Source organism: Pseudomonas sp. TE3895 (assembly GCF_056278855.1).
The window spans coordinates 5,532,295-5,589,965 of sequence record NZ_JBWBQE010000001.1; the positions used below are offsets into that span (position 1 = coordinate 5,532,295).

A 57,671-nucleotide genomic window follows, 5' to 3' on the forward strand; every position below is an offset into this window, starting at 1 on the left:
AAAAGCGCATGCCCAATGCGTTCAAGAACACCAAGCTGCACGAAACATTGCAGGAGCTGGGCCACCTGGACCTGATCGTCTGTGGTTTCATGAGCCATTCCAGCGTCAGCACCACCGTTCGCCGCGCCAAGGACTATGGTTATCGGTGCACCCTGGTAGAAGACGCGTCGGCCACCCGCGACCTGGCATTCAAGGACGGCGTCATTCCGGCCGCGCAGATTCACCAGTGCGAAATGGCCGTGATGGCTGACAACTTCGCTTGCGTCGCACCCACCGCCAGCCTGATCTGAGCGGCTTGCAGGACCGCCCGGCAGCCGGGCGGAACCCGATGGGCAGCAGCAGGTCGAATTCCGGATATCCACCGAGGAGAGCGGAATGAAGCTTAAAGGCAGTTTCGACGCCAAGCGCCTGCGCCCGCGCGAGCCGCGTAACTGGGGCGCCCGCCTGGCGGCCGGTCTGTCGGCCCTGCTGGCGACGCTGGGCGTATTGCTGGCCATGGCCGGCGTCGCCGGCCTGCTGGGCAACTACCCTGCCCTGCAGGAACTCAACGCCAACAAACCGTTGTCCAGCATCCTCACCGTGGCTGGCTTGTTGCTGCTGTGGCTGGGCGTGCGTTTCTGGCGGCGCAGCCGTATCCGCTTGCGCCGCGGGCGGGAGCTTAACCTGTCGCCGCACCTGATGAAGAAGCACGATTGAGACGCTGCTAACGCGGTCCTTGTGGGAGCGGCCTTGTGTCGCGAAAGGGCCGCAAAGCGGCCCCGGCAATTCATGCAGTGAACTGAAACCCTCGGGGGCGCTGCGCACCCCTTTCTCGACGCAAGGCAGTTGCCCCCCGATCGCACCGGCCACAAGCCATGCGCAATCCCTGCAGGAGCGGGTTTACCCGCGAAGAGGCCCGCACAGGCTGCCCCGGCAATTCATGCAGTGAACTGAAACCCTCGGGGGCGCTGCGCACCCCTTTAGCGACGCAAGGCAGTTGCCCCCCGATCGCACCGGCCACAAGCCATGTGCAATCCCTGTAGGAGCGGGTTCACCCGCGAAGAGGCCCGCACAGGCTGCACACGGCCCCACAGTCGCGTAAACTACGTCGCCTACGTGGAGGCATCATGCAAGACGACGATTTTTCCCTGTTCAAGGCCGAAGTGCGCGGCGTAAAGCCGATCAGCCACGACCGTGCCGACGTCGGCAAGCCCAAGGCCGACCGCCAGAAGCTGGCCGGCCTGCGCCAGGCGGCGACCGTGCGCAGTGACAAGGCTTTGGTCATCGATGGCATGTCCGACCAGTTCGTCATCGACGTAGGCGCCGAAGACGAACTGATGTGGCGCCGCGATGGCGTACAGGAAGGCCAACTGCGCAAGCTGAAGCTGGGGCAGATTCCATTCGAGGGCAGCCTCGACCTGCACGGCATGACGGTGGAAAAGGCCCGCGAAACCTTGTGGGACTTCATCGCCGAAGCCACCAAACTGGAGGTGCGCTGCGTGCGGGTGACCCACGGCAAGGCCGCGCGCCTGGACGGCAAGCGCCCGATGATCAAGAGCCACGTCAACACCTGGCTGCGCCAGCACCCGCAAGTGCTCGGTTTTGCCTCGTGCAGTGCCCGCCACGGCGGCACTGGCGCGGTGTATGTGATGCTGAAGCGAACCATGCTCGAAGGCCGCGACGAGTAACGCCGCGCTTGCAGCGCCGCCCTCACCGCCGTACCCTTCGTTTTTGCGATTTTTTCCCACAGGTAGATCCATGTCCCTGGAACAGAACTACACCGAGATCCTCAGCCAGATTGGCGAGGACGTCTCCCGTGAGGGCCTGCTCGACACGCCCAAGCGGGCTGCAAAGGCGATGAAGTACCTTTGCCGCGGTTATGAGCAAACACTGGAAGAAGTCACCAACAACGCTTTGTTCAGCTCTGACAACAGCGAAATGGTGCTGGTCCGGGACATCGAGCTGTATTCGATGTGCGAACACCACATGCTGCCGTTCATTGGCAAGGCACACGTTGCCTACCTGCCGAAGGGCAAGGTACTGGGCCTGTCCAAGGTGGCACGTATCGTCGACATGTACGCCCGCCGCCTGCAGATCCAGGAAAACCTCAGCCGCCAGATCGCCGAAGCCGTGCAGCAGGTAACCGGTGCCGCGGGTGTGGCCGTGGTGGTCGAAGCCAAGCACATGTGCATGATGATGCGCGGTGTCGAAAAGCAGAATTCGACCATGATCACCTCGGTGATGCTGGGTGAGTTCCGCGATAACGCCGCCACCCGTAGCGAGTTCCTCAGCCTGATCAAGTGATTGGTTGCTGACCCCAAGCCGACCCTTCAGGGTCGGCTTTTGCATTTCAGGAGTTGCCCATGATCGTCAAAGCCCTGCGGGTTGGCCTCGGCCAGCTCATTGTGTTCGGTGACTGGATCAGCCGCCCGGCCAAGCGCAAACGCGACGCCGCCGCCCAGGCCCGCATCGAGCAAGCGGCCAAGGGGCTGGCGCTGTACCAGTTCCACGCCTGCCCGTTCTGCGTCAAAACCCGCCGCACCCTGCACCGTTTGAACGTGCCGGTGGCGCTGCGCGACGCCAAGAACGACCCGGTGCACCGCCAGGCCCTGCAAGAAGGTGGCGGCCGGGTGAAAGTGCCATGCCTGCGCATTGAAGAAGCCGGCAAGGTGACCTGGATGTATGAGTCCAAGGCGATCATCGCTTACCTGGATGAGCGGTTTGCTTCGGCCTAAAAGCGCTGCAAGTCGGAGCGGCCTTGTGTCGCGAAAGGGGCGCGAAGCGCCCCAGGATTACAGCATCGCGGCACAAATTGCTGGGGCCGCGTTGCGGCCCTTTCGCGACACAAGGCCTGTGCCAGGCTTTAGATATTGACGGCGACCTTCAGTGCTTCCAGCGCCGGCTCGACCTGGATGCCCAGCGCTGCCCCCAGCTCCATTACCCGGGGTTGATGGGCGGGTTTGCGGTGATGATGTTTCTCGATGCCGCGCTAGGCTGAGGCTGAACACCGGCCTGTGGGAGCGGCCTTGTGTCGCGAAAGGGCCGCGAAGCGGCCCCGGCAGTATTTGCATCGACGCTGAAACCCCGGGGCTGCTGTGCAGCCCTTTCGCGACACAAGGCCGCTCCCACAATCGGGCCAGCTTTCAGAAATTGAGCAAGACAGTTGCTGCCACAATGAACCGTATCGGCTTTTAGCCCACCATCGGCACATGCCGCGGGTGGCTGCTGACCCGCTCCAGCCAGGCCCTTACCGCCGGGTACTCCGCCAGGTCGAACCCGCCCTGCTGCGCCACATGGGTGTAGGCATACAACGCCACATCGGCAATCGAGTAGTGCTCACCCACCAGGTAAGGCGTCATCTGCAACTGACGCTCCATCACCTTCAGCGCCTTGTAGCCGCCCTTGTGCAATTTGCGGTACTCGTCCAGGCGCTCGTCCGGTAACCCCAGGTAGAACTGGATGAACCGCGCCACGGCAATGTACGGCTCATGGCTGTACTGCTCGAAAAACTGCCACTGCAGCACCTGGGTACGCAGGCGCGGCTCGCTGGGCAGGAACTCGCTGCCATCGGCCAGGAAGTTGAGAATGGCGTTGGACTCCCACAGGTAGCTACCGTCTTCCAGTTCCAGCACCGGTACCTTGCCGTTAGGGTTCATCGCCAGAAACTCGGGCGTTTCGGTCTCGCCCTTGAGGATGTCCACCGGGTGCCATTCATAGGGCCGGCCCAGCAGGCTCAACATGAGCTTGACCTTGTAACAGTTACCCGACTGGTAGTCGCCATAGACCTTGTACATCGACCCTCCCTGCAAAGCAGTTTCGCAATTGCGCCCAATATTTGGCGACTGTACGGCTAAAAGCAATGGCCGCTGTATGGCAAGGATCAACCTTGCTCGCTGTAGTCTGAAAAAACTGCTTACACCTTTACAAGGATTTTATTCATGACCGATGCCACTTCCGCACGCCTGCGGCCCCTGGCAGACACCTCCCCCTCGGCGGTGGTCGCCGGCTTCATTGCCATGCTCACCGGCTATACCAGTTCGCTGGTGTTGATGTTCCAGGCCGGCCAGGCGGCCGGGCTGACCACCGCGCAGATCTCGTCATGGATCTGGGCGCTGTCGATCGGCATGGCGGTATGCAGCATCGGCCTGTCGCTACGCTACCGCACACCGATCACCGTCGCCTGGTCCACCCCCGGCGCGGCGCTGCTGATCACCAGCCTGGGTGGGGTCAGCTATGGCGAGGCCATTGGCGCCTACATTACCTGCGCCTTGCTGGTGCTGGTGTGCGGCCTGACCGGCAGCTTCGAGCGCCTGGTCAAACGCATCCCGGCCTCGCTGGCCTCGGCGCTGCTGGCGGGCATCCTGTTCAAGATCGGCAGCGAAATCTTCGTGGCCGCGCAGCACCGCACGTTGCTGGTGCTGGGCATGTTCTTCAGCTATCTGCTGGTCAAGCGCCTGTCGCCGCGTTATTGCGTGCTGGCCGCGCTGTTGGTGGGCACGGCATTGTCCGGCGCGTTGGGCCTGCTGGACTTCAGCGGCTTCCACCTGGAAGTGGCCAAGCCGGTGTGGACCACACCAAGCTTCTCGCTGGCGGCAACCATCAGCATCGGCATTCCGCTGTTCGTGGTGGCCATGACCTCGCAGAACATGCCCGGCGTGGCCGTCCTGCGTGCCGACGGCTACCAGGTACCGGCCTCGCCGCTGATTTCGGCCACCGGCTTTGCCTCGCTGCTGCTGGCGCCGTTCGGCTCGCATGGGGTCAACCTGGCGGCGATCAGCGCGGCGATCTGCACCGGGCCGCATGCCCATGAAGACCCGGGCAAACGCTATACCGCGGCGGTGTGGTGCGGGATTTTCTACGGCATTGCCGGGGTGTTCGGCGCCACCTTGGCGGCACTGTTCGCGGCATTGCCGAAAGAACTGGTGCTGTCGATTGCGGCACTGGCCCTGTTTGGTTCGATCATGAACGGTTTGACCGTGGCCATGAGCGAGGCGCGTGAGCGGGAGGCCGCGGTGATCACCTTTATGGTGACCGCTTCGGGGCTGACCTTGTTCTCGATTGGTTCGGCGTTCTGGGGGATTGTGGCGGGGGTGTTGGCTTTGGTGATTCTTAACCCGCGTAGGGGGTGAGGGTTGTTGTTGCCTGGGGTGGCCTCTTCGCGGGTAAACCCGCTCCTACGACGGGAAATCACACAACCTGCGAATGGGCCGGCACAGGCAACGAGATTACAACCTGAAATGCCCCACCATGCCCTTCAAATCGGTGCCCAGCTGCGCCAGCTCGACACTGGACCGGGCATTGTCCTGCATCGCCAACGCCGCCTGGTCCGCACTGCCACGAATCTGCGTGACACTGCGGCTGATCTCTTCCGCCACCGAACTCTGCTGCTCGGCGGCTGCGGCAATCTGCTGGTTCATCTGCTGAATCAATGACACCGCTGCGGCAATGCTGCCCAGCGCACTTTCGGTCTGCAGGGCATCGGCCACGGCCAGCCGCACCAGCTCGGTACTGCCGCGGATCTGCGCCACTGACTGTTGGGCATTGCCGCGCAGGCTGGCCACCAAGGTCTCGATCTGCTCGGTGGATTGCCGGGTGCGCCGCGCCAAGGCGCGCACTTCATCGGCCACCACGGCAAAGCCACGCCCCTGCTCGCCGGCGCGGGCAGCCTCGATGGCGGCATTCAACGCCAGCAGGTTGGTTTGCTCGGCCACGCTCTTGATCACTTCCAGCACATCACCAATGGTGTGGATTTCGGCACTGAGGCTGTCGATGCCGGCGCTGGCAGCTTCTGCCGCCGACGCCAGCTGCTCGATGCGCTGCATGCTCTGGCGCACCACCTGCTGGCCAGTGTCGACCTTCTCGTCCGCCGCCTGGGCCGCCTGCGCGGCCTCCTCGGCATTGCGCGCCACATCGTGCACGGTGGCAGTCATCTGCTGCATGGCGGTCGCCACCTGTTCGGTTTCTTCCTTCTGGCTGCCCACCTCGCGGTTGGTCTGCTCGGTCACCGTCGACAACGCCTGGGCGCTGCCGGCCAATTGTTCGATGCCCTGCTGCAAGCCACTGACAATGCCCGAGAGCCCCGCCGCCATCTGCTGCATGGCCTGCATCAGTTGCCCCACCTCATCCCGGCGCGGCGCCTGGGCGTCGAAGCCCAGTTCACCCGCCGCAATGCGCTGGGCACGGGCAATCACATGCTTCAACGGGCCGACCACAGCCCGGGTAATCAGCCAGGCCGCCAACACGCCGACAAGCAACGCCAGCGCCGTGGCCAGGCCGATGGCGATGGCATTGCGCTGCAGCTCGCCTTGCAGGGCCTGCTCCTGCCCAAGATAGGCTTGGTCGACACGACCGGTAACCCGCTCGGCGCTGGCTTGCAACTGCGCCTTTAGCCCCTGCTCGCGGGCCAGCTGGTCGGTGTATTCGTTGAGTTTTTCCGAAAAACTGCCAATGTGCCCCGCCACTTCGCCCAACACACTCTGGTAACCGGCATCGCCAACCGCGCCTTGCAACTGGCTGACCAGGCCAGCGGCCTCCACCGTCTGGGCAATACGCTCCTGGCTCACACCCTCCTCGCCCTTGCGGCTTTTTTCCAGGCGTACCCGTGCTTCGTCCATGGCCTGCAGCATCAGCCGCGACACCTGGGCCACCTGCGCGGCTTGCTCAAGAAACTCGCCACCCTGCTGGCCCTGGGACTGCTTGAGGGTGTACACGCCGTCATCGGCCAGGCCGGCCTGCAGCACATCAAGGTTGTTGGACACGTTGGATACCGACCAGCTGGCCATGTCCAGCGCCAGCTCCTTGGCTTGCACGGCCTCGACAAAGGCTTCGAATGCCTGGCCATAGGCGGCAAGATCGGTTTGCGCCGCCGCCAGCGCCGGCAGGCCTCGGGCGCGTTCGACCAAACCCTGCAGGCCGCCACGCAAGGCGTCGGCCTGCTGCATGTCGGAGCGCAGGGCAAACGCCTGCTCATGCTCGCGCAAGCGCAGCAAGTCGGTATTGAACTGGGCCAGCTGACGCAAGCTGTCGAAGCGCTGGCCAACGCTTTGCAACGCCACGACGCCGATAGCCGCCACCGCCAGCGTCAGCAGCAGCACCAAGGCAAAGCCAAGGCCAAGTTTGCGGGCCATGCCCAGGTTGGCCAGCACACCGTGCTTGCTCGTGCCCATCGCCGATCCCCTTTCAGCCAGTGAGGTTATCCCGAAGGCTAAGGGTGGCAACGTTATCTGCCAATGAACAAGGGGCTGGCGTCAGAATAGTGTCAAATAGCTATGTCTTGTCGTTTTTGGCTGCAAAAGGGTCGCTTTCAGTGCCAGCTGTAAAAGATATCACTAGGCCATCAATGATAGCCCGTCCCTCAACCTGCGACGGCACCTGCCCATATTAAATCGACGCAAGTAAAACATTCATTTATTCCAATCCACACTTTATCGAACACTATTGACGCCATTAAATTTGCGCCAAAAGTGGGGTATTGAAATTTTTTTAAACACCCCTGCACACAATAAAAACGTCGCTATCGTGATCGGTAACTGGCCCGTTCTCCGGACCTGCAGTGCACCCTGGAGTTTGCAATGAAAACAGCCATGTTTACTGCTGTGGTCACCCCGTTGCTGCTGTTTACTGTGCCAACCGTTGGCTATGCCGAAACTTCCACCGCACCATTGTTCACCCTCGGCTTACAAGGGAGCTACACCCAACTGGAACTCAACGGCCGTAATAATGAAACCGAAGATATGCCCGAAGGTGGCTTATTCATCAACTACGGCAACAAGATGACGGCCACGCAAGGCCTTGTCTACCAGGCCGAGGCCAGTGGCATGTACTCGAAACAGCATGACCAGAAGCTCAAGGACGGCCAGGCCGACCTGGACCTGGGCTGGCGCTTGGCACTGGCCGAACGGCATTCAGTCGACCTGCTGCTGGGCGCCGGCTACAAGTGGAACCGGTTGGAACCCAATACCAGTCGCCATGATGTCGACCTTACCAACCGCACGCCGTTCGCCAAACTGGCGGCGGGGTACAATTACCGCTTCAATAATGCCACCTTGCGTTTCGAAGCGGGCATACGCCAAGTTATCAATGGCGATTCGCAATTGAAAATACATGGCATCAGCAACGAAGAGCTTGATTTGAAAGATACCACCAACCCCTTTGCCGAACTTAGTGTGCTGTTCAACCAACACGGTACTGTGCCGGTATACGCTTCGCTTTACTTCAGCCGCTACAACTATGAATTGGACGGGCAGTTCCGGATGACTGACTCGGACGAACAAACCCGTGACGAGTACGGCCTGAAAATAGGCGTCAGCTTTTAGCCGGGTGGCCGGCTGGCTGCCCGGGTTGCTCAGAACGGCCTGGGCACGCCCATCCTGTCCATGCGCGACATGGTAGGCTTTGGCCTGGTGATCGCATTTGTCAGGGGCAGGCTTGCCCACGAAGCAACCCGCAAGGTATCCACTCAGATCGCCGTAGCCCCACCATCCACCGTCAGGCAATGCCCGGTGGTAAACGCCGCGCCGTCACTGCACAGGTACAGTACAGCGCTGGCGATTTCCTCGACCTTGCCAATGCGCCCCACCGGGTGCATGGCTGCGGCGAACTCGGCCTTGCGCGGGTCGGCCTGGTAGGCGCGGCGGAACATGTCGGTGTCGATCACGGCCGGGCACACGGCGTTCACGCGGATGCCCTTCTTGGCGTACTCGATGGCCGCCGACTTGGTCAGGCCGATGACCGCATGCTTGCTGGCGCTGTAGATGCTCATCTTTGGCGCCGCCCCAAGCCCCGCCACCGACGCGGTATTGACGATGGCCCCACCGCCCTGGACCAGCAACAAGGGCAACTGATACTTCATGCACAACCACACGCCCTTCACGTTCACGCCCATGATGGCATCGAACTCCGCTTCACTGCCTTCGGCCAGGCGGTGTTGCTCAATCTCGATCCCCGCGTTGTTGAAGGCGTAGTCCAGCCGGCCGTAGGCGGCCATCAGGCGCTCATGCAACTGGCGCACCTCGGCGTCGCGGGTCACGTCGCAGGCAATGAACAGCGCTTCGCCGCCTGCCGCGTGGATCTGCGCCACGGTGGCCTCGCCGCCGACCGGGTCGAGGTCGGCCACCACCACTTTCATGCCCTCGTGGGCGAACGCCAGGGCGGTTGCCCGGCCGATACCGGCACCCGCGCCGGTCACCAGGGCTACCTGGCCAGAAAAGGTCATGCTCATCGCGTGCTCCTGTGAGGGGTTGGGTGGGGTTCAGAGCATAGTCAGCCACCGCTCGGCCGGGCAGCATCATCACAGCAACGGTTGGGCTACCATGCTTGTCAGTGATTTTAAGGAACCGCCTTCATCAACAAGGTAGATTGAACGCCTTACGCCCTCCACTGCCCACAAGGACCCGCCATGACCCAGACCAACCGCCGCTTCCTGCTTGCCAAACGCCCGGTCGGCGCCGTGCGCCGTGACGACTTCAGCTTCGAGACCGTACCCGCCGAGCAACCCGGCGAAGGCCAGGTACTGGTGCGCAACCTGTACCTGTCGCTGGACCCGGCCATGCGTGGCTGGATGAACGAAGGCAAGTCCTACATCCCGCCCGTGGCCCTGGGCCAGGTAATGCGTGCGCTGGGTGTAGGTGAAGTGGTTGCCTCCAATCACCCCGGCTACCAGCCCGGCGACCACGTGAGCGGCGCCCTCGGTGTGCAGGACTACTTCACCGGCGAGCCCCAGGGCCTGCACAAGATCGACCCCAAGCTGGCCCCCCTGCCCCGTTACCTGTCAGCCTTGGGCATGACCGGCATGACCGCCTACTTCGCCCTGCTGGAGGTTGGCCAACCCAAAGCTGGCGATACCGTGGTCATTTCCGGCGCGGCCGGTGCGGTGGGCAGCATTGTCGGGCAGATTGCCAAGATCAAAGGCTGCCGCGTGGTCGGCATTGCCGGCGGTGCCGAAAAGTGCCAGTACCTGAAGGACGAGCTGGGCTTTGACGGCGTGATCGACTACAAGGCCGAAGACGTGCTGGCCGGCCTGAAGCGCGAATGCCCCAAAGGCGTGGACGTGTACTTCGACAACGTGGGCGGCGACATCCTCGATGCCGTGCTGACGCGCATCAACTTCAAGGCACGCATCGTGATTTGCGGCGCGATCAGCCAGTACAACAACAAAGAAGCGGTAAAAGGCCCGGCCAACTACCTGTCGCTGCTGGTCAACCGCGCGCGCATGGAAGGCTTTGTGGTGATGGATTACAGCAAAGACTACGGCAAGGCCGCGCTGGAGATTGCCGGCTGGCTGGCCAGTGGTCAGGTGAAGAGCAAAGAGGATGTGGTGGAAGGGCTGGAAACCTTCCCGGAGACCTTGTTGAAGCTGTTCAGCGGGGAGAATTTTGGCAAGTTGGTGTTGAAGGTTTAAACGCCACCGATGGCCCGACATAGCCCGCCGTAGGAGCGGGTTCACCCGCGAAAGGGCCGGGCCTGCGGGCCAATTTCCACCGGCCGTTCACCGTTGCCGCCGCCTCCGTATTCGCGGGTAAACCCGCTCCTACACGGATCGGGGGTGCAGCCACATCAATGGTTCGACAAAGGCATCGGTGGCCCGAAAGGGCCAGGCCTGCCGGCCAATTTCCACCCGCCGTCCACCGTTGCCGCCGACACCGTATTCGCGGGGACACACATTGGTGGCCCGGCACAGGCCGTCGTAGGAGCGGGTTCACCCGCGAAAGGGCCAGGCCTGCCGACCAATTTCCACCCGCCGTCCACCGTTGCCGCCGCCAACGTATTCGCGGGTAAACCCGCTCCTACACGGATCGGGGGCGCAGCCACATCAATGGTTCGACACAGGCATCGGGGGCCCGAAAGGGCCAGGCCTGCCGGCCAATTTCCACCCGCCGTCCACCGTTGCCGCCGCCACCGTATTCGCGGGGGACACACAGCGGTGGCTCGGCATAGGCCGTTGTTGGACAGCCGTAGGTTAATTACCCACGAATCTCCGCCACCACCGCTGCCAACGCTTGCGCAGGGTCTGCAGCCTGGCTGATCGGCCGGCCGATCACCAGGTAGTCCGAACCGGCATCCAGTGCCTGACGCGGGGTGAGGATGCGGCGCTGGTCATCCTGCGCGCTGCCCGCCGGGCGAATGCCCGGTGTCACCAGTTGCAACGATGGGTGCGCCGCCTTCAATGCCGGGGCCTCAAGCGCCGAGCACACCAAACCGTCCATACCCGCTTTTTCCGCCAACGCCGCCAAACGCAGCACTTGCTCTTGGGGGTCGATATCCAGGCCAATGCCGGCCAGGTCTTCACGCTCCATGCTGGTCAGCACGGTCACGCCAATCAGCAACGGCTGCGGGCCGCTGCGCTTGGCCAGCTCTTCACGGCAGGCCACCATCATGCGCAGGCCACCGGAGCAATGTACGTTGACCATCCACACGCCCATCTCGGCGGCGGCCTTTACCGCCATGGCGGTGGTGTTGGGAATGTCGTGGAACTTGAGGTCCAGGAACACTTCGAAGCCCTTGTCACACAGGGTTTCGACAATGCCCGAAGCGCTGCTGGTGAACAGCTCCTTGCCAACCTTCACCCGGCACAGCGCAGGGTCAAGCTGGTCAGCCAGCTTCAGGGCGGCCTCACGGGTAGGGAAATCCAGGGCGACGATCAGGGGCGTCTGGCAGGCGGACATGGGCAGGGTCTCTTGGCAAGTCGAAAACGGCGCGCATTGTAAACGAAGTGACGCAGGCTTTGGGGCCCGCAGGTCACGGAATTGGCCCTGCACGGCCTGGCACCTATAATTGAACCAACGGAACGGGCAATTGCTCAAAACTTATGTAACCGTTGCCCATGGCCCGATCTAAGGAGAACGACAATGCCCTGGTATGCCTGGCTGATACTCATCATAGCCCTCGGCTCGATTGTCGGCGGGTTGATGATGCTACGCGACACGGCCAAAAAACTGCCGCTGACCGAAGAGCAACTGCGCAAGGTACATGAGCGCAATGCCGAGGCGGATGCCAAGGACGCTCAAGACCGCTAAAACGCCCAGCCCTTCAGGCGCTGCGCCTGCGGGAGCGCGCCATTCCCGGCACACAAAGGCCGGGCCAGGGCATCACCCCGGCCCCTGCCCGCTTACTCCACCATCACCTTGTCCCGGTTGCGCTCCAGCAACGCATTGCCTATGCCCTTTATTTCCAGCAACTCATCCACTGAAGCAAACGGCCCATTGGCCTCGCGGTAGGCCACGATAGCCTCCGCCTTGGCCTTGCCAATGCCGTTCAGCTCCTTTTGCAGGGTGAGTGCATCTGCCGTGTTCAAGTCCAGCCTCGGCGCCTGCTGTGCCTGGGCCTGGGCCACCACCGGCACCGGTTCGGCCACTGCCATGGTGCTGGCCGGGGCGGCGCTAAGGGAGAACGACAAACTGGTGAACAGCGGCAGCAGCAGGTACGACAGAACGTTATTGCGCATGGTCAACACTCCTTGGGTTGGTCATTTTCCAGCAACCGTTTTCCTTCGGCTGCGCAACCAACCCTAGCGGGTAACCCGGTCGCAACACACCCAACCACCCCGGCGAATGGTTACCGAATCGGTCAGCAAAACGCTCAACTTCGCCCACCCACCAACAGTGGCCGTTTCCTCCTCGCTCGGCCCCGGCCCTTGATGCACAAGACTCCGGCCCTGTGCCTGTAGCCAAATCCCGGTTGGTTCGACACCCACTGCCCACCAATGCCCGGCCATTCTCCTACAATGCCCGCCGAACAAGGCTCACCCCGTAAAGCAGCCGGTCGTGGCAGCTTCAAGCGCATCTGGAACATGGCGACACCAACGCCCCGCTCAACACCCCCGATCGATGTACAGGGCTTCCCCCGCGAATGCGGTGGCGGTTCGCGGGTAAACCCCCGCCGACAACGGTCGGCAATAACGGCGAAGCTACTTGCCTTGGGGTGCACACCCAGCACGTCAGACTTTCCTGAAACCCTGCCCCACCTCTTCAGCTCGACAACCAAGCGAACTATCCTACGCGCCAGTCAGAAGCAGCTGAATTGTCGGGGAAATGCCCCAGGGATAACTTCACCGGGTCGCCATGTTGGTGACCGGGTGTGAGAACCTGATGCGAGTTACCTGGCTTGCCTGTCATGGCAGTCGTACGCGGGCAGACTTCGGTCTGGCCGAGCCTTGTAGCTCCCTCGGTTTCTCACCCCGTGTACGACTGCCGCCCTGGTCCGTGAGAAAGATCTGCGTGGCAGTTCCACTTACCAGGAGCAACTACCATGAAAAACAACAACCAATCCCCCCTCCTCACCGCAGGCATCGAAACCTTCCTCGAAGCCGGCAACCCCACCCTGGACCTGCTCCGCGTCCAACCCGGCATCCCCGTCGATGACGCCTATGAACACGTCTCCGTCCTGCTGGGCTACTGCAAGCACCTGGTACGCGAAGGTGACATGGAAGACGACCACAAGATGCTGGGCGCAGCGGACTACCTGCTGGCCACCGCAAAAGCCCTGATGAACGACATCGAGATTGCGAAAAACAGGCAGCACTGAAGGGAATGACGCGAGACCAGGCGAGGCTATGCCTCGCTTGCAGTCAGAAGAAATGGGCTTCATCAGCCCAGACATGGCGAGGGCAAACCACTGCAGTGGCCAAGCCCCCGCCCTGTGGGAGCGGGCGCGCCCGCGAACACCGGCACCGCCGGTGCCATCCCCCCCAATGCCTACAAGATCACAGCCCCACACCCGCCGCTCAAATCTCACTGCGCGGATAAACACTGATAAACGCCGAAATGGCAATCGCGTCCCCATCATCCACCTTCACCCGCGGGCTCTGCCCCGAGCGCTTGATGTCAGACGCAAACTCAGCGGTCTTGAATGCCTGCTCAAGCTCGTCACCGCCCACCCCGGCATAAACGACCACCTGGGTACCGGTATTGTGCTTCTGCAGGGGCAACTGCTTGATCTGAACCTGCACACCCGCCTTGGTCAGCGCAACGGCAATTTCCTTGGCAAAGCGCACAGCTTCCTTGTCATCTTTGTGGATATTCAGCAACACCACCGGCGCCAGCGTCTTAGCCTTCAGCTCGCCCGCCAATGCCTTGAACGCATCATGCGCCTGCGGCGTCAACGCTCGGGGCTTCAGGCTGGCTTCCAGCTTCAACCGCTCGGCCCTCTCGCGCTCAAGTTCCGCCCTGAGCGCATCGTTCTGCTCCATGAGCTGCTCGATCTCCAGCCTGGCCTGCACGTCCGACTCGTGGACGACAGTAACCACCTGCGCCCCCCGAGAAACGGGCACTTCGGCTTGCTGGTTTTTTACATCCGAGGTCATATGGGCAATGATCATCGCACTGGCGGCGATCAGCGCAGCGATTACCGCAGTGGCAGAGGCTATGGCATGGATAAGGCTGGCTGCGTCTGCTGAAATATCAGGCATAAACAACTTCTTGAAGTTAGGGATGTTCATCGTTTCACGGTCAGGCAGGCGTGCCGGGCAGATGCCACGGTACGGGTACAAGTCGAGCCAAGAAGGCTAGCGAGGCCTGGCAGATTGCCATAATTTTGCGGATTTTGCTGGAAAACACAAAGACACCGCGACCAGAGTTGCATCCCATACTGCGCCCGCTACGCGCCATCCAGTGAATAGCCCAGCGGCCGCGCAAGGAGAATGTCGGATGTAGCCCTCTCGCATTCGCGCAGCGCCCCTTCGGCAGCGAACCTGCCTGGCGGCCCTATCAGCCATCACGCAGTTTAATCAGAAAATCAGCCTTAATAGCCTCAGAAAACTTAAGGCTGGTGTGGGGTGAAAACTATTGCGTGGGGTTACAGACTTGGCCTGAGAAAGCGATACAACCTCTTAGACTGCCGCCTTCCGGCGCGCGCGCCAAAAGAGCACCGTAGAACGCCTCGCTCTGGGTGAACAAATACTCATCCAACAGTTAAATTTTGCACTCAGCAGCGCTCCTTTCGATCTCATCGGTTACCTGTATGAGTGGCCTCACTTAAATATTCACGCCCTGCTTAATCTCATAACAAGGAATCATGAACTAGACAAATAGCCCCTCGGCCTTCCCTATACTGCTTCAGCATGCCCTCAACCGGCCGCAGCCCCCTGCGCGTAGCAGCACAACGCCAGCTATCCCGTAAGGCTGGCAACCTGATGCGATCTGCTGTATCTATGACGCCCTTTCGACCCAGGGAGAAGGCCGTGGAGTGGTACGAGTCGCTTTTTTTGCAAATGTGTAGTCATGTTCTAACCCAGTCCAAGATGGCAAATCGCCGCGGACTCACTGGGGCTTTGACTATGGACACCACATCGACTCGCGATCTGGTAGAGAGTTACGAGCGTAACGTAGCAGTAGCGTTCAGCGCAGCCGAAATGAAAGACCATCTTTCACAAGGTGCAAACTGCGTGGTCCTGATCATTGTGAAAGAGCACCAATTCCAGAATTACTTGACCGATATCAACCGTCAGCAAGAGGTCGTATTGAGTGCCACGCTGCGTACGGATGCCCGATCCACCGAGTATGCCAATTACCATGTCGACATCGCGATTATACGACCCACCTCGTCAGGCCCCATGGACATCGCTCACTAAAACGTGACGTTCGCTATAGCCCCTAACGCCGGGCTGACCGCCGCCTACACTCGCCTTCCGAAAGTGCAGGCGGCGGAAATTGCAGCGCTTACCTGGCGGCGCCCCGAGCATCCTCTGGAAAGTCCAGCTATGATGCCCTCGGCCCTGATCGATGTGCAGAGCGACGGCTCATTCAGCGTGAGTAGTCCCGTCGCCTGCATCATGGGCCTGACCGTTCGTGGCAACACCCAAGCCTTGGCTATTTCAACCTGGCTACACCTGCCTCAACGAGGTAGCGCAGCAAAATTCATGCGGCTAATCATTTTGCCCACCATCCCCTTCTAGACGGTGCCTGCAGTCGGCACCGCATATGAGAGATGTATGTACGCACCTATTCAAACTCGTTGCTTCAAAGCCTATGACATCCGCGGTCAAGTGCCGACCGATCTCAACGACGACATCGCCTACCGCATTGGTCGCGCCCTGGTGGCCCAATTGGGCGGACGCAGTTACGTGGTCGGCCGTGACATGCGCCTTGAAAGCCCGGGCCTGTCGCGTGCCTTGATGCAGGGCCTGACCGAAGGCGGTGCCGATGTAATCGACATCGGCCTGTGCGGCACCGAGGAAGTTTACTTCGCCACCAGCCATTACAAGGCAGATGGTGGCATCATGGTCACCGCCAGCCACAACCCAAAGGGTTACAACGGCATGAAGCTGGTGCGTGAGCAGTCGCGCCCGATCAGCGGCGACACGGGCCTGAACGATATCCGCCAGCGCGTCGAAACAGGCGAACTGGGCACTCAAGCGGCCACGCCGGGTAGCGTACGCGAAGCGTTCGACAAATCTGCCTACATCGAGCACCTGCTGACCTACATCGACCTGGGCGCACTCAAGCCCCTGAAAGTACTGGCCGATCCTGGTAATGGCGCGGTTGGCCCGGTATTGGAGCTGCTCAAGGCCCGCCTGCCGCTGGATATCACCATCATCAACGGCGAGCCAGATGGCAACTTCCCCAACGGCATCCCCAACCCGCTGCTGCCAGAAAACCGTGACCTTACCCGCCAAGCAGTGCTGGAAACCGGTGCAGACATGGGTATCGCCTTCGACGGCGACTTTGACCGCTGCTTCTTCTTCGACAATCAGGGGCGCTTCATCGAAGGCTACTACGTGGTCGGCCTGCTGGCCGAAATGCTTCTGGCCAAGCACCCGGGCAGCAAGATCATCCATGACCCACGCCTGACCTGGAACACCATCGAGCAAGTCAGTGCCGCCGGTGGCCAGGCCATTCAGAGCAAGACCGGCCACGCCTTCATCAAAGAGCGCATGCGCGCCGAAGACGCGGTGTACGGCGGTGAAATGAGCGCCCACCACTACTTCCGCGATTTTGCCTACTGCGACAGCGGCAACATTCCGTGGCTGCTGGTCGCCGCGCTGATGAGCCACACCGGCAAGAGCCTGGCCCAACTGGTAGACGAGCGTATTGCGGCATTCCCGTGCAGTGGCGAGATCAACTACGAAGTGGCCGATGTGAAGGGCACCATCGAGAAGATTCTGGCGTTCTACGTGCCACACAACCCCAGCGTCGACCGCACCGATGGGATCAGCGTCGAGTTTGCCGACTGGCGCTTCAGTCTGCGTGGTTCGAATACCGAACCCCTGCTGCGCCTGAACGTCGAGAGCCGGGGCGACGAAGCGCTGGTCGCTCAGCGCGTCGCCGAAATCGCCCGCCTGATCCGGGAATAACCTGGCCAACGGAATTGCTGGTGCATCTGGGCGTGCGCAAGCACGTGCCATAAACGACTCGGCAATTTGGGGCTGCCTCGCAGCCCCTTGTCTCGCCCCCTTCCCACGCCCAACGGTCTAACCACTGCTTTAGGGGCAGACCGTCTAGTCAGCGGCTGACCATCAAGTACCTGCATTTTCTGTTACACAATGTGAACCCGATCACCTACACAATTACGCCTCCAGCGTAAGCTGCAAAGCACCCAAACTGTGAAAACCTGCTGGCCCACCACTTCTCAAGATGAAATCATTGTGCCATCATCCAGTGAGCTGCCATTCGTCTCGAATATGTCCAATGGATTAGAACTTTTGACGGGATTCGCAGCATCTCGCTTGACGCTTATGCCCCCCGGCGCTTACCCTTCCGCCCCTTAGAACAGGGAAGTTTCCGGAATAACCGTCTGAATTCGCCTCCGGGCGAGCCTTTCCTGAAGATGAATTTCGGCGTGCCCAGGCGCGCTGCATTGCTTTGCGGTAGCCATCTTGAAAGCTCGTTCGTCTTTACAGATCCAGAAATCGGTCATCTTCGCCTTAGTCCTGCGCGAAGCGCGTGCACGCGTAGGTGGCACACGCATGGGTGCCTTGTGGATGCTGCTGGAGCCGCTGGTTCACCTCCTTCTCTTCACACTACTGTTTGCGATGCTGCGCGGCCGCACTGTAGCCGGGGTTGAATATCCGGTATTCATTCTGGTTGGTATGGCGCCTTTCCTGCTTTACCGCAATACCGCATTACGAATGATGGACAGCTTGCGGGAAAACCGCTCGCTCTTTGGCTACAAGCAAATTAAGCCACTAGACACCTATGTCGCTCGCGTCATTGTAGAAACCTGCATCGCAGCCACCGTTTACGCCATTCTGGTGTTTGGCTTTGCATGGTTCGGTTTTGACATGTCTATCCATAGCCCACTGCAGTGGGTCGCTACCCTTCTAATCGGACTACTGTTCGCTTTCGGCTTAGGAATGTTCCTAGCCATGATCACTCACGCTTTACCCAGCCTGAAGATCATAATCCGCATGGCCTTCTTCCCGCTGTATTTCATATCTGGTGTCCTAATTCCAGCATCCTATTTGCCCCAGGCCATGATGCCAGTGCTACTGCTCAACCCGTTCCTGCATATCCTCGAACTGATTCGCGCCGAGGTTCTGCCGCATTACACCCCGGTCGATGGCGTGTCCGAGACCTACGTAATCAGCTTCACCTTGGTATTGCTGTTCCTATCTCTGGGTGCCTATCGCGCCCGCAGGATGCACCTGATTTCCACCAAGAACGGTTAAGTACAGGCCAAACGTGTTCGAGCTCAGAAACGTAACCAAGTCGTACCTCACGCCCAATGGTCGGCGGTATGTCTTCCGCAACCTGTCGCTTGCCATCCCGCCGGGCAAGAACATTGGGCTTATCGGCCGCAACGGCGCCGGCAAGTCCACGCTTATGCGCCTGCTTGGCGGTGCTGACGTGCCCGACTCCGGCACCATCGTTACCGACCGCAGTATTTCCTGGCCGGTTGGTTTGACGGGCGGCTTCCAGGGCAGCATGACAGGGCGCGACAACATAAAGTTTGTCTGCCGCGTTTATGGTGCAACTGGCGACGCCATGCGCGAAAAGATTCGCTACGTCCAGGAATTTGCCGAGATCGGCGACTGGATCGACGAGCCAATCAAGACCTACTCCTCCGGCATGCGTTCACGCGTGGCTTTCGGCCTAAGCATGGCATTCGACTTCGATTACTACCTGATCGACGAAGTGATGTCGGTTGGCGATGCGCAGTTCAAGCGCAAGTGCAACGAGGTTTTCCAGGAAAAACTGCAGAAGTCCAACGTTGTGCTGGTGACCCATACCATGTCCGAAGTCGAAAAACTCTGCGACGTGGTCCTGCTGGTGCGCAATGGCGAAATCCAGGTGTACGACGACGTATCCGAAGGCATCAAGGCCTACAGCAGCTAAATAAACCACATTCCTAATTTTAAGCAGCACCGTTCGACTTCAAGGATGCATCCAATTATGAGCAGTACGGGTAAAAAGAAGGGCTGGCGCCTGGCGATCGCCATGGTGGTTTTGCCAATGATCCTGGCAGGGGTTTACTACGGCCTATTTGCCGCTGACCGCTTTGTCAGCTCCGCCCAAGTGGTGGTACGCCAGGATGGCAACAATCAAGGTGCACAGATGCCAGGCCTTGCTACCTTGCTGACAGGCACCAACCCGGCCTCGCGGGAAGAGACCCTTTACCTGCGCGAATACATCACGTCGATGGACATGATGCTGCTGCTCGAAGACAAAGTGCACTGGATCGAGCAATTCGCAGCTCAGCGCAGCGACGTATTCTTCTGGCTGGACAAGGACGCACCGCGCGAAGACCTGCTGAAGTACTACCAGCGCATGGTTTCGGCCCACTACGACGAAACCACCGGCCTGCTACGTGTTGAGGTTCAGGCATTTACCCCTGAACTGTCCGAGAAAATGCTGCGTGTCATCCTTCAGGCCAGCGAACACTTCGTCAACGAAGTCAGCCACAACATTGCCCGTGAGCAGATGAAGTTTGCTCAAGGCGAGCTGGAAACTGCGCGCGTCAACTACGCCAAGCGCAAGACCCAGCTGCTGAACTTCCAGAATGAGAACAAGGTACTGGACGGTGGCAACACCGCACAAAGCCGCGCCACCATCATTGCCGACCTGGAAGGTCAGTACACCAAGGAACAGGCCGTTCTGACCGAGATGTCATTCAAGCTGCGCGCTGATGCGCCGCAAGTTCGCCAGCAGAAGCAGAAGGTTGAAGCCATCACTCGGCAATTGACCAAAGAGAAACGCTTGCTGGTTTCGTCCCCGCAGGGCTCACAGCTCAACGTAGTCGCTTCGCGCTTCCAGCAGCTGACCCTCGACGCCGGTATCGCTGAAGAAACCTACAAGACCGCTGTTGCTGCACTCGACAATGCGCGGATCGAAGCAAGCAAGAAGATTCGCACGCTGGTTACTGTAGTCAGCCCCAACACTCCACAACTCGCCCTGTACCCTGAGCGCTGGTACAACCTGGCAACTATCTTGCTTGGTCTCCTGATGCTCTACGGCATTACTCGCTTCATTCTGGCTTCGATCGAGGATCATCGTGATTAAATCCCTGGCTGCCTCCAAGTCAATCAATCTGAAGCTGGCAGCTCTCGCGCTGGCAACCATTGGGCTATCCGGCTGCGGTGGCACCCTATCAGGCGCTGGACCCTACAAGGGCACGATTGAGAGCAAAACCGAGGCATATAACCTCGTCGATATCAATGCGAGCACCATTGCTCCATACATGGCAGGTGCACCTCGCCCAGCCCAAGCTAACGTCACCAAGCCTCAGTCACCCGAAGTGCGCTTGGCTTCAGGTGATGTGCTGAACGTATTGATCGCTGACACCGCGCCTGAAGGGTCTGCAGTGTTCGCCCCACTTGCAACCGGCGGCACTCAACTGAAATCGCGTATCGATGCTCAAGGCATGCTGTCATTGCCTTATGTTGGGCGCCAATTTGTAGCGGGCATGACGCTGAATCAGGTTGAGACCATGATTCGCCGTCAATTGAAGGGCATCACAACCGACGTACAGACTCATGTCGAACTCGTCGGCGATCTGTCTGGCTCAGTACTTGTTGCTGGCGCCGTCAAGACCCCAGGCCGCTTCAGCACCTTGCAAGGTCCACTCACTTTGCTCGATGCAGTCAACCAGGCGGGTGGTCCTGTTCTGGAGCCACATCTGGTCAACGTAACCGTACGCAATGGTAGCCAAGTACAACAGTTCAACTATGAAGATGTTCTCGCTGGCAACAACATGGTGCTTCGCCCGAACTCAGAGGTAGTCTTGGACCGTGCACGTCAGCGCTTCGTCGCGATGGGTGCAGTAGCCGAACCGGGTTTGAAAGATCTTCCGAGCCAAAACACAAGCTTGCTAGACGCATTGGGTAGTGTTGGCGGCTTGCGCGAAGCAAATGCCAACCCGGAAGGGGTTTTTGTTTTCCGTATGGGCAATGGAAAACAAGCAAAGCCAACCGTTTTGCGACTGAATATGCGCGACCCAGCAGCCATTTTCTACGCTCGCCAGATTGCAATCAAACCTGACGACACTATTTATGTCACCAATGCTGCGGTTTACGAGTGGCAAAAAATTATCGCACCAGTTGTCCAGACGATGCTGCTCGGCCGCGCCACTGGCGCTTACAATTAATTATCTGATCAAGGATAAGGAAATTAAATGATCCCCGTCATACTTTCCGGAGGCTCTGGATCGAGGCTATGGCCTTTATCCCGAGCTATGCACCCTAAGCAGTTCCTCGCCATCAGCGGTGAGCAGACACTATTTCAGAATACGCTGATGCGCCTGGCGGCTATTCAGAATGGACCTTTGAAGCCGATCATCGTCAGTAACGAGAATCATCGCTTTTTGGTAGCGGAGCAATGCCGCGCTCTTGGAATTGTACCGAACGGCATCCTGCTTGAGCCTATTGGGCGCAACACTGCTCCAGCGATCGCTGCTGCAGTGATTCAATCGATGCGCTCCGGGCAAGACGAGCTGCTCCTGGTTCTGCCAGCAGACCACGCAATCGACGACTTGGAGAGTCTGAGCGCCGCTTTTGCCGTGGGCGCAGAAGCCGCCCGGGACGGTAAAATTGTTACATTCGGCATTGTACCCACCAAACCGGAAACTGGTTACGGCTACATTCGCGTTCCAGAGAAAGGTTGTGGTGCACAGCCAGTAGAATCGTTTGTTGAGAAGCCCGATCTTCCTACTGCGGAAAACTATCTTGCAGACGGTCGCTACTACTGGAACAGCGGTATGTTCCTGTTCAAAGCCTCCACGATGCTTGAAGAGCTTCGTAAATTTGCACCAAAACTTGTTCTGACGGTTGAAGCTGCTATTACACTTTCTACTTCGGATTTGGACTTCACCCGCCTGGACCCCGAAGCCTTTAGCCTAGCAGAAGACATCTCCATAGATTACGCAGTCATGGAGCGCTCCGATCAAGTAATGGTCGTACCTTTGGACGCAGGCTGGAATGATGTAGGTTCTTGGTCCGCGGTGTGGGAAATCTCGGCCAAAGATGCACACGGCAATGCGACTCGTGGCGATGTGCTATTAGAAACGACTTCCAACACCTACGTCCATGCAGAGCACCGCCTGGTATCCGTTCTTGGTCTTGATGACGTTGTAGTAGTGGAAACTGCCGACGCCGTAATGGTCGCATCCAAGGCTAAAGCGCAGGATGTTAAAGTACTGGTAGATCGCATCAAACAAAGCAAACGCACTGAAGCATCGAATCATCGTAAAGTCTATCGCCCTTGGGGGGCTTACGACTCTATCGACAACGGTTCACGCTATCAGGTCAAACGCATCACTGTAGCGCCTGGCCAGAAGCTGTCAGTACAGATGCACCACCATCGTGCCGAGCACTGGATTGTAGTAACAGGCACCGCCAAGGTGACGATCGATGATAAGCAAATTTTGCTGACCGAAAACCAATCGACATATATCCCAGTTGGTGTAGTTCATGCACTGGAAAACCCAGGAAAGATTCCTCTTGAAATGATTGAGGTGCAATCTGGGACCTACCTTGGCGAAGATGACATTGTACGCTTTGAAGACAGATACGGCCGCGCCCCAGTTGCGCCAGCTGAAACCATTTAATTAACTTTTAACACTCGAGTTTGCGAAGATGAAGAACGGTGTATTTGAAATATTGGCCTTGGGCGATCGTTTCTCGGCGGCCTACAGAAGCATTGAAGAAACCATTCGCTATTTTGGTCAACTTACTTTCAGGGAAGAAGGGTCTTTCGAAAAAGCCGACGACGTAATCTCCTTCCTCCGAAACTCTTCCTTCGACATGGTCATCATGCCGAACCCATATGGCAACGAACGTCGCCGCTGGGTTTATACTCATCTGAAAAACTTCGGCTTCCCAGTCCTAGTGTTTGACCGCGGCGCTCTTCCTGGCTCTTGGTTCTTCGACATTGGTTTTAACGCAGATAGCGCGACCTACCATCCTATTCGATGGGACAAACCGCTCACTGACGATGAGACTGCTGCAGTTGAGGCTTACATCGCTGATGCAAAAACCCATGCACCATTGGAAGCTCAAAGCCCAGCTATCGGTGGTGAAGCTCTGAAAAAGGAACTGGGCCTTGAGGGTAAAAAAGTCCTCTTCGTACCATTCCAGCGCCCCTCCGACACCACAATCAAGTTCTTTAGCGGCCCAATCGCAAACTATCAGAACTTTGTCAAGCTGGTAGCAGATACTAAGACTCAACTCCAGCAGCTTTCTAGCGACTGGGTTGTAGTAGCGAAGAAGCACCCTCTTGAACAAACACGTCCAGTCGCAGATGTTATCTTTGTTGATGACGACACCCATGTTCACGATCTGATCGAGATGTCCGAGGCTGTACTTCTTGTGAATAGTGGCGTTGGTGTAATTGCCGCTCTATTTGACAAACCAGTACTCTACGCAGGCGACGCATTTTACGCCCACCCTAACTTCAACCGCCACGTTCAGAAGCCACACGACGTTGTTTACTTGCTGCAGAACGGATTCCAATTCAACAAAGAAACTCGCAACAGGTTCATCCACCATCTCGTTAATTCCGTTTACTCTTTCGGAACATTCGAAACAGAACTTGTTGCACAAAAGGACGGCTCTTACCGAAACATCACTCGAAAAATTCATTTCGACAAAGTAAACTTGCCAGACGAATTTAAAAAAAAAAGAACCTTCTCTTTGTAAGTCCAGTCATCCCAATCCCGATTAATCGGGGGAGCGCTCATCGCACAGATCAAATGATCCGAGCGCTCTTGGACCTTAATGTCCGCGTAAAACTTCTTCTGCTCAATCAAAGCGAAGAAAAAACCTCGTCCGTTGAATTGAAAGAGCGCCTAGAGGCCCACTACAACTCTATCAATCTAACGGTCGAGGTTCGCCGCCACCCGAATTACTCCGAAAAAGGCAAGAAGAAAACCCGCATCCAAAAACTCTTGGCTAAAATCCAAGACCGACTGGATAAGCTTCGCTATGAAGATGCCCTGATCAACAACAAACAAGCGCTTCCAGAAAACTTTGAAAAGCTTGTTAAAGATCAACTCGGCACCGGGAACTACGACCTTGTCTGGTTCAACTACATGAAAATGATGCCAAGCAGCCTACCTAAAGGTCGCACCCGGGTTATCGTTGACATGCACGACATGCAGTCTGCTCGGATTAAAGCAGACGTGCTACCTACTCTGCCAAAACTGAGACGAGCAAAATTCCTAAAGGTATTTACCAATAGCGAAATAAAGTCTCTAAACAAGTGCGACCTGGCAATTTCGATATCGCCTATTGAAACAAAAGCGATTGAGGACATTTATAAACCCAAAGCCAAGGTCGTAACGCTGAAAGCAACCGACGATCCACGATTCGGTTACAGCAGAAATCGCAAGTATGATATTAGTTTCATTGGCTCCAACTCTGCACCGAATGTTGATGGACTAGTATGGTTTATCGAGCAAGTTTTACCGATCATTGCAGCGTCCTTACCAAGGACTCGATTCCTCATCCAGGGCAACGTGACTCGAGGAAAGATTGTTAAAGGTGCCATCGCAAATTCTCCGCATAGGCAAATGATCAAACAACAAGGTTTTGTAGAATCTCTGGCCTCAGTATATGCAGAATCGAAGGTTATGATTTGTCCTATCCGATATGGCACCGGCATGAAAATCAAAGTTGTCGAAGCCATGGCGTACGGAAAAGCAATTGTTGGTACGAGCATTGCTTTTGAAGGTATTGATATCTCTGAAGGCTTAGTCTGTCACGATGATGCTAACGCGTTTGCGGAGAGCGTCATCGATCTGCTCAGGAACGAAGAGTCTCGCCGATCCGCTGAAAAAGCCGCAGCTTTGACATTTGCCAATCAGCACTCGTACAAATCACTGATCGAGAGCATTCGCGACGATGTTTTAGCGGCCGAAGAGGTATCGTGACGAAACCTTATTTCGCAACGTCACACCATGGGCCGATCTTGTCTGGAACGAAAACTTAATCAGCCAATATGTGCATTATCGCCCGAGAAAAAAGGCCGGCAAAATATGTTGATACATTATCATAGCGCATATAATCGAGCCCAAGGCCATTAGCCGACAAGCAAATTAAATCACTTGCGAGCACTGGCGATAGAGTTTTCGCCCTTTCACCACACGCAATCAACTAGTAAAAACACCACGAGAGAACTCAAATTGAAAATCACCCAAAACATTCAATGCTCCAATTCTAGCCCCTTCGTACTTTTCGGCGGTATCAATGTCCTTGAGTCCGAAGACCTCGCTTTGACCGCCTGTGCCGAGTATGTTCGGGTCACCGAGAAGCTGGGCATTCCTTATGTTTTCAAAGCAAGCTTTGACAAAGCAAATCGATCTTCAATTCACTCGTACCGAGGCCCAGGCATGGAAGAAGGCCTTCGAATCTTTGAAAAAGTGAAAGCTGAGTTTGGCGTTCCAGTTATTACTGACGTCCATGAAATCTACCAGGCCGCGCCAGTAGCAGAAGTTGTCGATGTTTTACAACTTCCGGCCTTTCTCGCACGCCAAACTGATCTTGTTGTAGCCTTGGCAAAGACTGGCAAACCAGTAAACATCAAAAAACCTCAGTTCCTGAGCCCATCTCAGATGCAAAATATCGTTCACAAATTTAAGGAAGCTGGTAATGATCAGCTAATTCTCTGTGATCGCGGATCCTGCATGGGCTACGACAACCTAGTTGTAGACATGCTTGGCTTTGGAGTAATGAAGCGCACATGTGAGGATCTACCTATTATCTTTGATGTGACCCATGCACTTCAAAACCGCGACCCATCCGGTGCAGCGTCCGGCGGCCGTCGTGAACAAGTTGTTGATCTGGCTCGAGCAGGCATGGCAGTGGGCCTAGCCGGGCTGTTCCTTGAGGCGCACCCAAATCCAGACCTCGCCAAGTGCGACGGCCCAAGTGCACTGCCACTGGATAAACTGGAGCCATTCTTGGAACAAATCAAATCGCTGGATGATTTGGTGAAGTCGTTCGCACCACTAACCATCGCCTGAGGCCAAGCCAATCGAAGCAAGGATTGTGAACATGGCAAACTCTGAACAACGGATCGCAATCGTGATCCCGGCTCGCTATGGATCTACTCGCCTTCCGGGTAAGCCATTAGCAGAGATCGCTGGCAAACCTATGATACAGCACGTATATGAACGTGCTTTGTTAGTGCCTAATGCACAAATCGTAGTCGTCGCCACTGATGACGAGCGTATTGCACAGGCCGTACGCAGTTTTGGTGGTAACTGTGTAATGACCTCACCTAACCATCCATCTGGCACAGATCGCTTGTCGGAAGTAATGGCCGAGATTGATGCTGATATATATATCAATCTACAAGGTGACGAACCGCTGGTTCGCCCCACGGATATTGAAAAGCTAGCAGAGGGTATGCTAGCGGACAAAAGCGTGAGTATTGGCACACTGTGCCATACAATTGACTCTGCAGAAGCCAGTAATCCGAATACGGTGAAGGTAGTTCTGGCTACCAATGGCAACGCTCTTTACTTTAGCCGTTCGCCCATTCCGTTCCCGCGGGAAAGCGAGGCAGCAACCTATCTCAAACATGTTGGGGTCTACGCCTATCGCCGGAAAGTTCTGGCTGAGTACAAAAGCCTTCCGCAACCTATGATTGAGAGTGCTGAGAAGCTTGAGCAATTACGACTGCTTGCCGCCGGATATTGCATTCGCGCATTCCAGGTTGAAGCCACGGGGCCGGGCGTAGATACCCCGGAATGCCTAGAACAAGTCAGAGCCATTATCAGCGGTAAACCGGCCCCCGCTAAGCCTACATTAGCAGATATTAAATTGGTAATCACCGACGTCGATGGCGTACTTACTGATGGCGGTATTTATTATGACGCCAATGGTGAATGCCTTAAGCGATTCCATGTTCGTGACGGTATGGGCATGCGCTTACTGGAAGAAAATGGCGTACGGGTCGCAGTGCTTTCCGGACGTGACTCCGCCACTTTGCGCAAACGAGTTTCTGACCTTGGCATCAGCCTTTTTCAGTTTGGAGTAAAGGACAAACTCATTGCTTGCGAACAACTCATGGCAGATGCAAATGTAGAAAAAATACATACGGCCTGCATTGGTGATGACAGCATTGATCTTCCGGCTTTTGCAGCGTGTGGTATTTCTTTTGCTGTAGCCGATGCCCCTAGCTATGTTAGCAATGCAGCCACTTTCACACTAAATTCAGCTGGTGGCACTGGCGCATTTCGAGAGGTCGCCGATGCCATTCTCTATGCTCAAGGGAAGGAAGATGTCCTGAGCACATCCACCGGATATTCCCGAGTTATGGCTAAAATGGCGCAATAGGTTTACGAAAGCGTCGATGCTTCCAATATAGCCATTTCGACACATAATGGCGACTCTAGCCCAGCCATTATGTGTCGACACTTTCTACTGATCCCTCTGAGTATACAAAATCATCCCCAACCAAAATTAACTCTTTATAAAATATCAACTACAACCCAATAAAAACAATCTAGCTCGCATCAATGCAACTCATCAACAGAATGTCACGCGACGCCTCCAAAAAACTTAATCCGCACCCAAAGTACTTTTTCATACGCAGATAAATAGAGTTTGGAGATATCATTTTTTCCTAAGGACTCAGTACGCTGGCTTCGCTGGAAAGTTCTGAATATTTATTGAAACGCTCCGACTTTAGGCGTTTGAGCGAAGGATACGGGCAATGACTTTCTTGACGTAGAACCGTTCCTACGCCCCCGCTCTAATCAAGAAGCTTTTGCTGGAAACATCACCTCATCAGGCGAGAAAAGACGAAATACTGGAAGTCTATGAAGTTCATATCTTCTACCTGAAATATCAAATCAACCTGCTGCAAGTCCGCTTGCTCGGGCTTATATCCGAGCAAATATTCGACCCCAACACTCCGCACTGATGCTATTCAACGAACCGGAAAGCGACCTAATTTTGCCAATCGACAATAAGCCTGCGAAACAAGCGATAAAGCCGCTCGTCAACCGACGCAAGGCTTGGCTGTTCAGCGAAACCTCCGAGGTCGCTAACCCCGGCGCGCAGGCATACTGCCTGGTAAAGACCGACGGGTTCAATGGACAAAAGTCCTATACCGAACTGCGCAGCCTACTGGAGTGACTGTCACATGCGTAGTTGATAATAGACTACGAAATATTGCTGCTGTGGAATTACTCGCCGGAGATACCACGGTAAACTGAGCCTCCATCTTGTGATAGTTGGAAATAATGGGGGACCGATCGAAGCATAAGGCCAATGCCCAATACCATGACGCAGCGAACCCAATGCTCAACCCCGCCTCAAATTTAACTAGTTCTAATTATTCTGGTCACTATCAATTTCAAGGCCGAAACCCGACTGACCGCTGAGCTTCAAGCTCACATTGAGCCCCTCCCACGCAGCGGAATTCATACTTTGTCAACGTGGACCTCAACCCTCTACCGAGCGCGATCTCAGTCGCGAGCTGCTCTGTAGATCAAGGCAAATCGCGGCATTAGTGCCAACGCTGGCAAGACCGGGCAGCTTGTGCTTCTGGCATCCACTGCAATGGTTGACACTGAGAAACCTTGCTTAGGATACTGAGCCAAGCTAGAGTCTGGAGCCAAGCGGCAAAGATTTTTGGATTAAGAGCTTAAGGTAGTCATAACCAACAATGAATAACAATATTAATTGCACCCTCCTTGGAGGAAGCAACTCGGTTCTAAGGTTTGGATTAGGCTCTGGACTGGAGAGCATTTGCAAAGTAAAGAGACTTGCACTTGGCGCCACCACATGCATTCAAAATCTTTACGAGACCGTGAGAAATAGGGATGCGATTAAAAACTCTGATTTTGTCGTGACTGAGTCTAACGTCAATGACTCCCACTTTGCTTGTATGCAGCCCTTATCTATAAGCACCCTTGAAAGTGAGATTAACGAGTACTATCGCACGCTCAGCGAACTCAACAGAAACGTTTACGTTATTATACTTCCCGCCAATTTTAGAGCACGTCACATTGAGTCTCAGTCAGTAATGGAGGCAATCAACAATATCCATTACTCAAACTGTCTTGTCTACGGTTACAAGGTTATCGATTTATCGTGGATTGCGCGTGATTTACCAGAGGCCGACATCTACAACCTCATCCCTCACCCAAGGCATTTAAACGAAGGTTATCTTCACATCCTCGGCCAAAATATTGCAAGGCATGCATCGGCGCACCCGTGCTCCTTGACACCAATTAATAATCCGGGCCCAAATTACTCGGTTATCTCGGCACCTGCACTAGACAAAGAATTCTGCATAGAAAAAAAGAACTCAGCTTTCAACGAGCAGATACTACCACTCAACAAATCATATAACCTACCGGAGTGGTCGATCGGAAAGGAGATAGTCGCACTTTCTGCCTGGTGCGACAGCTACTCCCAATTTAGAATCACTACTGATAGCGTCATCACTACGAAGTGCTTCTCCAAACTATATTCAGTTTGGGAGTTCGCCGCTCCAATCAAAATATCCGCGACGACAAAAATAGAAACCGCCTTTGATAATCGTCCTCCCACCGACCTATCGCGCATGAGCAAATATAACGCAGCAGCCAATTGCGTACCATTTGGATTTTCTGGTCTATTAGTTAGAGATGGAACACCAATCCAGCTACCTGCCGCAGAGTACGAAAAAACTCAAATTGATATCTCATCTGAAGTCGCTCCCGATATAAGACCCTACATCAAGGCCTGCCATTCACTAATCGAAAACCGATATCTCTATACGCAAACTCATATCGATGAACTAAAAAACGAGATTGAGACGCTTAAGCTAAAATTAGCGGCAACACAAAGCCCTAACTAAGGCCCTTTGTGCTCACCCTAACAGCCAATTGACACTGATTATAAATAGTGGCAGAGAGTTACGAATTGATCGACACAAGGGCCCTGTAACGTCATGCCAGGGCTCGCATACCCATTCACCCCAGCAAAAACAATCAGACAGGAGGAAAAATTTAGTTCAAACATCGCACCGAGCCGAACTGCGCTTACTAATTCATCAATAGCCCCAGGAAACCGCCTTAATGACAGAAATACTTGTTAGCGGGAACTATGAAGATGACATGGGTAATCGAATATTTTCCCCGCCAGGATTGCATAAGGTTTACGTTGAATTTAAAGGAAAGAACAATACCCTATTCATTGAGAACTCGAGCGGTATAAAGAATACGCTCATATCATTCCCATCAGACTCAGGCTCTTGCACAATTGGAGCCAATGGGAACTATTGCGGAAAAATACGTATTGGCTGGAACTGCACAGTTATAATTGGCTCCGAGGTAACGTGCACGACTGCGTGTGCTATATACACCGCAGAAGCCACCTGCGCCCTCATCGGGGACGACTGCATGATAGCCGCACATGTAATTATCAGAACCGAAGATTCACATGCAATATATGATGTCGAGAGCGGTAGCAGGCTGAACCCCTCAAGAGATGTTATTATAGGACGACATGTTTGGCTAGCCGAGGATTCGGTAATACTATCCGGATCCAGAATTGGATCTGGTTCAGTTATCGGCATGAGGTCAGTAGTAAAGGCAACGATCCCCAACAACTGTACAGCCGTTGGAATACCATGCAAGGTAATCAAGCAGCACACGGCATGGGAAAGGCCAAACATTGCATTTGGCGAACCTTGGATTAGAGATAACGCTAAGAAGCAAAATCTTAACGAAACAACAAGTGCATGGCAGAAAACTAACTACAGCACCAAACATATAAGCATTGGTAAGTACTCATACGCAACCCTCAAAAGCATTCAAACCAACAACCCAAGTTTAATTATTACCGACATCGCCGAGTGATCCCAGGCGCCCTAGATCCCCAATTAACTTGATGAATACGGGCGCCTGACTATTGACTAGTCGAAAATCTCTACCACTCCGACCACTGCACCACTTTCATCCACCACTGCCAGCGCTCGAATTTTATTATCCAGCATGTACGCTTCAGCCTCTGAAAGCTGTGCATCTTCTTTAATGGTATGTGGGTCCGCTGTCATGAACTGCTCAACATTGGCTTGAATGATTTTTTCATCCTCAACCAGAGCACGACGCAAGTCACCATCTGTCACTATCCCAACCAACTTATCTTCATCCATGACCACCGTCATCCCCAAACGGCTTCGTGTCATCACAAGCAAACAGTCATGAAAACTTGTGCTCGGCGAAACGACAGGCGCGGGAGAATGCATGACATCACGCACTCGAGTCAGCAATTTGCGGCCAAGGCTGCCACCGGGATGATAGCGAGCAAAATCCATTGGCTTGAACTGGATAGCTTCGATCAACGCTACCGCCAATGCATCCCCCATGGCCATGGTTGCCAGAGTAGAGGTGGTCGGTGCCAGATTGTTTGGGCAGACCTCACGCTCAACAGAGATGTCGAGCCAGATGTCAGCATGCTTGGCCAAGGTAGACTTCCCATTCCCGGTCATGGCAATGATCTTGTTACCGAACGATCTGAGGCTTGGAATCAGCTTGATCAGCTCTTCGGTTTCGCCGCTGTAGCTGATGAGGATCAGCACATCAATCGGCTTGAGCATGCCCAGGTCGCCGTGGAAGGCTTCGGCTGGGTGGAGGAAGAAACTCGGGGTACCCGTGGACGCGAAAGTGGCAACCATTTTCTGGCCGATGAGCCCTGACTTCCCCATACCACAGACCACGGTGCGGCCTTTGCACCCGAGGATCAATTCAACGGCACTCTGGAACTCGCCGTCCAGGCGATCAGCCAGCTGAGTAACGGCTTGAGCTTGGGCGATAAGGGCTTCTTTGGCGATGCTGAGGTGATTCATTTTCGTCCCTGACGACAGCTGAATATGTGCGAAGGCGCGAATGTTAAGGTTTTTGTAACGCGAAGCAAAGCGCGAAGACCTAACTCTCTGGGCAATCAGACTGGCGGGCGCGTCTCCTAGATACCGGTTACACACGCTGTTTTGCCCTCAGAGCGGCAAATTGATATCAGACCAAAACCCCTCCTCCCCCTACTCGCTCCTAGCAATTCCTTACGCTCAGCGCCCACGACATTGCAACCGTAGGAATTACCCTATGCATTAGGTAGACACGCCTGAGATTACGCCTAGCCCTCGATTTCTGGCCTCATTTTGTCGCTGAGGACCTAGTGATCGGATGTGAAATCCCACATTTTTTCGATGCGATTGGCGCAATGACAGTTGAATAAGGAAGGCCCCGATACCTATCGGCTTCACTCGTAACCTAGCTTTTCACTCCTCGTACAACTGCCGCATTCCCGTGTCGAATTAGATAGGTCCACAGGGTGCTCGACCCAACCTCCCTTCCAAATCAATATCTTGTTGTAACTTTTCGTTGTGCGCGGGGCTCTCATGCAGCAGCATACCCCCCTCCACAGCTTCAATCTGAACCTATGGCAATGCCAACATGGATGTTATGAATCCTCCCACACTCAAGCACAGAGCCAGCAAAACACTTTACCGCTGGCGAAGTGCCTCACTCGAAAGCCATCTTCGTGCTCTTGCCCCTCAATGGCGCGGAAGGGCGCTGGAGATCACGACCGAGACCTTGGGTGCGAATGCGTCATTCGTGAATTATGTGCGGCACCATCGCTTGCTGGACCCTTGCACCGGACAGCACGTCGAGATTGTGGAGAAGTCGATTCGCAAGGTGGCGCTGATCAGTAGCCAAGAGGCACGCTTCCATCGTGCCGAGGGGATGTTGGCGGAAAGCACGAATTTTCAGTATCCCGAATGCCTAGGCGTAATCGAGACTCCTTGGGAAAGCTTGATCTTTACCGAGTTCGTGCGCGGCAAGCCTCCCCATATGCATGTGATCGCTAGGCAACTGGCGCAAGGCATTGCCGAGCTTGAACACTTAAGCCACGTCTATTTAGTGTCGCAGCCTCTCGCCAAGGCCGCCCTGTATTGGAGCATGGACTTCTTCAGGCCTTGGTTCCTGCTGCGCCCACGCTTCAATTTTGCCCGCTGCCTTCCTGCGCTGGCGCAACTCGGCCTTGCAGACGAACGCTTTGCCGGGCTGGCTGAGCGCTTCAAGGCCTTTTTACCCGTGACTCGCGACATGGCAACCAAGGCCCGACGTAGCCCACGCTGCATCAGCCATATGGATTACCTGCGCAAAAACCTATTCGTAGACAATGGCCAACTGCACCTGATCGACTGGAGCGAGGTAAAGGTTGGGCGCATAGGCTTTGACGGCGGCGCCTACCTGGGCAGCCTGTTCCGGCGCAAGGACATGAAGGTATTCCTGGCAGCGCAGGCCGAGTTCATTGAGACGTACCGAGCAGCCCTGCCGGAGCGCTTCGATGTGGAACAGGCGCTAGGGAACTTGCGCTACGTGTTTCTCCTCACGGCGCTGTTCCATTGCTTGCGCCCAGAAACGGTCGCTGAGTACAAGGAGCGCGACCGGATGGGGTTATTGCTGGAGAAATACCACTATTTGCTGGGGATGCTGGAGCAGGAGTAGATGAGCTTTTGTACCCATGGGGAAAAAGCTTCGCGGGTAAACCCGCTCCTACAGGCGTGCGTTACGCTCCCAAGCGGCGTGGTACGCCGCGTTTTCGGGGAGTTTGCCGGGATAAGATGTCATTTTGATGCCATAGATCATCATCTGCACATATCGTCTAATTTCTTTTCGCGATTTTTGCTCAGCGGCACGCCTACAAATGTGAATTTGTATTAAGATTCGCCCTCCTTTGTTTCCACCGGACCCGCAGGGCTATAAGCCCATGCCGCCCCTTTGCTGAATGGATGCCGCTCCACGTATATGGACGACGCTTCGCCCCGCCCTCGCCTGCTGATCCTGTCAAAAGGAGCCCAGCGCATCAGTACGTTGCCTGCCTTGCTGCCCGAATTCGCGCTGCAAAGCGGTGCTGTGCGCGATGTCGAGCTCGCTGATTGGGTAATGGCCTGGGGCCGCAAGCCAAGCGCCATCAAGGCAATGGCCGAGGCGCACAAGGCTGGCAAGCCCGTTCTCACGCTGGAAGACGGCTTCATCCGTTCCGTGGGCCTGGGCGCCGACGAGCCGCCCCTGTCGCTGATCGTCGATGACGTGGGCGTGTACTACGACGCTTCCCAGTCGTCCCGCCTCGAACAGTTGATCGCCACGCCCCTCGACGCCGAGCAAACCCAACGTGCCCTGGCGCTTCGTGACCTGTGGCAGCAGCAACGGGTGTCGAAGTACAACGACGCACGCATCGAGCTGCCAGCGTTGCCGGCCGACTGCGTGCTGGTGGCCGACCAGACCTGTGGCGATGCCTCGTTGCAAGGTGCAGGGGCCAGCGACTTCCGGGCCATGCTGGAGGCGGCATTGGCCCGCTACCCGCATAGCACCATCGTGCTCAAGGTGCACCCCGACGTGGTGGCCGGGCGCAAGGCCGGGCACTTCGACCTGGCAGCGCTGGCCGGCAACCCGCGGGTGCAGGTACTGGCCCACAATGTTCACCCGGCCGATTTGCTGCCACGCATGCGTGCAGTGTTCGTGATGACGTCGCAACTGGGCTTCGATGCCCTGCTTTGGGACGTACCGGTGCACACCTGGGGCATGCCGTTCTATGCCGGCTGGGGGCTGACCGACGACCGCTTGCCGGCACCTTCACGCCGCAAGCCTGTGCCGTTGGCGCAACTGATTCATGCCAGCCTGGTGGCCTACCCACGCTATGTCTGCCCAGAACGTGGTCAGCCGTGTACGCCAGAGGTGCTGATCAACTGGCTGGGCCTGCAACGGCGGCACCGCAGCGTGTTGCCAAACACCGTACAGATGCTGGGTTTCAGCCGCTGGAAAGAACCGCTGGCAAACCTGTTTTTCAATGGCGCGGCCATTCGCTTCGTCAAGCCCGAGCAACCGCTGGCGCAAGACTTGCCCGTGGTGTCCTGGGGCTGCAAGCACGACACTCACCTTTGCGCCCACCCACTGCCCGTCAACCGGGTGGAAGACGGCTTTCTGCGCTCGGTCGGCCTGGGCGCCGGCAAGGCGCGACCGTTGTCGTGGGTGGTCGATGACCTGGGTATTTACTACGACGCCACCCGGCCTTCGCGCCTGGAGCGCATCCTGGCTGAAGAGCCCTTCGACCCGCAGTTGTTAGCCCGCGCGCATGCTTTGCGCTTGGCCATCTGCGCGGCGGGGCTGACCAAGTACAACTTACCCGGCGCCAGCTGGCAGCGCCCCCCGCATGCGCAACGGGTGATCCTGGTGCCTGGCCAGGTGGAGGGCGATGCCTCCATCCGCTTTGGCGGCAACCGTATCCGCAGCAACCTGCAACTGCTGCGCGCCGTGCGTGAGCAAAACCCTGATGCGTGGGTGTTGTACAAACCCCACCCAGAGGTACTGGCCGGCACGCGCGCCCGCGGTGACGACGAAGCGCAAACCGTGCACTGGTGCGATGAAGTGATCGGCGATACGCCACTGCAGCAATTGCTGGAAGTGGTCGACGAATTGCATGTGCTGACCTCGCAGTCGGGCTTCGAGGCCCTGCTACGCGGTGTGCCGGTGACGACCTATGGCCAGCCGTTCTACGCCGGCTGGGGGCTGACCCGCGACATGGACCTTCAAGCACCGGTGCAGGCACGGCGCAGCCGACAACTGACGCTGGACCAGTTGGTAGCGGGCACGCTGCTGCTCTACCCCACTTACGTAAGCCTGGTGACCAACCGCTTCACCACCGCCGAACGAACCTTATACGAACTACAAAATTGGCACGCCTTACCGCAGCCTGGAGCTCCCTCCCGATGGCAGGACTTGAAACGACGCTTGAGCAGTTTGTTGGGCATGAAGCGCCCGACCAACTGAATGCAAGGGCGACGCGTGGTCCGCTGCTGCGTATCCCGTCACACAATTTTCTGCTGCTTCAGGGTGTCAGTTCGCCCTTCTTCAGCCGCCTTGCCAAGGGGCTGCGAGATATCGGCCAGCGAGTGCACAGTGTGCGCTTCAACGTCGGTGACGCCCTGTACGGCCCCGGCGGCGCGCAGCTGACCTGCCCGCACGCCCCGGAAGACATGGAGGCCTGGTATTCACAGGTGTTCCGCCAACTGGGTATCACCGACCTGGTGCTATTCGGCGACTGCCGCCCGGTACACCGCCCGGCCGTGACCCTGGCGCGGTTGTCGGGTATTCGCGTGCACGTGTTCGAGGAAGGCTACTTTCGGCCCTATTGGGTGACGCTGGAGCGCGACGGGGTCAACAACAACTCGCGTTTGCCACGTGACCCGCAGTGGTACCGCGATGTGGGCAAGTACATTCCGCGCTATCAGAATGGCAACCCGTTCAAGCTGTCGTTCGCCGCACGTGCCACGCACGATGTGCTGTACCACGCCGGCGGCGCGCTGAACCGGCTGTGCTTCCCGCGCTACCGCACCCATGCCCCGTTCAACGCCGCCAAGGAGTACGCCGGGTTCATCCGCCAGGGCATGCGCCTGCTGCGCGCCCGTGTGCATGACGACGCGCTGGTGGCCGAAGTGGCCCGCGAGCGGCACCCCACGTTTTTGCTGCCCTTGCAGCTGGACAGCGATGCGCAAATCCGCGACCACTCGCCGTTCCAGAACATGACCCAGGTGATCGAGCATGTGATCGACTCGTTCTCGCTCAACGCGCCCTTCGATGCGCGCCTGCTGGTGAAAAACCACCCGTTGACGCCTGGGCTGGTCAACTACCGCAAGGTCACCGAGCAGTTGGCGCGCAAGTACGACGTGGCCGAGCGTGTCGACTTCATGGAAAGCGGGCACATGCCTACGCTGCTCTCGCACATCACCGGCATGATCACCGTCAACAGTACCGCGGGGGCTTCTGCATTGCTGCACCACCGCCCTACCTGCACGCTGGCCGAGCCGATCTACGCGATGCCGGGGCTAACCCATCAGGGCGGCCTGGATGATTTCTGGCAGCAGCCCGAAGCGCCCGACAACACGCTGTTTCAACGCTTCCGCAACACGGTCATCCACACCACCCAGGTCAACGGCGGCTTCTACACCGCCTGCGGCATGGACATGGCCGTGGCCAACTGCCTGGAAGTGCTGATGGCGAAAACCTCAAGAATCGAAAAATACCTATGAGTTCGCATGCCTCACCCCGCTGCATCCTCATCACCGGCGCCACAGGCGGTATCGGTGGCGCGCTGGCGCCTGCCTACGCCGCCCCGGGGGTGACGCTGATCCTGCAAGGCCGGCGCCAGGACCGCCTGGCCGAAATGGCCGAACAATGCCGCGCCCTGGGTGCCCAGGTGCTGCTGGAAGCCCTCGACGTGCGCGACCTGGACGCCCTGCGGGCAATGGTGCGCCGGGTAAGCGAGCAGCATCAGCCCGACCTGGTGCTGGTGGGCGCAGGGCTTAACACCGCCGTGGGCGCCAATGGCGAAGCGGAAGACTGGGACGACAGCCGCGCCCTGATGGAAGTGAACGTGATGGCCGCCCTGGCCACCGTCGAGGCCGCCCTGCCCGCCATGCGCAGCCGTGGCGACGGGCAGATCGCCCTGTTCAGCTCGCTGGCGGGCTGGCGTGGCTTGCCGGTCACGCCGACCTACAGCGCCAGCAAGGCCGCTATCCGTGTGTACGGCGAGGCCATCCGCGACTGGCTGGCGCCGGAAGGGGTGAAAGTGAATGTGATTGTGCCGGGGTATGTGGAGTCGAAGATGTGCTTCGAAATGCCCGGGCCTAAACCTTTTCTGTGGACCGCCGACAAAGCGGCCAGGCGTATCAAGCGCGGGCTGGCAGCGAACCAGGCGCGTATCAGCTTTCCGTTCCCGCTCAACCTGGGCACCTGGCTGCTGGGGCTTATCCCGCAGTGGCTTTCTTCGATGATCCTGCGTGGGTTGAAGTACAGTGATTGATGTTTCCATGTTGCCGGTCGCTTTGATCGGCCTGGGCTTGACCGTCGCGGTCGAGCGCCTGCTGGTTCCCCGCCCTGCCCTGCGTCGCCCGGCCGATTGCTGGCTGCTGCACGCGGGGCTGTGGTGTGTGGCCTTCGGGCTGTTGTATGCACTGACGGCGCGGCCGTTGTTCAGTGGCGTGAATGTGTTGCTGCTGTGGCTGCTGATCGTGCTGGTCAGCAACGCCAAGTATCACTCGCTGCGCGAGCCGTTTGTGTGTGCAGATTTCGAGTATTTCAGCGATGCAGTGAAGTTCCCGCGGTTGTACTTGCCGTTCTTTGGCTTTGGCAAGGCCGCGCTGCTGGCGGTGGGCTTTCTGGTTTACCTGTGGGCGGGGTTGAGCTTCGAGGTGGCGGGCGCGCGGCTTGAGGCGTTGCTGCCGTTGGCGCTGGGCCTGGGCTTGCTGCGCCTGGGGCATCGGCCTGTGAAGCCGAGCTTTGATGCCGAGCAGGATGTGCGTGGCTGGGGGTTGGCGGCCAGCTTGTGGCGGTACTTCTGGGCGGCGCGGGCGCCGGTTGACCGGGACGGGCTGGGCTCGCCGTTTGCTGGTGGGGCTGTGCCGGCCTCTTCGCAGCCGACAGTGGCCCAGGCCGGGGCGCTGCCGGACTTGGTCTCGGTGCAGAGCGAGTCGTTCTTCGATGTGCGTGGGCTGTGGCCTGGCGTGCGCTCGCAAGTGCTCGACCAGTACGACCTGTTGGCCAGCCAGGCGCTGGCCCGGGGCAAACTGCAGGTGGCAGCCTGGGGCGCCAATACGGTGCGGACCGAGTTCGCCTACCTGACCGGCATCCCTGCCGACCGGTTGGGCGTGCACCGCTTCAACCCGTACCGGGTGCTGGCCCGCCAAGGCCTGCCCAGTATCGCCTCCAGGCTCAAGGCGCAGGGGTACCGGACCATTTGCATCCACCCGTACGACGGTGGTTTCTATGGCCGCAACAAGGTGTTGCCGGCATTGGGCTTTGATGAATTCATCGATGTGAAGGCGTTCAACGCTTCCCAAAAGGCCGGGCCGTTCATTGGTGATTGCGCCGTGGCAGACAAAATCCGCGCGCTGCTGCAGGCGCCAGGCCGCACACAGCCGCTGTTTATCCATGCGGTCACCATGGAAAACCATGGCCCGTTGCACCTGGAAAGCGTAGCCGCGCACGAGCTGCCCGCCTGGTTCGACCGCCCGCTGCAGCCGGGCATGAAAGACCTGGCGCCCTACCTGCGGCACATCGGCAACGCCGACCGCATGCTGGGCATGCTGCGCGACACCTTGCTGGCCCAGCCGAACGAGGCGCTGCTGTGCTTCTTTGGCGACCATGTGCCGATCCTGCCCGAGGTGTACCAGGCTGTTGGTGCGCCCGCAGGTGATACCGACTACCTGGTGTGGTCCAACCGCCGCCAGCCTGGCTGCGGGGCCAGGCCAATGCCGGTGCAGCAGCTTTCCAGCACATTGCTGGGCCATGCCTTGGCGCCGGCAACCCGCCAGGACACGCCCATGGCCAGTGCCGGGGTAGCCTGACAACGTGGTGCGTATCGTTTTGGGATCGGACCTGTCGCCGGAGCGCGCCGCAGACCCTGCCTTGGCCCGCTTGCTGACCGAGGGGCGGGGGTCGCTGGCGTTCCTGATTGGCAATACGGCCTGCCGCTATCGCTTGCTGGGGTCGGCTATCCACTGGGACCGTGTGCTGCTGGCCTTCGACGGCGAGCAGGCACTGGGCTTTGCCGCATTCAAGCATGGCCGGCGCGGGCCGTTTGCCTGGCACTGGCGGCCGTTCGTGCGTGAGTTTGGCCTGTTGAGCGGCTGGGTGCGGTTTATCGGGTTCTGCCTGAGCGAACTGCGCGAATGGCGCTACCCGTTCTTGCTGTACGGGCTGCGGGTCAGCAAGGCCGCACGCCAGCACGGCGTAGGCTCGGCGCTGGTGCAGGCGTGCTGCGCGCACGCCGCCGGCCAGGGCTTTACCCAGGTAGAGCTGGAGGTGCCGCTGAGCAATCATCGGGCGCAGCACCTGTACCTGCATAATGGCTTTGCCCTGCGCCGCAAGCGCTGGGTGCCGTTCCCGCCGGTGCGCAACATGTGGCGGGCCGTGTAATGCACAACACACCGCCCTTTGCACCCCACTCGCCCGAAGGTTACTCGCCACCCGATGCCCTGGTAGACGGCACCGGCTGGGTCGGCATCATGTCGCAATGGGTGGCCTGGAAGGTCCTGCACCTGCCGCAGTTCCTCGGCCCGGAAGGCCCGCCCTTCTGGCTGTGGCGCCGCGGCCGCAAGGCGCCCAAGGGGCTCAAGGCCATTGCCGGTATCGGCTACAAGCAGTCGTCGGCCCATGCCCGGGTGCTGTGCCAGCGCTGGGGGCTGCCCTACATTGCGCTGGAAGACGGCTTTTTGCGTTCTTCTTCGCTGGGCATCGAGGGCGATACGCCGATGTCCATGGTGGTCGACCCGGTGGGCATCCACTACCTGGCCGACCGCCCTTCGCTGCTGGAAAACATCCTGCAGCAGCCCGAGGCGCTCAGCGCATATGAACTGAACTGCGCCCGCGAACTGATTGCCTTGATGCGCAGCAGCGGCATCGGCAAGTACAACAACGCCCAGGACCTGCCCGACGACGACCCGCTGGGCCGCGAGCGGCCGCTGGTGCTGGTGGTGGACCAGACTGCCGGGGATTATTCAATCCCGGGCGGCGGGCTATGCGAAGCCGACTATGTGCGAATGCTGGATGAGGCCCTGGCAGAAAACCCGGATGCCGACGTGCGCGTTCGCATTCACCCGGACTGCCTGGGCGGGCAAAAGCCCAGTTGTCTGCTGGATGCCGCGCGGGCCCGCGGGGTAACGCTGGAGGCGCGGCCGGTAGCCTGGGCGTCACTGGCCCGGCGTGCCCGGCGCGTGTACGTGGGTACCAGCCAGGCCGGGCTGGAAGCGTTGATCCAGGGCGTGCCGGTCACCTGCTTCGGGCTGCCGTTCTATGCGGGCTGGGGGCTGACCGATGACCGCATGGCCATTGCTCGCCGGCAGGCAAGGCCAGACCTTGTGCAACTGGTGGCGGCGGCCTATGTGCGTTACTGCCGTTATGTCGACCCATTGAGCGGCCAATTGACCGATGCCTTGACCGTTGCCCGCCAGTTGGCCAGCAAGAAAGCCCGCGATGCTGCGTTTGCCGGCCCCACCACGGTGCTGGGTGTGAAGCGGCACAAGCAGCACAACATCCGGCGTTTTTTCGCAAGCCGTTGGGGGCAGCTGCGCTTCAGCGTGGACGGCCCGCAACTGATAAGCCAGGTAGCGGCCGAACAGGGCCGGCTGCTGGTATGGGCTGCGCGCGAGCCGGCCGGCCTGGCCGAACGTGCGCGCCAGGCGGGGGTGCCACTGTGGCGGGTCGAGGATGGTTTCTTGCGCTCCACGGGGTTGGGGGCTACCAACAGCCCGGCGCTGTCACTGGTGCTGGACCGGGGTGGCATTCATTACGATGCGCAGTCTGCCAGCGACCTGGAGCAGCTGTTGCAGCATGGCGAATTCGACGCCCCATGCCTGGCCGAAGCGGCGCGCTTGCGGGCGCAGATCGTTGCCAGCGGCACCAGCAAGTTCAACCTGCGCAGCAATGTGCGCCCGGCACTGCTGGGGCAGCCGGGGCAGCGGCGGGTACTGGTGGTGGGCCAGGTCGAGGATGATGCCTCGGCGCTGTGCAGCGGTGGTGGTGCCGGGTGCAACCTGCGGCTGCTGCAACAGGTGCGCGCGCGGTTGCCGGATGCCTGGATTTTGTACAAGCCACACCCCGACGTGGAAGCCGGCAAGCGCCGCGGGCAAATTGCCCCGGCACAACTGGTGGGGCTGGCCGATCAGGTACTGGCGGGTGTGGACATCGCCAGCCTGTATGGCCAGGTCGATGCGCTGCATACGCTCAGTTCCACCGCCGGTTTTGAGGCCTTGCTGCGCGGGCTGCCGGTGGTCACCTATGGCACGCCGTTCTATGCCGGCTGGGGCCTGACCGAGGACCATCAGCCCTTGCCCCGCCGCACCCGGCGTTTAACCCTGGACCAGTTGGTAGCCGGCGCCTTGTTGCGCTATGCGCGCTATGCCGACGTCCAGCAAGACCTGCCCTGCGATGCCTGGCACGCCCTCGCCTGCCTCAGCGCGCCCCACCCGGCGCCGGTGGCCTATCGACGAGTGGCGCCGTTGCTCAACTATACCCGGACCATGCTCGGCTGTGGCCGGCCATTGGCCCCATCAAAGGACTAGATCATGCCTGTTTCGATCAAGGACATCGGCCGTTACGCGGCACTCCCCTGGCATTGCCTGCAGTTGGCTACCCATGCCAAGTCGTTCGAGAACAACCCGGTGCTGGGCAGTGCCCGGCTTAATGCCTTGGGCCTGCATGTGCAGCGTCGTCAGCTGGCGATGGCCATGGCTGGTTACCGTCGCAATGCGCTGGCCTCGCGGCTGGATGCTGGTGAGCGCGCGCATTTTGAGCAGAACGGTTTTTTCATTCGTGAAAACGCCCTGCCTGCCGAGCAGTTTGCGGCCTTGCGCGCCGAGCTGGGTGCATTGCGCAGCACCGGCTGGGAAATGCGCCAGGGCCGCGCGGTTACCCGCCGGGTCAGCCTTGACCAGGACGTGCTGGCGCAAAACCCGGCCAGTGCGGCGTTTGTGGCGGACCGTGGGGTGCGCGACCTGATTGCCTATGCGTCGTCCAATACCGGTGGCATTACCTACCAGTTGCAGTCGATCGTGATCGACGCCGCCAATGCCGACCAGGACCCGCAGACCCGCCTGCATGCCGACACCTTCCACCCCACGGCGAAGGCGTGGTTGTTTCTGGACGATGTGGCGGATGACCAAGGGCCGTTCAGTTATGTGCCGGGGTCGCACCGCCTGACGCCGGAGCGTTTGGCCTGGGAGTATCGTCAAAGCCTGGGGGCGGCGCGCTCCGGCGAGCAGATGCACCGTGAGGGTTCGTTCCGTATCGACGAGCCCGAGCTGGCGGCCCTCGGCTTGCCGCCGCCCCGTCGCTTTGCGGTGCCAGCCAACACCCTGGTGGTGGCGGACACGTCTGGTTTCCATGCCCGCTGTGCGAGCCATCAGGCCAGCCACCGCGTCGAGATTTATGCCAGCCTGCGGCGTAACCCGTTCATCCCCTGGCGCGGGGCGCACCTTTTTGCATTGCCATGGATTGCCAACCACCACATGCGCTGGGATATCCGGTTGAAGCGGTTGATGGGGTTTGGCAAGAAGAGCCATTGGCGGTTTGTGGAGCAGTTGAATGCGTATGAGGCACCGCATATCTGACCCACGCCCAGTCCCCGGCCCGGTGGCTGGACGCAGGCCGTCGTGTAGGAGCGGGTTTACCCGCGAAGAGGCCGGTCCTGCTGGCCAATATCCCTGGCCGGTCACCGTTGCTGCCGCCACCGTATTCGCGGGTAAACCCGCTCCTACGCTGATCGGGGGTGGGCACAGATCGGTGGGCACATTCTGCAATGGTTGAATCGCTGCTGGCGCCTGGAGGGCGTCTACGCTGGCTCGAACTATCGAAGCCTTCAAGGATGACCCCATGCACTACGCCCACGCCCACCATCTGCGCCGCCATCGGGTTTCACACCCCGGCAGGCTGTACATGCTGACAACCGTCACCCACCAGCGTCGCCCGCTGTTTCACAACTTCAACCTGGCCAGGCTGGTGGTCAATCACCTACGCCAGGCAGACCGGGAAAACAGCTGCGTCACGCTGGCCTGGGTGGTCATGCCCGACCATGTGCATTGGCTGATAGAACTGAAACAGGTGACGCTGGCCACGTTGATGCGCCGCTTCAAATCAAGGTCCAGCCATGCCTTGCACAAGGCCGGCGTAACAACCACCCCCATCTGGCAGGCGGGCTACTGCGATCACGCCATGCGCAAGGATGATGACCTGCTCAACGCCGCTCGCTACATCATTGCCAACCCGGTCAGGGCCGGCCTGGCACCCAATGTTGGCGAATACCCACACTGGGATGCCATTTGGCTGTAAGCGTGGCCCTCACCCCAGCCGCGCCATCTCCTGCGCCACCACCGCCACGGTATGCCTGATCTGCTCTTCCGTATGCTCGCAAGACACAAAAAACCGCACCCGCGCCGAATGCTCCGGCACCGCGGGGTACAGGATCGGCTGGGCATTGATGCCACGCTCGAACAGGGCGCTGGACAAGCGGCCGGCCTTGAACGAACTGCCGGTAATCACCGGGATCACCGCCAACCCGGTACTGGTCGCCGTGTCCAGCCCAGCTTCACGCGCCAGGCGCAGGAACAGCTCCCCTCGTGCCTGCACTTGCGCTACCCGCTCGCTGTCTGCAGCCAGCAGCTTCAACGCTGCCAACGCAGAGGCCGTGACCGCCGGCGGCATGCCAACACTGTACAAGAAGCCCGGCGCCAGAAACTTCAGGTGCTCGATCAGTGCCGTGCGGCCCGCAATGTACCCGCCGCAACTGGCCAGGGTCTTGCTCAACGTTCCCATCCAGATGTCGACGTCATCGCCAGCCAACCCATAGTGCTCGCGAATTCCTTTGCCCGTCGCACCCATCACCCCCAGCGAATGAGCTTCATCCACCATGAGGAAAACCTTGTGCTTATGCTTGAGCTCGACGAACCGGGGTAGCTCGGGGTAGTCGCCGTCCATGCTGTAGATGCCTTCCACCACCACCAGCACCCGCTCGAAGTGCTGGCGTTGCTCGCCCAGCAGGCGGTCCAGCGCCTGCCAGTCGTTGTGGGCAAAACTCAGACGGCGGGCACCGGACAGCTGGATACCCTGCAACACGCTGTTGTGAATCAGCTCGTCATGCACCACCAGGTCGCGTGGCCCGAACAGGTAGCCGATGGTGGTGACGTTGGTGGCGTGGCCGCTGACCATCACCACCGCATCGTCCACCTCGTACAGGCGCGCCAGTTCGCGCTCCAGCTCGCGGTGCAGCGGGCGGTCGCCAGAAACCGGGCGGCTGGCCGACACCGAGGTGCCGTAGCGGTCGATCGCCGCCTTGGCCGCTTCGGCCACGGTCGGGTGGCCGGAGTAGCCCAGGTAGTTGTAACTGGCAAAGTTGAGAAACTCGCGCTCGCCAATCTGCGTCTGGGCACCGGCGGTGCCCTGGTGCATACGGAAGAACGGGTTGCTCACGCCCAGCTGCATGGCACTCTGCTGGATTACCCGCAGTTGCTGGTACCCCGGGTGCTGATCAAAGCGATAGTGCGCTTCGGGCACCTTCAGGGCAGCCTGCTGTACCTGCTCCAGGGTGGCGCCCTGCTCGCCCTCGGCAGCCACATGGCGGCGCCGGGCGAGGGCTTGCTGGATCAGGCGTTGCTTGGCATCACCACCAAGGCCGGTCGGGGTTCTGGCTGTCATCTGGCACTCTTAATCAATCAGTCGGTTGGGTGCCGCGTTGCTGTCGGCCAAGGCTGCGTTCAACTGCGCCAACTCTTCGGCACTGTGTTCGCTGCCATGGCGGGCAAGCACATTCTGCGCCAGTTGCTCTTCCCCGCTGCTCGCTTCACCGCGCAGCAGCTCCAGCAAGCGTACGGCAAGCTTGTCGATGCTGGAGCTGTCGCTCAGTTCCATCACCGGCAGGCGAATACCGAAACGCTCCTCCAGCGCCACCACCAACTCAACGCTCATCAACGAATCGAGCCCCATTTCCTGCAGCGGGCGCTGGGCATCCAGGCGTGCTGGCGGCAGGCGCAAAATCTCGCACACCTCGTGCTTGAGCATGTCTACGAAGCGTTCGAGCAGTTCGCCATCGTCAAGCTCCTCCAGCATGCGCTGGATGTCTTCACCGCCACCTTCATCCTCATGGTCGCCGCCATAGGCACGGGCCAGTTCGCTGAAGCGCGGTGTAGTGGCGCTCGGCAGGAAGCGCGCCAGGGCCTTGAAGTCCAGCTCCAGCACGCCATGGCCGTTATCAACCTGCAACAGCATGGCCTCGAGCTGTGCCAAGGCTGCCTCAGCCCGCAGCGCCGAGCCCCCCATGCGGCTCTGCAGGGCGTCCTTGATCTGGCTGTTGCGCGCCAGGAAACCGACATCGTCGATGGCGCCCCACAGCACGGCGGTGGCTGCCTGGCCCTGAGCACGACGGTGCCGCGCAAGGGCTTCGAGCCAGTGGTTGGCCGCCACGTAGTTGGCCTGGCCGGGGTTGCCGAACAAGGTGGTGGCCGAGGAGAACATCACGAAGAAGTCCAGCGCCAGGCCCTGGGTCAGCTCGTGCAGGTACTGCGCGCCCTTGGCCTTGGGCTCCAGCACGCGACGCAACTGGTCGCCGTCAAGATTGCGGATCAGGCTGTCGTCAATCACCGTCGCGGCGTGCACCAGGCCACGCAGTGGCCATGGGCTGGCGGCAATGCGATCAAACACCCCGCGCAGTTGCTCACGGTCGGTGATGTCGCACGCCACGGCCTGCACATCGATACCTTGGGCGTGCCACAACGCCAGCTGCGGTTGGGCCTCTTCACTGGCCGGGCCACGACGGCCCAGCAACACCAGGTGACGGGCACCTTTGTCGATCAGCCACTGCGCAGTACGCAAGCCAAAGCCACCCAGGCCGCCGGTGACCAGGTAGCTGGCATCGGCGGCAAGCTGCAGTGCCCGCACCGGCTGCACGCGGGTGTCGACGGTTTGCTGGATCGGGTTGGCGTACGTCACCACCACCTTGCCAATCTGCCGCGCCTGCTGCATGTAACGGTAGGCCTCGACCACCTGGTTGGCGTCGAACTCGCGGAACGGCAACGGGTGCAGGATGCCCTGCTCGAACAGTTCCATCATCTCGGCGAACAGGCGGCGGGTGAGCGCGGGGCGCTCGCTCATCAGCTGGTCAGCGTCGATACCGAAATAGCTGATGTTGTTGCGGAACGGGCGCAAGCCAATACGGGTGTTCTGGTAGAAGTCGCGCTTGCCCAACTCCAGGAAGCGACCAAACGGCTTCAGCACCTGCAGGTTGCGGTTGATGGCCTCACCGGCCAGCGAATTGAGCACCACGTCCACGCCACGCCCACCGGTGGCTGCCAGCACCTGGTCGGCATACGCCAGCGAACGGGAGTCGTAGATGTGGCTGACGCCCAACAGGCGCAGGAAGTCGCGCTTCTCGTCGCTGCCTGCGGTGGCGTGAATTTCTGCACCCAGCCATTTGGCGATCTGGATGGCCGCGATGCCCACGCCACCGGCAGCGCCGTGGATCAGCACCTTCTCGCCCGGCTCCAGGCGCGCCAGGTGATGCAGCGCGTAGTACACGGTGAAGAAGGTACTCGGAATGGTCGCCGCCGCCTCGAACGACATCCCTTCGGGGATGCGTGCAACGGCGTTGGCGTTGGTGACCAGGCGGTTGGCGAAGCTGCAGGGGCCAAAGCCCACCACACGGTCACCCGGGGCGAAGTCGCCCGCTGCCTCGGCGCCTTTGCCCTGCACCACACCGGCAAATTCGAAGCCCAGGGTAGGGCCGGAGAAGCCGTTTTCGATGGCTTCATCCGACAGCAGGCCGAGGGCGAACATCACGTCACGGAAGTTAAGGCCCGTCGCGCGCACCTGAATGTCCAGCTCATCCGCCGCCGGTTGACGCGGCTCACGCACTTCCCAGCGCAGGTTGCGCAGCTGGCCCGGCAGGTCGAAGCCCAGGCATACCCACTGCGCATCGCCCACTGCGCGGCGCGGCTGGTCGGCCAGCACGCGCAGGCGCGGCACGTAGCGACGGCCTTCGGCGTCCAGGGCCAGCTCGGTTTCGCTGTCGGCGTGCAGCAACGCAGGTACCGCCAGCTCGACCGCTGCCGCGTGGGCCAGATCGAGCAGGCGAATACGACAGTGCGGGGATTCGTTGGCCAGGGTACGGCCAAAGCCCCACAACGCCGCGTCGCCGATGGCCGCAACGTCAGTGGCGGTGTCGACGCTGTACAGGTGCTCGGCAGCGCCACGGCTGAACAGCCAGCACTGCGGGGCGATCGTCAGCGACTCACAGGCCTGCACCAGCGCGGCCGCTTGCATGCAGCGCTCGGCCTGGCCATCGAGGCCTGTGCCGCTGTCGAAACCGGCCAGGTGCAGCACATGCTCAGGGGGCTGGGCAAAGGCGCCAAGCTGGGCCGCCAGCGCCTGGGCGTCACCCGGCTGCAACAGGTCAACCTGCTGGCCCTGGGCGCGCAGTTGCTGTGCCAGGCGCAGGGCAGCGCCCTGCCCTGCTTCGGCGAGTACGGCCCAGCGCTGCACGGCCACGGGTGCAGCAGTGTCGGCACCGGCGGGCTTGTCCGCCAGCAACAGGTAGCTACCACAGGCGTTACCCGGCAACGCCTCCAGCGTGCGCAGCGCGGTCAGGCCATGCCGCTGCAGCTCATGGCTCCAGAACGCCGGGCCTTGCTGGCGCGACAACGCCTGCTGCGGGCCGGCCAGCCACCAGTCTGGCTGGGCACCGAAGACGAAATCGGCCCAGCGCGCCGGGTACTGCCCAAGCAGCGCCAACTGGCCGTGCGGGTTGAGCCGGCCACTGGCCAGGCGCAGGGCGTCACCCACGGTACCCAGGGGGCCGAAGTCGGTAGGCACCAGTACCCAGTCGAACGTACCGGCGTCGGCCAGTTGCTCCAGGCCAAGTACCTCCAACGCCGGGCAATCGTCACGCAGGCGCTGCTCAAGCTCGGGCTCGGCGACGCAGTAGGCATAATCGAGGCGATCGAAATCCAGACCGGCGTACAACAGCTCGGCAAACGAAGCGCCACCGAAGCCGAATTCCAGCACCCGCAGGCGCTGGCCGGGCGGCAGTTGCGCCAGGCGCGCGGCCAAGGTCTGGCCAATGCCGCTGAGCAGGTGCTGCTGCCCTGCCGCACCCAGCACCAGGCGCGCCAGGCTGGCGCCGCTGGTTTCGCGCGGTTGCAGGGTGTCGAAGGCCTGGCTGCCATCCAGCAACGCCGACAGATGACGGCCGATACGGCCCACGGAATGGATAATCTGGAAGTACTCGGGGTAGCTCTTGAACAGCTCTTGCCAGATAGCCTGCGAGGTCGGGCGCTCGCCCTGGTCGACCAGTTGCCAGCTGCCATCCGCGCTACGCTGCAGGCTGCCGTCGTGCTCGGCATGGCGCAACAGCATCGCCAGGAAGTCGCCCTGGCCCTGCGACCACTGCGCGACCTGCTCGGCACTGATGCGGCCGCCGGCCTGCTCCACCGCATCGAGGACAAAGCTGTTGCACAGCACATCCAGCAGTGGCTCCACTTCATTCAGGTAACGCACCTGTGCCGGCTCGTCGGCCAGGCACTGCAAGGCCTCGACCAGCGGCGAGCAGGCCGCGGCTTTACGCTGCACAGGTACAACCGCGCCTGGCGCGGCCTGCCCCACATGGCCCATACGCTTGATATCGCCACTGCGGTCGTATTGCAGGCGCACGGCACGCATGCGCGCATCCTTGATCGCCAGCACGGCAGCGCCGCTGGCATCGAACAGGGTGAAGTCGACCAGCAGCGAATGCGCGGTGCGCTTGCGCTGGCGCACCTCGGCCAGCACCGGCACACCGCCGGCATTGGTAAAGGCAATGCGCCCAAGCTTGACGGGGATGAACGCCAGGCCATCGTCATGCCCCTGGCGGCTGGCCAGCAGCTCGGTAATCAGCTGGAAGGCACCATCCAGCAGCGCCGGGTGCAGGTGCAGGCTTGCCAGTTCGTGTTCGATGGCAGCAGGCACGACCAACTGAGCCAACACGCGCGCCCCTTCCACCCAGGCTGCGGCCACGGTCTGGTAAGCGGGGCCGTAGTTCAGGCCAACCGCGCAAGTCATTGCCAGGTGCTGCTCGCCGGTGAAGTCTGCCGGGCGGGCTGGCAACGCCGGTGCCCGGGTGTCCAGCAGCACACCGCGCGCTTCACCCGGCAAGCGTGCGACCACGTGCTGTACCCAGTCTTCGCGTTGCATCAACGTGCGCGAGCTGATGCGCAATGTGCCATCGGCCTCTTCCACCTGCACGCGCACTTTCTTGATGCCCTCGCTGCTCAGCAGCAGAGGGTTGTGGATTTCCAGCTCTTCGATATCGACGAACTCGCCCGGCTGGTGCAGTTGCGCCACCGCCAGGGCCAGCTCGGTAAAGCCTGCACCCGGGAACAGTACCGACTCACCCACCTTGTGGTCGGCCAGGGTCGGGTACTGCTGGGTATCCAGGCGGTTTTCCCAGGTCAGCGCCTGGTCTGTTACCGGGTAACCCAGCAACGGGTGCACGCGCTCGTGGCTCAGCGGGCCATAGGCCTCGGCAGTGACCGGCAAGCTGAAATGGTCGTGCTGCCAGGCATAGTTAGGCAGGCGCAGCGGGCGCCCCGCCACCGGGAAGCGTGCCTGCCACTGTGGCTCCACGGCGGCAATCTGCAGGCGGGCTACGGTACGTTCCAGCAGCAGCGGACTGTGGTCGTTGCGCTTGAGGGTGCCAATCACCTGCCCCGGTTGTTCGCACTCGACCAGCACATCGCTGACGTAGCTGCGCAGAATCGCATGCGGGCCCACTTCGACGAACAGGTTAAGGCCATTGCGCACCAAGGCAGCCAGCGCGCCCTGGAACAGCACCGGGAAGCGAATGTTCTGCCACCAGTACTGGCTGTCCAGGCGTTCGCCGTTCAACTGGCCACCGACGACAGTGGAGTAGAACGGGATCTTCGTAGCCTGCGGGCGGATATGCGCGAGGTCGTCGATAACCGCTTGCTTGATCGGGTCCATGGCCGGCGAGTGGAAGGCGTAGTCCAGGTCCAGGCGACGGGCGAATACCTGGCGCTCTTCCAGGGCCGCTTCCAGCAGTGCCAAGGCGTCAGCCTCACCGGCCACAGTGGCGCCGCGGGCGCTGTTCTCGCCCGCGACCACCAGACGGCCATCCAGTTTCAGTTCGGCAATCAGTTGCGCTGTGGCCTCACCCGAGAGGCCGACCGCCGTCATCTTCCCGGTACCACGGGTCAGGCCTTGCAGGCGGCTGCGGTGGTAGATGACCTGGGTGGCGTCCTCCAGGCTCAACGCGCCGCTGGCCCAGGCCGCCGCCACTTCACCCACACTGTGGCCAATCACCGCCACCGGGTGGATGCCTTCGGCAGCCAGCACTTTGGTAACCGCCACTTGCAGGGCAAACAGCGCAGGCTGGGCGATTTCGGTACGTGCATAACGGCCTTCGCCGTTGTCACCCAGCAGCTCGGCGCGCAGCGAGTAGCCCGCCAAGGGCTGGAACAACGCGTCAACTTCATCCACGGCGGCGGCGAACAGCGGCTGGTCGAGCATCGCCCGGCCCATGCCCTGCCATTGCGAGCCGTTGCCGGAATAGACAAATACCGGTGCCGAGGCGCCGTCCAGGGCCTGGCCGGCCTCCAGCACTGCGCTCAGTTCGCTGAGGGTCGGGTCCTGGGCATAGTCGTCCAGCGCCTGGGCAGCTTCGGCTGCTGTGTCGCAAACCAGCAGCAGGCGATGGCTGTGCGCATCGCGGCGGAACATCGCCTGGTAGGCCACATCGTAATAGTCGGCCTGCGGCTGCCCGGCCAGGTAGGCGGCAAAGCGCTCTGCGGTTGCGCGCAGGCCTTCTTCGCTCTTGGCACTGAGCAGTAACGGCACGCGCCGGGCGCTGGCCGCTTGCGCTGCCGGCGCCTTTGGCTCGGGGCTTTGCAGGATGACATGGGCGTTGGCGCCGCCAAAGCCGAACGAGTTCACCCCCACGGTCAACTGGCCATCGGCTTTCAGCGGCAGGGGCTCGGTGACCACCTGCAGGTTGAGGTCGGCGAACGCGATGTTCGGGTTGAGCGCCTGCACGCCAATGGTAGCGGGCACGGTACGCTCGGCCAGGCAGTTCAGTGCCTTCATCAGGCCAGCCACGCCAGAGGCGGCTTCAAGGTGCCCAAGGTTGCTTTTCACCGAGCCGATTGGCAGCGGGTTGCCGGCGCCGCGTGCCTGGCCCAGCGCCTCGCCGATGGCGCGGGTTTCGATCGGGTCTCCCACAGCGGTACCGGTGCCGTGGGCCTCCAGGTAGTCCAACTGCTCGGGTGCGATGCCGGCCTGGGTGTAGGCGCGCTTGAGCAACGCCGCCTGGGCCTCGGCATTGGGCAGGGTCAGGCTGGACTTGCGCCCGTCGGTGTTCACCGCACTGGCCGCCACCACCGCCAGAATGGTATTTCCGTCGGCCACTGCCTGGTCGTAGTCCTTGAGCAGGAACAACCCGCCGCCTTCGGAGCGGGCGTAACCGTCGCCGTTTTCGTCGAACGACTGGCAGCGCCCGGTGCGCGACAGCATGGTCGCTTTGGCGAAGATCATGAAACCGAACGGGTGCATGTGCAGGCTGATACCGCCCGTCACGGCTTGGTCGACATCACCGCTGAGGATGGCCTGGCACGCCTGGTGGAAGGCCACCAGCGACGACGAGCAGGCGGTGTCGATGGCCATGCTTGGGCCACGCAGGTCGTAGAAAAACGACAGGCGGTTGGCCGCGATGCTCATGGTGTTGCCGGTCGCCGTGGCGCCATCAATGGCCGACAGGTCCTCGAGCAGGCGGTAGGACTGCTCGACACCGGCGATGCCCAGGTACACGCCACAGTTGCTGCCACGCAGGCTGGACGGCTTGACCCCGGCGTTTTCGAAGGTTTCCCAGCACATTTCCAGCAGCATGCGCTGCTGCGGGTCCATCATCGCGGCTTCACGCGGCGAGATGCTGAAGAAGCCAGCGTCGAAAGCGCTGATATCACCCAGGGTGCCTGAGGCGAAGGTGTAGCTGGTTGCAGGGCTGGCCTTGTCCGGGTGCTGGAACTCGCGTTTGTTCCAGCGCGACGGGTCAACCTGGGTCACCAGGTCGCGGCCCTCCATCAGGTTTTGCCAGAAGCCCGCATTGGAAGAGCCAGGAAAACGGTACGCACAACCGACGATTGCAACCTTTCTACGCTTGATCAAAACCTATTCCTTCAAATCTCATCGGGCACCGTCCCATCCGTCGGACAGCCGGCATGCCTGGCCTGGCCATGAAGCTGGCCGGTCGTTGTATGTCACTGATGATTGTCTGGGTACCTGAAGCAGCATACACGCGGGGGGCGCAAGACTTTTGGTCTGGGGCTAGCGTGGGAATGTTCAGATTTGTGTGTGCGGATGATACGCGGGTTGTGGAGGTGGGAAAACCCTGGAGGACAGATTGGACAGCACACGCGGAGCTTTGTAGCGGTTGCCTGAATGTGGACCGACCGGACGAACAGGTGGTGAACGAATGCCGGGGTGAGCCAAGCCCGTTCGATCGAAACCCGCCCCAAAAATTCACGAACATCTCAGGAAAATCTCATAGAAATCGGCCCTGTAGGAATATTCCGAAAATAGCCCAGAGACCCAAGAAACTAGTGTAATGAATATTAATTTGAGTTAAAAGCTGGCCAGTCGACCTGCGCCACGACTGACTCACCAACCGCCCCAATGACAACGGCTACAACCCTGGATTACTATGTTCATCCTGCCTGATGAAATCGGACAAACCTTCATCAGGCGTACGCCAGTCACAACCCGAGAGTCGACCTGCCGCCGATACAGCAGATGCCTAAAAATTTTATAAAGCCAGGAACATGAACGAAAACAATTTGATTGCAATTCTTCTTTGCACCTACAACGGCTCAAAGTACCTGCGCGAACAACTTGACTCGCTTATAGAGCAAACCCATAAAAACTGGATTCTGTATGTCTCCGATGATGGCTCGAGCGATGACACCCTGGATATTCTTCATCATTATCAGCGCACGCTTGGTACTCGACTGTTTATTTTCGAGGGCCCTCGACAGGGCTTTGCCAGGAACTTCATTTCACTGATTCAGAATCCACTGGTGGACGGCGATTACTTCGCTTTCAGCGACCAGGATGACATCTGGCTTGACGACAAGCTGGCCAGAAGCCTGGCCGCACTGCAACAAAGCCGCAGCGACGTCGCCACGATGTACTGCTCACGCACCAAGCTTATTGACGCCGCCGGCAAATGCGCAGGGCATTCGCCGCTCTTTACCAGACCGCCAAGCTTCCGCAATGCGTTGGTCCAAAGCCTCGCCGGGGCCAATACGATGCTGGTCAATCGACGCACACAAGCGTTGCTGGCTGCGATCGAACCTAACGCTCAAATAGTCGCACATGATTGGCTGACCTACCTTCTCGTCAGCAGCCATGACGGTGTCGTCATATATGATCCACAACCCACTCTTCTCTATCGCCAGCATGGCGGTAACCTGATCGGATCTAATACAGGATTTCGGCGACGCCTGGTTCGACTTGCCTGCACGCTCCGCGGGCGCTTCAGTGAGTGGAATGAAATGAACCTGCGCATTTTGGCCAAATACAAATCCAGCCTCAGCCAGGACAACCTGCGAATCATGGAGCAGTTTGCTACCGCTAGAAAAAGTTCACTATTCAAACGCCTCCGACTGCTGGGCGAGACCGGGGTATACCGTCAGACACTTGCCGGCAACCTGAGCCTATTAGCAGCGGCGATTCTCAACAAGCTTTAAATATAATGGCACGGCATGACACGTGAAGCCCCAGACGGACGTGCGTTGTCACGCTTGAGGCCACATGCTAGTCTGATCTGCGCTTACAGCCCGCCGCACGCGAGTTGTAACTGCCTTATGGATCAACAGCCCCACGCTGCGGTCTGACCGCGGCAATCATGATTTTACCGACGGCAGACAGAAGACATTTTTTCGCATCATGATCAAACAGCCAGCGCACCCGCACCCCTTCAACGTCACCTCTTTGCAACGTGATCTTGCCGCCCCTGTTTGCTAGCCATCGCGCACATTCCAAGGCGACGAGAAATGATGCCGCGACATCTGGCTCTCCCCATGAATAGCACCCGTCGCCTTTGCAAGGGCTACGCCGTCGTACCTGGGCGATAATCCCGACGATTGCCATGCCTCCGATTCAAGGGTTGAGCCGCAGACCGATCCCTTTCTGATTTTTTACCAGCAGCACCGCTCAACCGGTCCTGGTCGTACCTGGAGATACCGCAGCAATGAAAGCCACTCACCTTGCGATTCCGGATGTTGTTCTTTTCGAGCCGAAGGTTTTCGGCGATCAGCGGGGATTTTTCTACGAAAGCTTCAATCAGAAGGTGTTTGAAGAGGTTGTAGGTAGGTCGGTCACGTTCGTTCAGGACAACCATTCCAAATCGGTGAAGGGCGTGCTTCGCGGCTTGCACTACCAGATAAAGCATGCGCAAGGCAAACTGGTCCGGGTAACGCATGGCGAGGTGTTCGATGTTGCCGTGGATCTGCGCAAGAGCTCACCAACCTTTGGCCAGTGGGTTGGCGCTCATTTGAGCTCAACCAACCAGCATCAATTGTGGATCCCCGAAGGCTTCGCCCATGGTTTCGTCGTGCTTTCGGAAACCGCTGAGTTCCTCTACAAGACCACCGATTACTGGGCACCTAAGTTCGAGCGCAGCCTGGCCTGGAATGACCCAACCGTGGCGATCGAATGGCCTTATACCGACGCACCGACCTTGTCCGCCAAAGATGACATCGCTGCCCTGCTGCAGGATGCAGAGGTGTTTGAATAGTGAATGCTCACCTGCGTCATACTGCCGGCCCCGCCAGCCTGACGATCAGCCTCTGGAAAAACCGGTCGCTGATCTCGCAGATGACCAAGCGCGAGGTCATCGGCCGATATCGAGGATCGGTAATGGGCTTGGCCTGGTCGTTTTTCAACCCGATCCTGATGCTGGCCGTTTACACATTCGTGTTTTCGGAGATCTTCAAGACGCGCTGGGTCGGAGTAGACACTGGCAAAGGTGGATTCGCGATACTGCTTTTCGTCGGAATGATCATTCACGGGCTGTTTGCGGAATGCGCCAACCGTGCCCCGTCCCTCATCATGAACAACAGCAACTACGTGAAAAAAGTGGTATTCCCACTGGAGATTCTGCCGGTCATTACTTTGGGATCGGCCCTCTTTCATAGCTGCATCAGCTTGCTGGTGCTACTGATCGCCCAGTTCCTGATCGTCGGCACGCTCTACTGGAGCGCCTTGCTGTTTCCGCTGATCCTCGTTCCCTTGATTCTCGCGACCCTGGGCATCAGTTGGCTATTGGCCTCACTGGGCGTTTACCTGCGAGACGTGGGGCATGTCATCACCGTACTGACAACGGTCCTGCTGTTCCTCTCTCCGGTGCTCTATCCAGTGGCTGCACTGCCCGAAGCCTACCAGCCCTGGCTAAAGCTCAACCCTTTGACCTACATCATCGAGGAAAGCCGTAGCGTCCTACTCTTCGGCAACCTGCCAGACTGGGTCAACCTGGCAACTGCCCTCGCGGTGGGTGCAATTATCGCTGCCGCCGGATTCTGGTTCTTCCAAAAGACGCGCAAAGGATTCGCCGATGTCATCTGATCAACCTGTCATCAGCGTCAAGAACGTCTCCAAATGCTTTTACAGCTACGACAAGCCACATGACCGGCTGAAACAGGCAATCGTCCCGCGACTCCAACGTTGGGCCGGCGACCCGGTCACTACATACGGCAAGGAATACTGGGCCCTACGCGACATCAGCTTCGATGTCAACAAAGGGGAAACAGTAGGCGTCGTGGGCCGCAACGGGTCAGGGAAGTCGACATTGCTGCAGATAATTTGCGGCACCTTGACGCCGACGCTGGGGGAGGTTGAGACCCACGGTCGTATCGCCGCACTGCTGGAGCTGGGCTCTGGGTTCAACCCTGAATTCACCGGGCGCGAAAACGTCTACCTCAACGGTGCGGTCCTCGGCCTGAGCCGCGAGGAAATCGACCAGCGCTTTGATGCTATTGCCGGTTTTGCAGATATCGGCGAATTCCTTGATCACCCCGTTAAAACCTATTCCAGCGGTATGGCCGTACGACTGGCATTTGCCGTACAAGCACAGGTCGACCCGGAAATCCTCGTGGTTGACGAGGCATTGTCGGTTGGCGACGCGAGGTTCCAGGCCAAATGCTTTGAGCGCCTACGCCAGCTCAAAGATAACGGTACCAGTATCCTGCTCGTCACCCACTCCAGTGAACAAGTGGTCACGCATTGCTCTCGGGCGATTCTGCTGGAAAAGAGTCGCGTCGAAATGATTGGCAAATCGCGCCCGGTCATTAACCGTTACACCGACATCCTCTTCGGTCGCGACAAAGAGGAAATCAAGCCTGGGTTGGAGCAAAACGCTCAAAGCGCTTCCACCGAGTCAGCAGACGTACCGCGCGAAGCCATTTCACTCTTGTTCGACCAGGATGCTTACAGTACTCGGCCCAACTACAACCAGCATGAATATCGCTGGGGAGATGGCGCTGCGACCCTCACTGACTTCCACCTGAGCGCCGCAGGCAATGCTTATCCCAACAGCGTGGAGCCAGGCGACGATATCACCCTGACGCTCGCGTTCACATTCAACCGCCCTGTCATCAATCCGATCATTGGCTTTACCATCAAGACCAAGGAAGGCGTCACGGTCTACGGCACCAATTCATACCTTCTTGATTGCGAAG

At 59.1% G+C, this 57,671-nt stretch carries 46 protein-coding genes and 1 pseudogene (2 of these 47 only partly in view); 37 read left to right on the forward strand and 10 right to left on the reverse strand.

Features of this window, described 5'->3' with window-relative positions; translation table 11 throughout:
* The 5 genes from ACZ889_RS25060 to ACZ889_RS25080 form a co-directional block, all read left to right on the forward strand.
* Positions 1 to 290, forward strand: the final stretch of a protein-coding gene (locus ACZ889_RS25060) for a cysteine hydrolase family protein (RefSeq protein WP_003252796.1). 301 nt of this gene lie to the left of the window's left edge; 290 of the gene's 591 nt are visible here — the last part of the coding sequence; its start codon lies off the left edge, out of view; it ends in the stop codon at positions 288 to 290.
* Positions 291 to 375: 85 nt separating this feature from the next.
* On the forward strand, positions 376 to 696 hold the full coding sequence (locus tag ACZ889_RS25065; protein WP_004577080.1) for a hypothetical protein: 321 nt from the start codon (positions 376 to 378) through the stop codon (positions 694 to 696).
* Positions 697 to 1,106: 410 nt separating this feature from the next.
* Positions 1,107 to 1,667: a Smr/MutS family protein gene (locus ACZ889_RS25070; RefSeq protein WP_003252791.1), complete on the forward strand. Its 561-nt coding sequence runs from the start codon at positions 1,107 to 1,109 to the stop codon at positions 1,665 to 1,667.
* A 70-nt stretch (positions 1,668 to 1,737) separates the two neighbouring features.
* On the forward strand, positions 1,738 to 2,283 hold the full coding sequence (folE, locus tag ACZ889_RS25075; protein WP_003252789.1) for a GTP cyclohydrolase I FolE: 546 nt from the start codon (positions 1,738 to 1,740) through the stop codon (positions 2,281 to 2,283).
* Between the two features lie 59 nt (positions 2,284 to 2,342).
* Positions 2,343 to 2,714: a glutaredoxin family protein gene (locus tag ACZ889_RS25080; RefSeq protein WP_004577078.1), complete on the forward strand. Its 372-nt coding sequence runs from the start codon at positions 2,343 to 2,345 to the stop codon at positions 2,712 to 2,714.
* 456 nt (positions 2,715 to 3,170) lie between these two features.
* On the opposite strand, the gene ACZ889_RS25085 is transcribed toward ACZ889_RS25080, so the two are convergent.
* Positions 3,171 to 3,773, reverse strand: coding sequence for a glutathione S-transferase family protein (locus ACZ889_RS25085; protein ID WP_003252786.1), 603 nt, complete (start codon positions 3,771 to 3,773; stop codon positions 3,171 to 3,173).
* Positions 3,774 to 3,917: 144 nt separating this feature from the next.
* Here ACZ889_RS25085 and ACZ889_RS25090 point away from each other — a divergent pair, with 144 nt between their 5' ends.
* On the forward strand, positions 3,918 to 5,108 hold the full coding sequence (locus tag ACZ889_RS25090; protein WP_064491199.1) for a benzoate/H(+) symporter BenE family transporter: 1,191 nt from the start codon (positions 3,918 to 3,920) through the stop codon (positions 5,106 to 5,108).
* A 96-nt stretch (positions 5,109 to 5,204) separates the two neighbouring features.
* Here the strand turns inward: ACZ889_RS25090 and ACZ889_RS25095 are convergent, their stop codons facing one another.
* A complete protein-coding gene (locus tag ACZ889_RS25095) occupies positions 5,205 to 6,086 on the reverse strand; it encodes a methyl-accepting chemotaxis protein (RefSeq protein ID WP_371264248.1) in 882 nt (293 codons plus the stop codon).
* 27 nt (positions 6,087 to 6,113) lie between these two features.
* Positions 6,114 to 7,145 (reverse strand): annotated as a pseudogene (locus ACZ889_RS25100) (methyl-accepting chemotaxis protein); the annotation flags it as partial.
* Between the two features lie 405 nt (positions 7,146 to 7,550).
* On the opposite strand from ACZ889_RS25100, the gene ACZ889_RS25105 reads away from it, so the two are divergent.
* Positions 7,551 to 8,294 (forward strand): hypothetical protein, encoded by a 744-nt coding sequence (locus tag ACZ889_RS25105; protein WP_103518211.1) that lies wholly within the window; start codon positions 7,551 to 7,553, stop codon positions 8,292 to 8,294.
* Positions 8,295 to 8,437: 143 nt separating this feature from the next.
* Here ACZ889_RS25105 and ACZ889_RS25110 read toward each other — a convergent pair whose 3' ends face one another.
* On the reverse strand, positions 8,438 to 9,199 hold the full coding sequence (locus ACZ889_RS25110; RefSeq protein ID WP_476257924.1) for an SDR family oxidoreductase: 762 nt from the start codon (positions 9,197 to 9,199) through the stop codon (positions 8,438 to 8,440).
* A 177-nt stretch (positions 9,200 to 9,376) separates the two neighbouring features.
* Here ACZ889_RS25110 and ACZ889_RS25115 point away from each other — a divergent pair, with 177 nt between their 5' ends.
* The gene (locus ACZ889_RS25115; RefSeq protein WP_003252767.1) at positions 9,377 to 10,378 is read left to right on the forward strand and encodes an NADP-dependent oxidoreductase; all 1,002 of its coding nucleotides are present in this window, start codon (positions 9,377 to 9,379) and stop codon (positions 10,376 to 10,378) included.
* A gap of 562 nt (positions 10,379 to 10,940) precedes the next feature.
* Here the strand turns inward: ACZ889_RS25115 and pyrF are convergent.
* Complete coding sequence (gene pyrF, locus ACZ889_RS25120; RefSeq protein WP_143495272.1) at positions 10,941 to 11,642, reverse strand: orotidine-5'-phosphate decarboxylase; 702 nt, start codon at positions 11,640 to 11,642, stop codon at positions 10,941 to 10,943.
* Between the two features lie 183 nt (positions 11,643 to 11,825).
* Here pyrF and ACZ889_RS25125 point away from each other — a divergent pair, with 183 nt between their 5' ends.
* Positions 11,826 to 11,993 carry a DUF2897 family protein gene (locus ACZ889_RS25125; RefSeq protein WP_003252762.1) on the forward strand — a complete coding sequence of 56 codons (168 nt, stop codon included), beginning with the start codon at positions 11,826 to 11,828 and terminating at the stop codon, positions 11,991 to 11,993.
* A 92-nt stretch (positions 11,994 to 12,085) separates the two neighbouring features.
* Here the strand turns inward: ACZ889_RS25125 and ACZ889_RS25130 are convergent, their stop codons facing one another.
* Positions 12,086 to 12,421: a ComEA family DNA-binding protein gene (locus ACZ889_RS25130; protein WP_003252760.1), complete on the reverse strand. Its 336-nt coding sequence runs from the start codon at positions 12,419 to 12,421 to the stop codon at positions 12,086 to 12,088.
* Between the two features lie 803 nt (positions 12,422 to 13,224).
* Here ACZ889_RS25130 and ACZ889_RS25135 point away from each other — a divergent pair.
* Positions 13,225 to 13,500, forward strand: a complete 276-nt coding sequence (locus tag ACZ889_RS25135) for a DUF3077 domain-containing protein (RefSeq protein WP_003252758.1) — start codon at positions 13,225 to 13,227, stop codon at positions 13,498 to 13,500.
* Between the two features lie 199 nt (positions 13,501 to 13,699).
* On the opposite strand, the gene ACZ889_RS25140 is transcribed toward ACZ889_RS25135, so the two are convergent.
* A complete protein-coding gene (locus ACZ889_RS25140) occupies positions 13,700 to 14,383 on the reverse strand; it encodes a hypothetical protein (protein WP_257645151.1) in 684 nt (227 codons plus the stop codon).
* 771 nt (positions 14,384 to 15,154) lie between these two features.
* On the opposite strand from ACZ889_RS25140, the gene ACZ889_RS25145 reads away from it, so the two are divergent.
* The 14 genes from ACZ889_RS25145 to ACZ889_RS25210 all read left to right on the forward strand — a co-directional run bounded on the left by ACZ889_RS25145 (position 15,155) and on the right by ACZ889_RS25210 (position 31,203).
* A complete protein-coding gene (locus ACZ889_RS25145; RefSeq protein WP_476238926.1) occupies positions 15,155 to 15,544 on the forward strand; it encodes a hypothetical protein in 390 nt (129 codons plus the stop codon).
* A 360-nt stretch (positions 15,545 to 15,904) separates the two neighbouring features.
* Positions 15,905 to 17,266: a phosphohexomutase domain-containing protein gene (locus tag ACZ889_RS25150; protein ID WP_180689442.1), complete on the forward strand. Its 1,362-nt coding sequence runs from the start codon at positions 15,905 to 15,907 to the stop codon at positions 17,264 to 17,266.
* Between the two features lie 522 nt (positions 17,267 to 17,788).
* Positions 17,789 to 18,580: an ABC transporter permease gene (locus ACZ889_RS25155; RefSeq protein WP_409320472.1), complete on the forward strand. Its 792-nt coding sequence runs from the start codon at positions 17,789 to 17,791 to the stop codon at positions 18,578 to 18,580.
* A gap of 13 nt (positions 18,581 to 18,593) precedes the next feature.
* Complete coding sequence (locus ACZ889_RS25160; protein WP_134697994.1) at positions 18,594 to 19,247, forward strand: ABC transporter ATP-binding protein; 654 nt, start codon at positions 18,594 to 18,596, stop codon at positions 19,245 to 19,247.
* Between the two features lie 57 nt (positions 19,248 to 19,304).
* Entirely contained in the window at positions 19,305 to 20,411 is a 1,107-nt protein-coding gene (locus ACZ889_RS25165; RefSeq protein ID WP_221100876.1) for a KpsE/RkpR family capsule polysaccharide export protein, read from the forward strand.
* Positions 20,404 to 21,495, forward strand: a complete 1,092-nt coding sequence (locus tag ACZ889_RS25170; protein WP_221100875.1) for a polysaccharide biosynthesis/export family protein — start codon at positions 20,404 to 20,406, stop codon at positions 21,493 to 21,495. The genes ACZ889_RS25165 and ACZ889_RS25170 overlap by 8 nt, the downstream gene beginning before the upstream one ends.
* A gap of 27 nt (positions 21,496 to 21,522) precedes the next feature.
* Complete coding sequence (locus ACZ889_RS25175; protein ID WP_476238925.1) at positions 21,523 to 22,953, forward strand: mannose-1-phosphate guanylyltransferase/mannose-6-phosphate isomerase; 1,431 nt, start codon at positions 21,523 to 21,525, stop codon at positions 22,951 to 22,953.
* Positions 22,954 to 22,981: 28 nt separating this feature from the next.
* Positions 22,982 to 24,043 (forward strand): CDP-glycerol glycerophosphotransferase family protein, encoded by a 1,062-nt coding sequence (locus ACZ889_RS25180; RefSeq protein WP_221100873.1) that lies wholly within the window; start codon positions 22,982 to 22,984, stop codon positions 24,041 to 24,043.
* A gap of 68 nt (positions 24,044 to 24,111) precedes the next feature.
* Positions 24,112 to 25,275 (forward strand): glycosyltransferase, encoded by a 1,164-nt coding sequence (locus ACZ889_RS25185; protein WP_221100872.1) that lies wholly within the window; start codon positions 24,112 to 24,114, stop codon positions 25,273 to 25,275.
* Positions 25,276 to 25,527: 252 nt separating this feature from the next.
* On the forward strand, positions 25,528 to 26,367 hold the full coding sequence (gene kdsA, locus ACZ889_RS25190) for a 3-deoxy-8-phosphooctulonate synthase (RefSeq protein WP_134697988.1): 840 nt from the start codon (positions 25,528 to 25,530) through the stop codon (positions 26,365 to 26,367).
* A 31-nt stretch (positions 26,368 to 26,398) separates the two neighbouring features.
* The gene (kdsB, locus tag ACZ889_RS25195) at positions 26,399 to 27,685 is read left to right on the forward strand and encodes a 3-deoxy-manno-octulosonate cytidylyltransferase (RefSeq protein ID WP_134697987.1); all 1,287 of its coding nucleotides are present in this window, start codon (positions 26,399 to 26,401) and stop codon (positions 27,683 to 27,685) included.
* Between the two features lie 588 nt (positions 27,686 to 28,273).
* Positions 28,274 to 28,489 (forward strand): hypothetical protein, encoded by a 216-nt coding sequence (locus ACZ889_RS25200; RefSeq protein ID WP_476238924.1) that lies wholly within the window; start codon positions 28,274 to 28,276, stop codon positions 28,487 to 28,489.
* A 532-nt stretch (positions 28,490 to 29,021) separates the two neighbouring features.
* On the forward strand, positions 29,022 to 30,200 hold the full coding sequence (locus tag ACZ889_RS25205) for a hypothetical protein (protein WP_134697985.1): 1,179 nt from the start codon (positions 29,022 to 29,024) through the stop codon (positions 30,198 to 30,200).
* 220 nt (positions 30,201 to 30,420) lie between these two features.
* A complete protein-coding gene (locus ACZ889_RS25210) occupies positions 30,421 to 31,203 on the forward strand; it encodes an acyltransferase (RefSeq protein WP_134697984.1) in 783 nt (260 codons plus the stop codon).
* Between the two features lie 56 nt (positions 31,204 to 31,259).
* On the opposite strand, the gene ACZ889_RS25215 is transcribed toward ACZ889_RS25210, so the two are convergent.
* Positions 31,260 to 32,192 carry a KpsF/GutQ family sugar-phosphate isomerase gene (locus tag ACZ889_RS25215; RefSeq protein ID WP_134697983.1) on the reverse strand — a complete coding sequence of 311 codons (933 nt, stop codon included), beginning with the start codon at positions 32,190 to 32,192 and terminating at the stop codon, positions 31,260 to 31,262.
* Between the two features lie 604 nt (positions 32,193 to 32,796).
* Here ACZ889_RS25215 and ACZ889_RS25220 point away from each other — a divergent pair.
* From ACZ889_RS25220 to ACZ889_RS25260, 9 genes are all read left to right on the forward strand, one after another.
* Complete coding sequence (locus tag ACZ889_RS25220) at positions 32,797 to 33,855, forward strand: phosphotransferase family protein (protein ID WP_476238922.1); 1,059 nt, start codon at positions 32,797 to 32,799, stop codon at positions 33,853 to 33,855.
* Positions 33,856 to 34,155: 300 nt separating this feature from the next.
* Positions 34,156 to 36,177 (forward strand): capsular polysaccharide biosynthesis protein, encoded by a 2,022-nt coding sequence (locus ACZ889_RS25225; RefSeq protein ID WP_476257925.1) that lies wholly within the window; start codon positions 34,156 to 34,158, stop codon positions 36,175 to 36,177.
* Positions 36,117 to 37,436 (forward strand): capsule biosynthesis protein, encoded by a 1,320-nt coding sequence (locus ACZ889_RS25230; protein ID WP_054888763.1) that lies wholly within the window; start codon positions 36,117 to 36,119, stop codon positions 37,434 to 37,436. The genes ACZ889_RS25225 and ACZ889_RS25230 overlap by 61 nt, the downstream gene beginning before the upstream one ends.
* On the forward strand, positions 37,433 to 38,209 hold the full coding sequence (locus tag ACZ889_RS25235; RefSeq protein ID WP_003252728.1) for an SDR family NAD(P)-dependent oxidoreductase: 777 nt from the start codon (positions 37,433 to 37,435) through the stop codon (positions 38,207 to 38,209). The genes ACZ889_RS25230 and ACZ889_RS25235 overlap by 4 nt, the downstream gene beginning before the upstream one ends.
* Positions 38,210 to 38,216: 7 nt before the next feature.
* Entirely contained in the window at positions 38,217 to 39,752 is a 1,536-nt protein-coding gene (locus ACZ889_RS25240; protein WP_476257926.1) for an LTA synthase family protein, read from the forward strand.
* Between the two features lie 4 nt (positions 39,753 to 39,756).
* Complete coding sequence (locus tag ACZ889_RS25245; RefSeq protein WP_012053362.1) at positions 39,757 to 40,323, forward strand: GNAT family N-acetyltransferase; 567 nt, start codon at positions 39,757 to 39,759, stop codon at positions 40,321 to 40,323.
* A complete protein-coding gene (locus tag ACZ889_RS25250; RefSeq protein WP_476257927.1) occupies positions 40,323 to 42,467 on the forward strand; it encodes a capsular polysaccharide biosynthesis protein in 2,145 nt (714 codons plus the stop codon). The genes ACZ889_RS25245 and ACZ889_RS25250 overlap by 1 nt, the downstream gene beginning before the upstream one ends.
* Positions 42,468 to 42,470: 3 nt before the next feature.
* Complete coding sequence (locus tag ACZ889_RS25255) at positions 42,471 to 43,514, forward strand: phytanoyl-CoA dioxygenase family protein (protein WP_004577660.1); 1,044 nt, start codon at positions 42,471 to 42,473, stop codon at positions 43,512 to 43,514.
* 262 nt (positions 43,515 to 43,776) lie between these two features.
* The gene (locus ACZ889_RS25260) at positions 43,777 to 44,232 is read left to right on the forward strand and encodes an REP-associated tyrosine transposase (RefSeq protein ID WP_476257928.1); all 456 of its coding nucleotides are present in this window, start codon (positions 43,777 to 43,779) and stop codon (positions 44,230 to 44,232) included.
* Positions 44,233 to 44,241: 9 nt separating this feature from the next.
* Here ACZ889_RS25260 and ACZ889_RS25265 read toward each other — a convergent pair whose 3' ends face one another.
* On the reverse strand, positions 44,242 to 45,594 hold the full coding sequence (locus tag ACZ889_RS25265; RefSeq protein ID WP_476257929.1) for an aminotransferase class I/II-fold pyridoxal phosphate-dependent enzyme: 1,353 nt from the start codon (positions 45,592 to 45,594) through the stop codon (positions 44,242 to 44,244).
* Positions 45,595 to 45,603: 9 nt separating this feature from the next.
* Positions 45,604 to 53,103 (reverse strand): SDR family NAD(P)-dependent oxidoreductase, encoded by a 7,500-nt coding sequence (locus tag ACZ889_RS25270; RefSeq protein WP_476257930.1) that lies wholly within the window; start codon positions 53,101 to 53,103, stop codon positions 45,604 to 45,606.
* Positions 53,104 to 53,756: 653 nt separating this feature from the next.
* On the opposite strand from ACZ889_RS25270, the gene ACZ889_RS25275 reads away from it, so the two are divergent.
* The 4 genes from ACZ889_RS25275 to ACZ889_RS25290 all read left to right on the forward strand — a co-directional run.
* A complete protein-coding gene (locus tag ACZ889_RS25275; protein WP_476257931.1) occupies positions 53,757 to 54,683 on the forward strand; it encodes a glycosyltransferase family 2 protein in 927 nt (308 codons plus the stop codon).
* A 503-nt stretch (positions 54,684 to 55,186) separates the two neighbouring features.
* Positions 55,187 to 55,732 carry a dTDP-4-dehydrorhamnose 3,5-epimerase gene (gene rfbC / locus ACZ889_RS25280; protein ID WP_012053367.1) on the forward strand — a complete coding sequence of 182 codons (546 nt, stop codon included), beginning with the start codon at positions 55,187 to 55,189 and terminating at the stop codon, positions 55,730 to 55,732.
* On the forward strand, positions 55,732 to 56,559 hold the full coding sequence (locus ACZ889_RS25285; protein ID WP_012053368.1) for an ABC transporter permease: 828 nt from the start codon (positions 55,732 to 55,734) through the stop codon (positions 56,557 to 56,559). The genes rfbC and ACZ889_RS25285 overlap by 1 nt, the downstream gene beginning before the upstream one ends.
* On the forward strand, positions 56,549 to 57,671 hold the 5' portion of the coding sequence (locus tag ACZ889_RS25290) for an ABC transporter ATP-binding protein (protein WP_054888752.1). It continues 227 nt past the right edge of the window; 1,123 of the gene's 1,350 nt are visible here — the first part of the coding sequence; it begins with the start codon at positions 56,549 to 56,551; the stop codon falls past the right edge of the window. Before ACZ889_RS25285 ends, ACZ889_RS25290 begins: the two co-directional genes overlap by 11 nt.

What these genes read in the sequence shown, in the direction of transcription:
- ACZ889_RS25065 (WP_004577080.1), top strand. Translation starts at nt 376, where the DNA reads ATGAAGCTTAAAGGCAGTTTCGACGCCAAGCGCCTGCGCCCGCGCGAG.
- ACZ889_RS25070 (WP_003252791.1), top strand. Translation starts at nt 1,107, where the DNA reads ATGCAAGACGACGATTTTTCCCTGTTCAAGGCCGAAGTGCGCGGCGTA.
- folE (WP_003252789.1), top strand. Translation starts at nt 1,738, where the DNA reads ATGTCCCTGGAACAGAACTACACCGAGATCCTCAGCCAGATTGGCGAG.
- ACZ889_RS25080 (WP_004577078.1), top strand. Translation starts at nt 2,343, where the DNA reads ATGATCGTCAAAGCCCTGCGGGTTGGCCTCGGCCAGCTCATTGTGTTC.
- ACZ889_RS25085 (WP_003252786.1), bottom strand. Translation starts at nt 3,773, where the DNA reads ATGTACAAGGTCTATGGCGACTACCAGTCGGGTAACTGTTACAAGGTC.
- ACZ889_RS25090 (WP_064491199.1), top strand. Translation starts at nt 3,918, where the DNA reads ATGACCGATGCCACTTCCGCACGCCTGCGGCCCCTGGCAGACACCTCC.
- ACZ889_RS25095 (WP_371264248.1), bottom strand. Translation starts at nt 6,086, where the DNA reads ATGCAGGCCATGCAGCAGATGGCGGCGGGGCTCTCGGGCATTGTCAGT.
- ACZ889_RS25105 (WP_103518211.1), top strand. Translation starts at nt 7,551, where the DNA reads ATGAAAACAGCCATGTTTACTGCTGTGGTCACCCCGTTGCTGCTGTTT.
- ACZ889_RS25110 (WP_476257924.1), bottom strand. Translation starts at nt 9,199, where the DNA reads ATGAGCATGACCTTTTCTGGCCAGGTAGCCCTGGTGACCGGCGCGGGT.
- ACZ889_RS25115 (WP_003252767.1), top strand. Translation starts at nt 9,377, where the DNA reads ATGACCCAGACCAACCGCCGCTTCCTGCTTGCCAAACGCCCGGTCGGC.
- pyrF (WP_143495272.1), bottom strand. Translation starts at nt 11,642, where the DNA reads ATGTCCGCCTGCCAGACGCCCCTGATCGTCGCCCTGGATTTCCCTACC.
- ACZ889_RS25125 (WP_003252762.1), top strand. Translation starts at nt 11,826, where the DNA reads ATGCCCTGGTATGCCTGGCTGATACTCATCATAGCCCTCGGCTCGATT.
- ACZ889_RS25130 (WP_003252760.1), bottom strand. Translation starts at nt 12,421, where the DNA reads ATGCGCAATAACGTTCTGTCGTACCTGCTGCTGCCGCTGTTCACCAGT.
- ACZ889_RS25135 (WP_003252758.1), top strand. Translation starts at nt 13,225, where the DNA reads ATGAAAAACAACAACCAATCCCCCCTCCTCACCGCAGGCATCGAAACC.
- ACZ889_RS25140 (WP_257645151.1), bottom strand. Translation starts at nt 14,383, where the DNA reads ATGCCTGATATTTCAGCAGACGCAGCCAGCCTTATCCATGCCATAGCC.
- ACZ889_RS25150 (WP_180689442.1), top strand. Translation starts at nt 15,905, where the DNA reads ATGTACGCACCTATTCAAACTCGTTGCTTCAAAGCCTATGACATCCGC.
- ACZ889_RS25165 (WP_221100876.1), top strand. Translation starts at nt 19,305, where the DNA reads ATGAGCAGTACGGGTAAAAAGAAGGGCTGGCGCCTGGCGATCGCCATG.
- ACZ889_RS25175 (WP_476238925.1), top strand. Translation starts at nt 21,523, where the DNA reads ATGATCCCCGTCATACTTTCCGGAGGCTCTGGATCGAGGCTATGGCCT.
- ACZ889_RS25180 (WP_221100873.1), top strand. Translation starts at nt 22,982, where the DNA reads ATGAAGAACGGTGTATTTGAAATATTGGCCTTGGGCGATCGTTTCTCG.
- kdsB (WP_134697987.1), top strand. Translation starts at nt 26,399, where the DNA reads ATGGCAAACTCTGAACAACGGATCGCAATCGTGATCCCGGCTCGCTAT.
- ACZ889_RS25200 (WP_476238924.1), top strand. Translation starts at nt 28,274, where the DNA reads ATGCTATTCAACGAACCGGAAAGCGACCTAATTTTGCCAATCGACAAT.
- ACZ889_RS25205 (WP_134697985.1), top strand. Translation starts at nt 29,022, where the DNA reads ATGAATAACAATATTAATTGCACCCTCCTTGGAGGAAGCAACTCGGTT.
- ACZ889_RS25210 (WP_134697984.1), top strand. Translation starts at nt 30,421, where the DNA reads ATGACAGAAATACTTGTTAGCGGGAACTATGAAGATGACATGGGTAAT.
- ACZ889_RS25215 (WP_134697983.1), bottom strand. Translation starts at nt 32,192, where the DNA reads ATGAATCACCTCAGCATCGCCAAAGAAGCCCTTATCGCCCAAGCTCAA.
- ACZ889_RS25220 (WP_476238922.1), top strand. Translation starts at nt 32,797, where the DNA reads ATGGATGTTATGAATCCTCCCACACTCAAGCACAGAGCCAGCAAAACA.
- ACZ889_RS25225 (WP_476257925.1), top strand. Translation starts at nt 34,156, where the DNA reads ATGGACGACGCTTCGCCCCGCCCTCGCCTGCTGATCCTGTCAAAAGGA.
- ACZ889_RS25230 (WP_054888763.1), top strand. Translation starts at nt 36,117, where the DNA reads ATGGCAGGACTTGAAACGACGCTTGAGCAGTTTGTTGGGCATGAAGCG.
- ACZ889_RS25235 (WP_003252728.1), top strand. Translation starts at nt 37,433, where the DNA reads ATGAGTTCGCATGCCTCACCCCGCTGCATCCTCATCACCGGCGCCACA.
- ACZ889_RS25240 (WP_476257926.1), top strand. Translation starts at nt 38,217, where the DNA reads ATGTTGCCGGTCGCTTTGATCGGCCTGGGCTTGACCGTCGCGGTCGAG.
- ACZ889_RS25250 (WP_476257927.1), top strand. Translation starts at nt 40,323, where the DNA reads ATGCACAACACACCGCCCTTTGCACCCCACTCGCCCGAAGGTTACTCG.
- ACZ889_RS25255 (WP_004577660.1), top strand. Translation starts at nt 42,471, where the DNA reads ATGCCTGTTTCGATCAAGGACATCGGCCGTTACGCGGCACTCCCCTGG.
- ACZ889_RS25260 (WP_476257928.1), top strand. Translation starts at nt 43,777, where the DNA reads ATGCACTACGCCCACGCCCACCATCTGCGCCGCCATCGGGTTTCACAC.
- ACZ889_RS25265 (WP_476257929.1), bottom strand. Translation starts at nt 45,594, where the DNA reads ATGACAGCCAGAACCCCGACCGGCCTTGGTGGTGATGCCAAGCAACGC.
- ACZ889_RS25275 (WP_476257931.1), top strand. Translation starts at nt 53,757, where the DNA reads ATGAACGAAAACAATTTGATTGCAATTCTTCTTTGCACCTACAACGGC.
- rfbC (WP_012053367.1), top strand. Translation starts at nt 55,187, where the DNA reads ATGAAAGCCACTCACCTTGCGATTCCGGATGTTGTTCTTTTCGAGCCG.